This window comes from Methylovirgula sp., assembly GCF_037200945.1.
GTDB lineage: Bacteria > Pseudomonadota > Alphaproteobacteria > Rhizobiales > Beijerinckiaceae > Methylovirgula.
This window is the reverse complement of record NZ_JBBCGP010000001.1, coordinates 798,445-855,873: the sequence shown is the minus strand read 5'-3', so window position 1 is coordinate 855,873 and position 57,429 is coordinate 798,445. Positions and strand designations below refer to the sequence as shown.

The 57,429-nt window shown below is 60.6% G+C and carries 50 protein-coding genes and 1 pseudogene; 15 read left to right on the top strand and 36 right to left on the bottom strand.

Features of this window, described 5'->3' with window-relative positions; translation table 11 throughout:
• Window positions 1-171 precede the first annotated feature (171 nt).
• The 4 genes and pseudogenes from WDN02_RS04030 to WDN02_RS04015 form a co-directional block, all read right to left on the bottom strand.
• Window positions 172-837: an RNA-binding protein gene (locus WDN02_RS04030; RefSeq protein WP_337292275.1), complete on the bottom strand. Its 666-nt coding sequence runs from the start codon at window positions 835-837 to the stop codon at window positions 172-174.
• 31 nt (window positions 838-868) lie between these two features.
• Window positions 869-2,482, bottom strand: coding sequence for a transcription termination factor NusA (gene nusA, locus WDN02_RS04025; RefSeq protein WP_337292274.1), 1,614 nt, complete (start codon window positions 2,480-2,482; stop codon window positions 869-871).
• Window positions 2,483-2,540: 58 nt separating this feature from the next.
• Complete coding sequence (rimP, locus tag WDN02_RS04020) at window positions 2,541-3,230, bottom strand: ribosome maturation factor RimP (RefSeq protein ID WP_337292273.1); 690 nt, start codon at window positions 3,228-3,230, stop codon at window positions 2,541-2,543.
• Between the two features lie 228 nt (window positions 3,231-3,458).
• Window positions 3,459-4,153, bottom strand: a pseudogene (locus WDN02_RS04015) (class I SAM-dependent methyltransferase).
• A gap of 146 nt (window positions 4,154-4,299) precedes the next feature.
• On the opposite strand from WDN02_RS04015, the gene WDN02_RS04010 reads away from it, so the two are divergent.
• The 3 genes from WDN02_RS04010 to WDN02_RS04000 all read left to right on the top strand — a co-directional run bounded on the left by WDN02_RS04010 (window position 4,300) and on the right by WDN02_RS04000 (window position 7,023).
• The gene (locus tag WDN02_RS04010; protein ID WP_337292272.1) at window positions 4,300-5,097 is read left to right on the top strand and encodes a helix-turn-helix transcriptional regulator; all 798 of its coding nucleotides are present in this window, start codon (window positions 4,300-4,302) and stop codon (window positions 5,095-5,097) included.
• Between the two features lie 145 nt (window positions 5,098-5,242).
• Complete coding sequence (locus WDN02_RS04005) at window positions 5,243-6,478, top strand: argininosuccinate synthase (RefSeq protein WP_337292271.1); 1,236 nt, start codon at window positions 5,243-5,245, stop codon at window positions 6,476-6,478.
• A 233-nt stretch (window positions 6,479-6,711) separates the two neighbouring features.
• A complete protein-coding gene (locus tag WDN02_RS04000) occupies window positions 6,712-7,023 on the top strand; it encodes an SWIB/MDM2 domain-containing protein (RefSeq protein ID WP_337292270.1) in 312 nt (103 codons plus the stop codon).
• Window positions 7,024-7,104: 81 nt separating this feature from the next.
• Here WDN02_RS04000 and WDN02_RS03995 read toward each other — a convergent pair whose 3' ends face one another.
• From WDN02_RS03995 to WDN02_RS03960, 8 genes are all read right to left on the bottom strand, one after another.
• Window positions 7,105-7,734, bottom strand: a complete 630-nt coding sequence (locus WDN02_RS03995; RefSeq protein WP_337292269.1) for a TMEM175 family protein — start codon at window positions 7,732-7,734, stop codon at window positions 7,105-7,107.
• 56 nt (window positions 7,735-7,790) lie between these two features.
• The gene (pgi, locus tag WDN02_RS03990; protein ID WP_337292268.1) at window positions 7,791-9,437 is read right to left on the bottom strand and encodes a glucose-6-phosphate isomerase; all 1,647 of its coding nucleotides are present in this window, start codon (window positions 9,435-9,437) and stop codon (window positions 7,791-7,793) included.
• A gap of 64 nt (window positions 9,438-9,501) precedes the next feature.
• Window positions 9,502-10,713: an FAD-dependent oxidoreductase gene (locus WDN02_RS03985; RefSeq protein WP_337292267.1), complete on the bottom strand. Its 1,212-nt coding sequence runs from the start codon at window positions 10,711-10,713 to the stop codon at window positions 9,502-9,504.
• Window positions 10,714-10,762: 49 nt separating this feature from the next.
• The gene (locus tag WDN02_RS03980) at window positions 10,763-11,296 is read right to left on the bottom strand and encodes a L,D-transpeptidase (RefSeq protein ID WP_337292266.1); all 534 of its coding nucleotides are present in this window, start codon (window positions 11,294-11,296) and stop codon (window positions 10,763-10,765) included.
• Window positions 11,297-11,440: 144 nt separating this feature from the next.
• Entirely contained in the window at window positions 11,441-13,393 is a 1,953-nt protein-coding gene (gene acs / locus WDN02_RS03975) for an acetate--CoA ligase (protein WP_337292265.1), read from the bottom strand.
• Between the two features lie 202 nt (window positions 13,394-13,595).
• Window positions 13,596-14,201, bottom strand: coding sequence for a hypothetical protein (locus WDN02_RS03970; protein WP_337292264.1), 606 nt, complete (start codon window positions 14,199-14,201; stop codon window positions 13,596-13,598).
• A 123-nt stretch (window positions 14,202-14,324) separates the two neighbouring features.
• The gene (locus WDN02_RS03965) at window positions 14,325-15,065 is read right to left on the bottom strand and encodes a DUF1223 domain-containing protein (RefSeq protein WP_337292263.1); all 741 of its coding nucleotides are present in this window, start codon (window positions 15,063-15,065) and stop codon (window positions 14,325-14,327) included.
• A gap of 180 nt (window positions 15,066-15,245) precedes the next feature.
• On the bottom strand, window positions 15,246-16,427 hold the full coding sequence (locus WDN02_RS03960; RefSeq protein WP_337292262.1) for a lytic murein transglycosylase: 1,182 nt from the start codon (window positions 16,425-16,427) through the stop codon (window positions 15,246-15,248).
• 138 nt (window positions 16,428-16,565) lie between these two features.
• On the opposite strand from WDN02_RS03960, the gene WDN02_RS03955 reads away from it, so the two are divergent.
• On the top strand, window positions 16,566-18,434 hold the full coding sequence (locus tag WDN02_RS03955; RefSeq protein ID WP_337292261.1) for a CHASE3 domain-containing protein: 1,869 nt from the start codon (window positions 16,566-16,568) through the stop codon (window positions 18,432-18,434).
• Here the strand turns inward: WDN02_RS03955 and WDN02_RS03950 are convergent.
• The 7 genes from WDN02_RS03950 to WDN02_RS03920 form a co-directional block, all read right to left on the bottom strand.
• On the bottom strand, window positions 18,419-18,901 hold the full coding sequence (locus tag WDN02_RS03950) for a hypothetical protein (protein ID WP_337292260.1): 483 nt from the start codon (window positions 18,899-18,901) through the stop codon (window positions 18,419-18,421). The two genes, WDN02_RS03955 and WDN02_RS03950, sit on opposite strands and share 16 nt — an antisense overlap.
• Before the next feature lie 252 nt (window positions 18,902-19,153).
• The gene (locus tag WDN02_RS03945; RefSeq protein ID WP_337292259.1) at window positions 19,154-19,933 is read right to left on the bottom strand and encodes a L,D-transpeptidase; all 780 of its coding nucleotides are present in this window, start codon (window positions 19,931-19,933) and stop codon (window positions 19,154-19,156) included.
• 269 nt (window positions 19,934-20,202) lie between these two features.
• Window positions 20,203-20,820: a glutathione S-transferase family protein gene (locus WDN02_RS03940; RefSeq protein WP_337292258.1), complete on the bottom strand. Its 618-nt coding sequence runs from the start codon at window positions 20,818-20,820 to the stop codon at window positions 20,203-20,205.
• A gap of 4 nt (window positions 20,821-20,824) precedes the next feature.
• Window positions 20,825-21,658 (bottom strand): enoyl-ACP reductase FabI, encoded by an 834-nt coding sequence (gene fabI, locus WDN02_RS03935; RefSeq protein ID WP_337292257.1) that lies wholly within the window; start codon window positions 21,656-21,658, stop codon window positions 20,825-20,827.
• Window positions 21,651-22,874 (bottom strand): beta-ketoacyl-ACP synthase I, encoded by a 1,224-nt coding sequence (gene fabB / locus WDN02_RS03930; protein WP_337292256.1) that lies wholly within the window; start codon window positions 22,872-22,874, stop codon window positions 21,651-21,653. Before fabB ends, fabI begins: the two co-directional genes overlap by 8 nt.
• A gap of 63 nt (window positions 22,875-22,937) precedes the next feature.
• Complete coding sequence (gene fabA / locus WDN02_RS03925; protein WP_337292255.1) at window positions 22,938-23,465, bottom strand: 3-hydroxyacyl-[acyl-carrier-protein] dehydratase FabA; 528 nt, start codon at window positions 23,463-23,465, stop codon at window positions 22,938-22,940.
• A gap of 239 nt (window positions 23,466-23,704) precedes the next feature.
• On the bottom strand, window positions 23,705-24,184 hold the full coding sequence (locus WDN02_RS03920) for an SH3 domain-containing protein (RefSeq protein ID WP_337294859.1): 480 nt from the start codon (window positions 24,182-24,184) through the stop codon (window positions 23,705-23,707).
• A gap of 334 nt (window positions 24,185-24,518) precedes the next feature.
• On the opposite strand from WDN02_RS03920, the gene WDN02_RS03915 reads away from it, so the two are divergent.
• From WDN02_RS03915 to WDN02_RS03905, 3 genes are all read left to right on the top strand, one after another.
• Complete coding sequence (locus WDN02_RS03915; protein ID WP_337292254.1) at window positions 24,519-25,514, top strand: D-glycerate dehydrogenase; 996 nt, start codon at window positions 24,519-24,521, stop codon at window positions 25,512-25,514.
• 144 nt (window positions 25,515-25,658) lie between these two features.
• The gene (locus WDN02_RS03910) at window positions 25,659-26,087 is read left to right on the top strand and encodes an Hsp20 family protein (protein WP_337292253.1); all 429 of its coding nucleotides are present in this window, start codon (window positions 25,659-25,661) and stop codon (window positions 26,085-26,087) included.
• Window positions 26,088-26,135: 48 nt separating this feature from the next.
• Window positions 26,136-26,408: a DUF1150 domain-containing protein gene (locus tag WDN02_RS03905; protein ID WP_337292252.1), complete on the top strand. Its 273-nt coding sequence runs from the start codon at window positions 26,136-26,138 to the stop codon at window positions 26,406-26,408.
• A gap of 55 nt (window positions 26,409-26,463) precedes the next feature.
• Here WDN02_RS03905 and WDN02_RS03900 read toward each other — a convergent pair whose 3' ends face one another.
• Both WDN02_RS03900 and WDN02_RS03895 read right to left on the bottom strand, forming a co-directional pair.
• Window positions 26,464-26,730 (bottom strand): hypothetical protein, encoded by a 267-nt coding sequence (locus WDN02_RS03900; protein ID WP_337292251.1) that lies wholly within the window; start codon window positions 26,728-26,730, stop codon window positions 26,464-26,466.
• A gap of 118 nt (window positions 26,731-26,848) precedes the next feature.
• Entirely contained in the window at window positions 26,849-29,023 is a 2,175-nt protein-coding gene (locus WDN02_RS03895; RefSeq protein ID WP_337292250.1) for a PBP1A family penicillin-binding protein, read from the bottom strand.
• A 290-nt stretch (window positions 29,024-29,313) separates the two neighbouring features.
• On the opposite strand from WDN02_RS03895, the gene dnaN reads away from it, so the two are divergent.
• From dnaN to WDN02_RS03880, 3 genes are all read left to right on the top strand, one after another.
• A complete protein-coding gene (gene dnaN / locus WDN02_RS03890; protein WP_337292249.1) occupies window positions 29,314-30,432 on the top strand; it encodes a DNA polymerase III subunit beta in 1,119 nt (372 codons plus the stop codon).
• Window positions 30,433-30,606: 174 nt separating this feature from the next.
• On the top strand, window positions 30,607-32,229 hold the full coding sequence (locus WDN02_RS03885; protein WP_337292248.1) for an ABC-F family ATP-binding cassette domain-containing protein: 1,623 nt from the start codon (window positions 30,607-30,609) through the stop codon (window positions 32,227-32,229).
• An 84-nt stretch (window positions 32,230-32,313) separates the two neighbouring features.
• On the top strand, window positions 32,314-33,516 hold the full coding sequence (locus WDN02_RS03880) for an SGNH/GDSL hydrolase family protein (protein WP_337292247.1): 1,203 nt from the start codon (window positions 32,314-32,316) through the stop codon (window positions 33,514-33,516).
• A gap of 3 nt (window positions 33,517-33,519) precedes the next feature.
• Here WDN02_RS03880 and WDN02_RS03875 read toward each other — a convergent pair whose 3' ends face one another.
• The 9 genes from WDN02_RS03875 to WDN02_RS03835 form a co-directional block, all read right to left on the bottom strand.
• The gene (locus tag WDN02_RS03875; RefSeq protein ID WP_337292246.1) at window positions 33,520-35,361 is read right to left on the bottom strand and encodes a carbamoyltransferase; all 1,842 of its coding nucleotides are present in this window, start codon (window positions 35,359-35,361) and stop codon (window positions 33,520-33,522) included.
• Window positions 35,362-35,367: 6 nt separating this feature from the next.
• Complete coding sequence (locus tag WDN02_RS03870; protein ID WP_297295460.1) at window positions 35,368-35,517, bottom strand: DUF5989 family protein; 150 nt, start codon at window positions 35,515-35,517, stop codon at window positions 35,368-35,370.
• Window positions 35,518-35,529: 12 nt separating this feature from the next.
• Window positions 35,530-35,955, bottom strand: coding sequence for an SxtJ family membrane protein (locus WDN02_RS03865; protein WP_337292245.1), 426 nt, complete (start codon window positions 35,953-35,955; stop codon window positions 35,530-35,532).
• Between the two features lie 105 nt (window positions 35,956-36,060).
• Window positions 36,061-37,026, bottom strand: a complete 966-nt coding sequence (locus WDN02_RS03860; RefSeq protein WP_337292244.1) for an alpha-E domain-containing protein — start codon at window positions 37,024-37,026, stop codon at window positions 36,061-36,063.
• A 22-nt stretch (window positions 37,027-37,048) separates the two neighbouring features.
• On the bottom strand, window positions 37,049-38,527 hold the full coding sequence (locus WDN02_RS03855) for a circularly permuted type 2 ATP-grasp protein (protein WP_337292243.1): 1,479 nt from the start codon (window positions 38,525-38,527) through the stop codon (window positions 37,049-37,051).
• Between the two features lie 347 nt (window positions 38,528-38,874).
• On the bottom strand, window positions 38,875-40,470 hold the full coding sequence (locus WDN02_RS03850; protein WP_337292242.1) for a DUF882 domain-containing protein: 1,596 nt from the start codon (window positions 40,468-40,470) through the stop codon (window positions 38,875-38,877).
• A gap of 384 nt (window positions 40,471-40,854) precedes the next feature.
• Window positions 40,855-42,732: a L,D-transpeptidase family protein gene (locus WDN02_RS03845; RefSeq protein ID WP_337292241.1), complete on the bottom strand. Its 1,878-nt coding sequence runs from the start codon at window positions 42,730-42,732 to the stop codon at window positions 40,855-40,857.
• Window positions 42,733-42,858: 126 nt separating this feature from the next.
• Complete coding sequence (locus WDN02_RS03840; RefSeq protein WP_337292240.1) at window positions 42,859-44,367, bottom strand: sigma-54 dependent transcriptional regulator; 1,509 nt, start codon at window positions 44,365-44,367, stop codon at window positions 42,859-42,861.
• Between the two features lie 311 nt (window positions 44,368-44,678).
• Complete coding sequence (locus WDN02_RS03835; protein WP_337292239.1) at window positions 44,679-44,936, bottom strand: hypothetical protein; 258 nt, start codon at window positions 44,934-44,936, stop codon at window positions 44,679-44,681.
• Window positions 44,937-45,212: 276 nt separating this feature from the next.
• Between WDN02_RS03835 and WDN02_RS03830 the strand changes: the two genes are divergently transcribed.
• Both WDN02_RS03830 and WDN02_RS03825 read left to right on the top strand, forming a co-directional pair.
• Window positions 45,213-47,081 (top strand): M3 family oligoendopeptidase, encoded by a 1,869-nt coding sequence (locus WDN02_RS03830; RefSeq protein WP_337292238.1) that lies wholly within the window; start codon window positions 45,213-45,215, stop codon window positions 47,079-47,081.
• 149 nt (window positions 47,082-47,230) lie between these two features.
• On the top strand, window positions 47,231-48,412 hold the full coding sequence (locus WDN02_RS03825; protein WP_337292237.1) for a glycosyltransferase: 1,182 nt from the start codon (window positions 47,231-47,233) through the stop codon (window positions 48,410-48,412).
• A gap of 40 nt (window positions 48,413-48,452) precedes the next feature.
• Here the strand turns inward: WDN02_RS03825 and WDN02_RS03820 are convergent, their stop codons facing one another.
• Complete coding sequence (locus tag WDN02_RS03820; RefSeq protein WP_337292236.1) at window positions 48,453-49,103, bottom strand: sterol desaturase family protein; 651 nt, start codon at window positions 49,101-49,103, stop codon at window positions 48,453-48,455.
• A 199-nt stretch (window positions 49,104-49,302) separates the two neighbouring features.
• Between WDN02_RS03820 and WDN02_RS03815 the strand changes: the two genes are divergently transcribed.
• Window positions 49,303-50,571 carry a hypothetical protein gene (locus WDN02_RS03815; RefSeq protein ID WP_337292235.1) on the top strand — a complete coding sequence of 423 codons (1,269 nt, stop codon included), beginning with the start codon at window positions 49,303-49,305 and terminating at the stop codon, window positions 50,569-50,571.
• Between the two features lie 261 nt (window positions 50,572-50,832).
• A complete protein-coding gene (locus WDN02_RS03810) occupies window positions 50,833-51,696 on the top strand; it encodes a hypothetical protein (RefSeq protein ID WP_337292234.1) in 864 nt (287 codons plus the stop codon).
• On the opposite strand, the gene WDN02_RS03805 is transcribed toward WDN02_RS03810, so the two are convergent.
• Together WDN02_RS03805 and WDN02_RS03800 are read right to left on the bottom strand one after the other, a co-directional pair.
• Window positions 51,686-52,963, bottom strand: a complete 1,278-nt coding sequence (locus WDN02_RS03805) for a glycosyltransferase (protein WP_337292233.1) — start codon at window positions 52,961-52,963, stop codon at window positions 51,686-51,688. The two genes, WDN02_RS03810 and WDN02_RS03805, sit on opposite strands and share 11 nt — an antisense overlap.
• 54 nt (window positions 52,964-53,017) lie before the next feature.
• A complete protein-coding gene (locus tag WDN02_RS03800) occupies window positions 53,018-53,452 on the bottom strand; it encodes a hypothetical protein (protein WP_337294989.1) in 435 nt (144 codons plus the stop codon).
• Between WDN02_RS03800 and WDN02_RS03795 the strand changes: the two genes are divergently transcribed.
• Window positions 53,342-54,505: an LptF/LptG family permease gene (locus WDN02_RS03795; protein ID WP_337292232.1), complete on the top strand. Its 1,164-nt coding sequence runs from the start codon at window positions 53,342-53,344 to the stop codon at window positions 54,503-54,505. The two genes, WDN02_RS03800 and WDN02_RS03795, sit on opposite strands and share 111 nt — an antisense overlap.
• Window positions 54,506-54,526: 21 nt before the next feature.
• Here WDN02_RS03795 and WDN02_RS03790 read toward each other — a convergent pair whose 3' ends face one another.
• The 3 genes from WDN02_RS03790 to uppP all read right to left on the bottom strand — a co-directional run bounded on the left by WDN02_RS03790 (window position 54,527) and on the right by uppP (window position 57,193).
• Window positions 54,527-55,303, bottom strand: a complete 777-nt coding sequence (locus tag WDN02_RS03790; RefSeq protein WP_337292231.1) for an ABC transporter ATP-binding protein — start codon at window positions 55,301-55,303, stop codon at window positions 54,527-54,529.
• Complete coding sequence (locus tag WDN02_RS03785; protein WP_337292230.1) at window positions 55,281-56,144, bottom strand: ABC transporter permease; 864 nt, start codon at window positions 56,142-56,144, stop codon at window positions 55,281-55,283. The genes WDN02_RS03790 and WDN02_RS03785 overlap by 23 nt, the downstream gene beginning before the upstream one ends.
• A 173-nt stretch (window positions 56,145-56,317) precedes the next feature.
• The gene (gene uppP, locus WDN02_RS03780) at window positions 56,318-57,193 is read right to left on the bottom strand and encodes an undecaprenyl-diphosphatase UppP (protein WP_337292229.1); all 876 of its coding nucleotides are present in this window, start codon (window positions 57,191-57,193) and stop codon (window positions 56,318-56,320) included.
• Between the last annotated feature and the right edge of the window lie 236 nt (window positions 57,194-57,429).

The window sequence follows — 57,429 nt, the reverse complement described above, 5'->3', positions numbered from 1 at the left end:
CTCAGATCCTTCGACCTTCAGCGGAGCCTCGACACATCTCACAGAAACTGCGAGGCGCCCTATCGGGCGACTTTCTAGAACCTATGTCGTTTTTCCCAAGCCTTACTACAAGAAGCCGCCCGAAGAAGCGCCTGCAAAATTGGCCGGAATACTACTACGTTTAAGCCGCCGTTACCCTATGCTCTCATCGACCGTCGCCGAAAGCGCGCTCTCGATCGGCTCCACCGCCTCCACCGAGGGTGGCGACAGATAAAGATCGAGACGTCGGCACTGGGACATAAAATTAGCCGCCAGGGCGCCGCGCGCGAGCGCAGCATGTACCACATTTGCGCCGCCGAGTGCCAAGCTCAATTGTGCTTCGGTAAAGAGATTAATTTCCGGAACATCTGCGCCGGCACGGCGCAAGACCTGGCGCAGCTTGCGGGTGCCATCTTGAGCGGCATCGGTGGCATTTATCAGCGCCGCAACGCTTCCGTCCTGTGCCGCGGCCCCGATCTTGGCAAAGCCTGCGACGACCTGTCCGGCTTTTTTGGCCAGCGAGAGCGAATTCAGGCAGTCGCGCCGCATCAGGTCGGCCACATCCGCCGCCAGGCTTTCCGCGACCCGCACCTCGGCTTTGAAGCCCCGCGCGAAAGCCTTACGCTTGACCGCCTTGGCGACAGTCGCGGCGTCTGCCGTTACCCAGACGCCGCGTCCGGGCAATTTATGCCGTAAATCCGGCACGACGGCGCCATCCGGCGCGCAGACGAAGCGCAACAGGGTCTCCGGCGCGCCTTTCGTCCGCGTGACGATGCAGGTACGCTCGGAGGCAAGTTCGGCTTTCGTCTGGCGGTCCAAAAGCACATCTCCAATCAATCCGCTGCAGGGGCTAATCCGCCGCGGGCGCTTGGGCGTCTTCGGCTTCGACCGCCGCTTCCGGCACCGCAAGCGCCGATTCATCGATCCAGCCCGCCTTGACGCGGGCTTTCATGATCAAGGCTTCGGCGTCCTCGCGAGAGATGTCCATACCGTCGAAATAGCCGGCGGTCTTGACGGTCTCGTTGTCCTTGTTGCGCTCGCTCCAGCCGGTCAGATCGTCGGTGGCGCAACCGGCGAGATCCTCGACCGTCTTAACGTCGTTCTCGCCGAGCTTGACCAACATCGCGGTGGTGAGGCCATCGATTTCGTGCAACTCGTCGGCAACGCCGAGTTCCTTGCGCTTTGCTTCGAGCTCCGCCTCAATCTTCGCCAGATAGTCACGCGCCCGGTTCTGGATTTCCTCCGCGGTATCGGCGTCGAAACCCTCGATCGAGGCGAGTTCCGATGGCTCGACAAAGGCGAGTTCTTCGACCGAGCGGAAACCTTCTGACGCCAGCAATTGGCCGACAACTTCGTCGACATCGAGCGAATTCATGAACGTATTGGTGCGCTCGACAAATTCCTTCTGGCGGCGCTCGGATTCCTCGGCCTCGGTCAGGATGTCGATGTCCCAGCCCGTGAGTTGCGAGGCAAGACGGACGTTCTGGCCGCGCCGGCCGATGGCGAGCGAAAGCTGATCATCCGGCACGACAACTTCGATGCGCTCGGAATCCTCGTCGAGCACGACTTTGACGACTTCCGCCGGCTGCAGCGCGTTGACGATGAAGGTCGCGGCATCGGCAGACCAGGGGATGATGTCGATCTTCTCGCCCTGCAATTCGTTGACGACCGCCTGCACGCGCGAACCTCTCATGCCGACGCAGGCACCGACCGGATCAATCGAGGAATCGCGCGAGATGACCGCGATCTTGGCGCGCGAGCCGGGGTCGCGGGCGACCGCCTTCACTTCGATCACGCCGTCATAGATTTCCGGCACTTCCTGACGGAAGAGCTTGGCCATGAATTGCGGATGCGTGCGCGACAGGAAAATCTGCGGGCCGCGCTGTTCGCGCCGCACGTCATACACATAAGCGCGGACGCGATCGCCGGGACGGAATTGTTCGCGCGGGATCATCTCGTCGCGGCGAATGGTGGCTTCGCCACGGCCAAGGTCGATGATGACATTGCCGTATTCGACGCGCTTGACGACACCGTTGACGATCTCGCCGATGCGATCCTTGAATTCCTGATATTGCCGATCGCGCTCCGCTTCGCGCACTTTCTGCACGATTACCTGTTTCGCCGATTGCGCGGCGATGCGGCCGAAGTCGAACGGCGGCAGAGTCTCGGCGATCCAGTCGCCGACCTGCGCGGCCGGGTTCTTCTTGTGCGCCTCGGTGAGTGTTATTTCCTTGGCGTCATTCTCGATCTGCTCGACGACCTGCAACAGGCGAGAGAAGCGCACCTCGCCGGTCTTCGGGTTGATGTCGGCGCGCACTTCCGTCTCCTGTCCGTAGCGGGAGCGGGCGGCCTTCTGCATCGCGTCCTCCATCGAGGCCAGCACGATCTGCCGGTCGATCGATTTTTCGCGTGCGACCGCGTCGGCGATCTGCAGAAGTTCGAGCCTGTTGGCGCTGACGGCCATGAAAAGTCTCCTTGAAATCCGGCGGCGCATCTTGGCGCCCCAATGGACTAGTTTCGGGTTAGCTTTTGGTTTTCTTTGCTTTCGGTGTCTTTTCCGCTGGCGCTGGCGCGGGCTTTTCTTTTCCCTTGGCAAAACGGCCAGGGCCGCGCCGGGGTGCTTCCTCGGCTGAGGCGCTGTCCGCTTCGGCCTGTTTTGCCGCGCGTAGCGATGCGCGGATCAAATCCTCGGTGAGCATCAGCTTGGCTTCCGCGATGTCGGCGAGCTTCAGCACGACTTCGGGTTCTTCATCCGGTTTCGCGTCGGTGCGCCGGATTTTGACCTCTGTGGCCTCGCCATCAAGGCTTTCGATAAGACCGCGGAAGCGCTTGCGGCTACCGACCGGCGCCGCCATTTCGATCTTCGCCTCATGCCCCAGGGCGCGGCGGAAATCCGAAGCGCGCACCAGCGGCCGGTCGAGGCCGGGCGAGGAAATTTCCAGCCTGTAACCCTCGGGAATCGGGTCCTCGACATCGAGGACCGGCGACAAAGCCTGGCTCAGCGTCTCGCAATCGTCGACCGACATGCTGCCGTCCGGCCGTTCCGCCATGATCTGGATGGTCGCGCCGGCCTGGGCCGAAAGTTTGACCCGCACGAGGCGGAAGCCGAAATCGGCCAGCACCGGCTGGCTCACCGCAGCAATCCGCGCGGCCAGACCCGTCTCCGAGGTGAAACGCTTTTCGTCCAACGTACTCTGCAAGCTCAAGTCCATTTTCGGCGCGGCCGATGGGGTTAACGTATTGATTTTCAGTGACTTTTCATGGGCCACGGCCCGTCCGGCTGAAGGCAATAAAAAAGAGCGGGTCCGGCGGGCGGCCCACTCCCAAAATTCGATCACCGGACGATGACCGCTATGAGAAATTCCAACGAAGCGGAATATACATTTCCACGGCGGATTTGCAAGGTTTCCGAACCGCCAGTTTAGCTTCCATCGCGAGCATCACAAGGTTCTCACGCTGAACTCGTTGCCGCGACCTTCGTCGACCGGCAGCGGTTGCGAGACGTAACCGTTCGCGGGGTCTCGGACATAGTCGAGATATCCGGGCTCGAAGGCGTTCTCTCCGAGGATCACTGCTCCAGACTTCAGCCGCGGCTCGATCAGTTTGAGCACCGGAAGGTAAAGGCTGAATGCGTCGTCGATCAGCAGCAGATCGACCTCGCCGCCGACATCCCGGAGCGTCTGGAGCGCGTCGCCTTCGCGGATGTCCACCAGATCGGCGAGGCCCGCCGCGTCGAGTTGGCACGCGCTCGCGCGACCTTGGCGGGCTCAAGCTCACTGCCGATGAGATGGCCGCCGCCATTGTCCCGGAGTGCGGCGGCGAGATAAATTGTCGATATTCCCATCGACGTGCCGAACTCGACGATCCGCGTTGCCTTGCGAGTGCGCGCGATCGCGTAGAGGAAGCGGCCATAGGCCGGCGAGACGGCAAGGAAATTGTCAGCGCGGCCGCGATAGATCGCCCGATAGTCCGCCCGTTCCTCGGCGAGCTTTCCCGCGATGAACTGCTCCAGGGTCGCGCCGGAAGCCTCGATGTCCGCCATGACCTCCGTCATATAGGCTTGGTCCGTGGCCTCGGCGTCCTGATCAAGCTTGTCCAAAATCTGAGCGATGCGCCCGCTGCTCAGCGAATTCATGAGGATTCCTTCCCCGATCGTGGAGGCTGTAGAGGCCTCGACTGGCCTGTCGCGATCGGATAAAGGGAACGAGCCATGGCGTCATTCCGAAGTCTAGACAGAATATTATCCAATCTTGCCAATTTGGCTTTGTCTGAAGGCGGATTATGCCCATCCTGAGCGCCACTTCCGGCTGGATTGATCCCGACGAGGTGCCCCGTCCGGTTGTGACCTTTGGCGCCGCGATGGCGGAGGTTAGCGGGATCGAATTAGACCGCCATCGACACATGAAGGGACAGATCCTGCTGGTGCAGCGGGGCGCACTCTCTTGCGAGGTGGAAGGCGGGTTGTGGATTGTGCCGCCGCGCAGCGCCGTGTGGATACCTGGCGGGGCGTTTCATGCCATCAGCGCCACTGGTGCGCTCGAAGGCGTCGCCGCCTTCGTCGATGCCGCTGTCAGCCGGGGCCTGCCCGAGGTCTGCTGCGCCGTGTCGGTGACGCCGCTGCTGCGCGAGCTTCTGGTCCGCTCGGCGCATCTGCCCGCCCTTTATGAAGAGGGTGGCGCGAACTCGCGGCTAATGGCGGTGCTTCTCGACGAGATCGCGGCGGCGCAGGTCGAGGACCTTCATCTGCCGATGCCGGCGGATGCTCGCCTGCGCCGAATTGTCGATCTGATGATGGCCTCGCCAGCGGATCGGGGGACCTTGGATGTCTGGGCGAAGCGGGCAGGTCTGAGCGAGCGGACCTTGGCGCGACTGATCAGCCGCGAGACAGGCATGAGCTTCGGCCGCTGGCGCCAGCAGCTCGGAATTATCCTTGCCGTGAAGTGGCTTGCCGGCGGGGCATCGATCCAGCAAGTCGCCGCCGACCTTGGCTACGAAAGCGTGCCCAGCTTCGTGACGATGTTTAGAAAAGCGCTTGGCACCTCGCCGGGTCGCTACATGTCGGAACGATATGCCGGCTGATCTTGAGATTGAGGGATCGAAGGTCCTGCTTCGTCGCTCCGCGTCTCACAGCGGTACGACGTTCGCCGGCGTGGAATGACGGCTTGCGCCTTGAAGCGCCCCCTCTATAGTCGCGCCGCTTCAAATCCCTTTTTTTGAGAAGAAAATGTCCGATCCCAAAAAGATCAAACGCGTCGTCCTTGCCTATTCCGGCGGCCTTGATACGTCGATCATCCTGAAATGGCTGCAGACCACTTATGGCTGCGAAGTCGTTACCTTCACCGCCGATCTCGGCCAAGGTGAGGAGCTTGAGCCTGCGCGCCAGAAGGCGCTGCTGCTCGGCATCAAGCCCGAGCATATTTTCATCGAGGATTTGCGCGAAGAATTCGTCCGCGATTACGTGTTCCCGATGTTCCGCGCCAACGCGCAATACGAGGGGCTTTATCTGCTCGGTACGTCGATCGCGCGTCCGCTGATCGCCAAGAAGCAGATCGAAATCGCCCGCAAGGTCGGCGCCGATGCGGTGGCGCATGGCGCGACCGGCAAGGGTAACGATCAGGTGCGCTTCGAGCTTGCTTATTACGCGCTCGAGCCGGACATCAAGGTCATCGCGCCGTGGCGCGAATGGGACCTGACATCGCGCACGGCGCTGCTCAATTTCGCCGAGCAGAACCAGATCCCGATCACCAAGGATAAACGCGGCGAAGCGCCGTTCTCCGTGGACGCAAACCTGTTGCACGTTTCGTCGGAAGGCAAAGTGCTTGAAGACCCGGCGCAGGAAGTGCCGGAATATGTCCATTCGCGCACCGTCAATCCGGAGGACGCGCCGGACACGCCGACCTTCATCGAGATCGATTTCAAATCCGGCGATGCAGTCGCTGTCGATGGCAAGGAGATGTCGCCGGCAACGCTGCTCACGCATCTCAATGCGCTCGGCCGCGTCAATGGTATCGGCCGGCTCGATCTTGTCGAGAACCGTTTCGTCGGCATGAAATCGCGCGGCATGTACGAGACGCCGGGCGGCACCATTCTGCTCGCCGCGCATCGCGGCATTGAACAGATCACGCTCGATCGCGGCGCCGCGCATTTGAAAGACGAACTGATGCCGAAATATGCCGAGCTCGTTTACAACGGCTTCTGGTTCTCGCCCGAGCGCGAGATGCTGCAGGCGCTGATCGACAAGTCGCAGGAGTTCGTCACCGGCAAAGTCCGTCTGAAACTCTACAAGGGCTCGGTTGGTGTCGTCGGGCGCTCGAGTCCCTATTCGCTTTATGATCAGGATCTCGTGACGTTCGAGGATGGTGCCGTCGCCTACGACCACAAGGATGCGGCAGGCTTCATCAAGCTCAATGCGCTGCGGCTGCGCACTTTGGCGCGGCGCAAGGCCAAGGCCACGAAATAAGTCTGCGCTTCCCAACCGCCCCGAAGCTATGTGTTTTTAGCATGGCTCACGGCGGTGGGGAGCGTCAAGCGATACCCTCACGGCCATTTGCTCGTTGCCGCAGTGCGAAGAACGACAATTGCCCTGAATAAATGCAGCTAAATCGCCAATTCTCCTTGCGGTCCGTTTGCGAGGGCAGCGATTTTAGGTACTAGGGCTATGAGCCCGCGTACGATTCGATTGGAGAGAGAGCGATGCCGACCGCACCGAAAAAGACTGCCACCAAAGCCAAGGCCCCGGCTGCGAAGAAAACGACGGCATCGGGCACCACGGCCTTCAACAAGCCGTTGACGCCCTCCAAGGAGCTGGCGGCCGTTGTCGGCGCCGCACCGCTGCCGCGCACGGAAGTCGTCAGCAAGGTCTGGGAATACATCAAGAAGCACAAGCTGCAGAACCCGACCAACAAGCGCGAGATCCTGGCGGACGACAAACTCGAAGCCGTCTTCGGCAAGAAGTCCGTCACCATGTTCGAGATGAACAAATATCTCGCCAAACATCTGAAATAAAAGCGCCCCGAGTCATGCGGGCGAGCGAAGCAACCCTGTAGAAGCAGGGCTGCTTCGCGCTCGTATCTGGCACAAAGCCAATTACAGACGCTGCAGAAATCGCAGGCGCGGCGCCAGCGCATAGTTCAACTGCACAAGCAGAATAAAGCCCAGCGCCCAAGTGGTGCTGATCACGCACAGCGCCGCGCCGAAGGCGTAGAGCATCTGCGCGCCGATGATCCGGCGTTTGACAGCCTCATCCACATCTTCCGTGACGTTGGGCTTCAACAGCCGCGCGCGACGGGCGAAGGCCCACGCGGCGTAGAGGATTACACCGAGCAACAAGATGTTCGCCCAATAGATGATGAGCGCGATGCGGTAGGAGATAAACTCCGCCATCAGCGATGTCGAAAACGGCGTGAGCGAGACCGCGAACAAAAACGCCAGATGCACCCAGGTGAAGTCACGGTCGCTGCGTTCGAGCTGATTGAGCTGGGTCTGCTGGCCGACCCAGAAAATGCCGAGCGTCAGAAAGCTCATGAGATAGACGAGCACGCGAGGTGCAAGTGCGACGACGGCCTGCCAAAGTCCGGCCTCGCTGTGGATCGTCTCGGCGGCCGGCATATGGAGATCGAGGACAAGCAATGTCATCGCGACGGCGAAGACGCCATCGCTGATCGCTGCGAGCCGTTCGACGCTTTGCCCGGCGATGAAATTATAGCGGTTGTGCAAGGCTGATCTTCCGGGTTTGGTTGCCCGGAAGGTTTTGGTCTTTTCCGCCGCGGCCTTCAAGTCCCGGCGAGAGATCGCAGATGCGCCAGCAATCCTGCGGTCGAGGCATCGAGGTCTTGCGTCGCGGCTTGCGGACCGGCGACGAGCGGCGCCAGCCGTAGCGCCAACTCCTTGCCGAGTTCGACGCCCCATTGGTCGAACGGATCGATGTTCCAGATGATGGCTTGTACGAAAACCTTGTGCTCATAGAGCGCAACCAGGCGGCCGAGCGTGCGTGGCGTCAGGCTTTTATAGAGGAATGTGCTCGATGGCCTATTGCCGCTGAAGACCTTGTGCGGGGCGAGGGCGGCGATTGCCGCCGCGTCGAGGCCTTGCGCCTTCAGTTTCGCATCGACTTCCGGCTGCGTGCGGCCGCGAAACAAGGCTTCGCTCTGGGCGAGGCAATTGGCGACGAGCAGGTGATGCTGTTCGGGATCGCTCGCGATGGGATTGACGGCGAGTAGAAAATCGACCGGTACGATCTCCGTGCCCTGATGGAAGAGCTGGAAGAACGCGTGCTGCGCGTTGGTGCCCGGTTCGCCGAAAATCACCGCGCCTGTCGAAGTCTCAATCGGTTCGCCCGCGAGATCGACGGACTTGCCGTTCGATTCCATTTCGAGCTGCTGCAGATAGGCAGGAAATCGCGCGAGGCGCTGGTCGTAGGGAATGACCGCTTGCGTGGCATAATCCCAAAAATCGCGATACCAGATTTCGATCAGCGCCATCAGCACGGGGATGTTTCCGGCAAGCGGCGCTTCGACGAAATGTTTGTCGATGTCTTCGCCGCCGCGCAGAAAATCTTCGAAATTTTCCTTGCCGATTCCAATGGCAAGCGACAGCCCGATCGACGACCAGAGCGAGTAACGCCCGCCTACCCAATCCCAGAATAGAAAGCGACGATCTTCGCCGATGCCGAAGACCGCGACTTCCTTCGCCGCGGTCGAGACGGCGCAGAAATGCGCTGCCACAGCGGCTCCGCCGAGCTTGTCGATGACTGCCTGACGCGCGGCGCGGGCGTTGGTCATGGTTTCGAGCGTGGTGAAGGTTTTCGAACTGACGATGAAGAGCGTGCGCGCGAGATCGACGCGCTTCAATGTGTCGGCGAGATCGGCACCATCGACGTTCGCGACGAAATGCAGCGTGAGGTGCGGCGCGACGTAGGGTGAGAGTGCCCGCGCCGCCATCGCCGGGCCGAGGTCAGAACCGCCGATGCCGATATTGACGACATGGGTGAAAGTTTCACCCGACGCGCTTTTCAACGCACCGCTGCGCACCGCCTCGGCGAAGGCGAGCATTTTCTGCCGCTCGGCGATGACATCCGACATGACGTCGTGCCCGTCAGCCTGCATTGGCGTGCCGCTCATATTGCGTAGAGCCATGTGCAGCGCAGGACGGCCTTCCGTCGGATTGACGATCTCTCCGGCGAAGAAGGCGGCGCGACGATCCTCGACCTTCGCCGCACAGGCGAGATCGATCAGAAGCTTGCGCGTCTCACGGTCGAGCCGCTGCTTGGAAAAGTCAAACAACAGATCGCCAAACGCGACATGGAAATCCGCGAAGCGCTGTGGGTCTCGCGCAAAAAGGTCGGCGATCGTCACATCGTGGAAATCGGAGCGATGCGCTTCGAGCGCATAGAGCGCTTCGGAGACTTCGGGGCTTTTCATCGTAAATCCGGCGAGAGCGTGTGTGGAAGGCTTATCACAGGCGTGGGCTGGACGGATAACGGCGTTAGACCCGGATGCGTTCCGGCCTGTAACCGAGACCGACGAAACGCGCCGGCCAGCGCCGCAGCCAGGGGATGTATTTGAAGAGGAGGAGAGGCCACGGCGGCGTGAGTGGCCGGCCCCGGTCCGCCAGCACTTTCGAGATCACGCGGTTCTGTACGAAGACCTGGAACGCCTGCGTGATCTTGACCGCGGGTTCGCGCCGCTTCTGCACCTGCGCCAGCAAAGCGTCGCCCGGTATTTCCTTGCGCGCGAGCGTCGGGGCCAGAATGTTTGCCGCGGCGATGGCGTCCTGGATCGCGACGTTGATGCCAACGCCGCCAACCGGCGACATGGCATGCGCGCTGTCGCCGATACAGAGCAGCCCCGGTCGATGCCAGAGGGGCAAACGATCGACCGCGACGCTGAGAAGGCTGACACTGTCCCAACCGGCAAGCTCATCCACCCGGTTGCCGATGAACGGGGCGAGACCGGTGACATTCTTGCGCAGAACCGCGATGTCCTGCGCCTTCAAAGCCTCAAAGCCGCCCTTGGGGATGACATAACCGCATTGCCAATGGTCGCCACGGTCGATCATGATGAAGAACTTGCCGGCCGCGATGCGGCCGAGAAGCTGCGACGGGTCGCTGGCGCGCCGCGTGAGTTTGAACCAGAGAATGTCCATCGGCGCGCCAATGTCGAGCGGTGTGAAGCCAGCGTTGGCGCGCACGGTCGAGTGGCGGCCGTCGGCGCCGATCGTCAACCCCGCCCTGATTTCGAGCGATCCTTGCGGCGTCCTGGCTTTGACGCCGGCGATCTTGCCATCGGCTTCGATGAGACCATCGACATCGGCCTGCATGATGAGCCGGAAGTTCGGATATTTCGCCGCCTCATACGAGACGAAGTTGAGGAAATCCCATTGTGGCATGAAGGCGATGAATTTTGCGCGCGTCGGCAGATGCGAGAAATTGGCGAGAGGGATGCTTTCATCGCCGAACTGGGCAGAGAGAATCGTCGCCTCCTGATGCGGCAATTTCAGAAATTCGTCGTAAAGACCAAGGTCATCCATCGCCTGCAAGGTGGAGGGATGGATCGTATCGCCACGGAAATCGCGCAGGAAGTCGGCGTGCTTCTCGAGGACAACGACATCGACGCCTTTGCGCGCCAGCAGTAGCCCGGCCATCATGCCAGCGGGGCCGCCGCCGACGATGACGCAACTCGTCTCGATCGTGTCCATGTCAGCCTCCCGCGCGCATCATAGGGCAGGGCGGCACAAGCCGACAGGATTAAGGAACGGCGAGAACCGGCGTGCCCACGTTGATGCGCTGGTAAAGATCGACCACGTCTTCGTTATACATGCGGATGCAGCCATAGGAGGCGGCGCTGCCGATCGAGCGACGCATGTGCTGCGTGGTACCATGGATCGCGACCTGATAGCGCGACAGCGTGATCGCGGCGGCGCCCATCGGATTATGCGGCGAGCCGCCGGGGATGAAGTTCGGCAGTTCCGGGTGGTCGTGCGCGACGATCGCCGGCGGCGACCAGTCCGGCGCCATATATTTGCCTTCGACCTCGGCCGACCCTAGCCACGCCATGCCGCGCTTGCCGATCGCGACCGGGTAGCGGATGGCGCGGCCGTCGCCTTCAGTGAAGTAAAGTGCGCGCTGGCGCTGGCTGATGATGATTTCGCCGGCCGGATATTCCGGCGAGAAGACGACGTCCCGGCGTGCCGCATTGGCAGGTCCGGCGACGGTCAAAGCGGCGACAACGCAGGCAAACAAGGCCGGCGCGACGCCGATCCGCAAACTCAAGGTGCTCATAACGCCCCCTTACGCAACAAACTCCGGTCCGCCGCGACTCTAGCAAGGGCTGCGGCGCTGGAGCTGACTTTGTGAGGCGCGTCTTAAAATCCTCTTGAGGTGTGGCTCACCTGCCGCAGCACACCTCAAGAGTTTGTTTTTAACCTAAAGCGAGTGTTTCTTACGCTCGCTGATCAGGTCGTCCACCACGGCCGGGTCGGCCAAAGTCGATGTATCGCCCAAAGCGTGGAATTCGTTTTCGGCGATCTTGCGCAAAATCCGCCGCATGATCTTGCCGGAGCGCGTCTTCGGCAGGCCCGGCGCGAATTGGACGATGTCGGGCGACGCAATCGGGCCGATTTCCTGCCGCACCCAGGCGACGAGATCCTTGCGCAACTTCTCGCTTGGCTCGCGGCCGTTCACCAAAGTGACATAGGCGAAAATGCCCTGGCCTTTGATATCGTGAGGGAAGCCGACGACCGCGGCTTCCGCAACATGATCGTGGGCGACAAGCGCGCTTTCGACTTCGGCGGTGCCCATGCGATGTCCGGAGACGTTGATCACATCGTCGACGCGGCCGGTGATCCAATAGTCGCCATCGGCATCACGCCGCGCGCCATCACCGGTGAAATATTTGCCCGGGAAGGACGCGAAATAGGTATGCACGAACCGTTCGTGGTCGCGATAGATCGTGCGCATCTGACCGGGCCAGGAATCGGCGATGACGAGAATGCCTTCGGCCGCGCCCTCCTGCACCTGGCCGCTGCCATCGACGATCTCCGGCCTGATGCCGAAGAAGGGCTTGGTTGCCGAGCCGGGTTTGAGCGGCGTCACGCCAGGGAGTGGCGTGATCAAATGGCCGCCGGTCTCCGTCTGCCACCACGTATCCATGATCGGGCAGCGGCTGTCGCCGACGACCCTGTAATACCATTCCCAGGCTTCCGGATTGATCGGCTCGCCGACCGTGCCGAGAAGCCGCAGCGATGCGCGGCTCGTCTTCTTCACCGGCGCCTCGCCCGCGCCCATGAGCGAGCGGATCGCCGTCGGCGCTGTGTAGAAAATATTCACCTGATGCTTATCGACGATCTCCCAGAACCGCGAGATCGACGGATAGGTCGGGATGCCTTCGAACATCAGCGTCGTCGCGCCGTTGGCGAGCGGGCCGTAAAGGATATAGCTGTGCCCGGTAACCCAGCCGACGTCGGCCGTGCACCAGTAGATGTCGCCGTCGTGGTAATCGAAGACGTATTGGTGCGTTATCGACGCGTAGATGAGATAGCCGGCGGTCGTATGGACGACGCCTTTCGGTGTGCCGGTCGAACCTGATGTGTAGAGAATGAAAAGCGGATGCTCGGCATCGACAGGCGTTGCCGGGCAATCGGCCGAAGCTTCCTCGACAAGGTCGTGATACCAGAGATCGCGCCCGTCGCGCCATTTGATGTCGCCGCCGGTGTGCTTGACGACGATCATTGTTTTCACGACGTCGGGCGCTTTTTCCAGGGCCAGATCGGCATTGCTTTTGAGCGGGACTCTCTTGCCGCCACGCAGACCTTCGTCAGCGGTGATCAGTAGTTTGGAGCCGCAATCGCGAATCCGGCCGGCGAGCGAGTCGGGCGAGAAGCCGCCGAAGACAACCGCATGGATGGCGCCGATCCGTGCGCAGGCGAGCATCGCATAGGCCGCCTCGGGGATCATCGGCAGATAGATCGTGACAGTGTCGCCGCATTCGACGCCTTGCGCCTTCAGCGCATTGGCGAAGCGACTGACGCGCTCGTGCAATTGTTTATAGGTGATGTGTTCGGCGCGTGCCGGATCGTCGCCTTCCCAGATGATGGCGACCTGATCGCCGCGCGTCTTGAGATGCCGGTCGATGCAATTGATGGCGACATTGGTCTCGCCGTCCTCGAACCATTTGATCGAGACTTCGCCAGGACCGAACGAGGTGTTCTTGACCTTCGTGAAAGGCTTGATCCAATGGATGCGGCGTTGCCCCTCGTCGCGCCAGAAGCCGTCGGGATCGCTGATAGAGCGCTGGTAAAGCTCTTTGTACTTCTTCGCGTCGATAAAGGCGCGGTCAGCCCATTCCGCGCTTACCGGATAGACGTGAGACTGAGACATACTTCCTCCCAGTGACTTTTTATACGGCGTCCGCGCAAGCAGGCCGCGTCGTCACTTCATTTTCGCAATCAGGTTGGCGCAATTCGCCAGGAACGGCCCGGTTGCAAACTTCCGCGCCCATTATGAGCCAGCGGCAGCCGCCTAACAAGACAGCTAAACGGGGGAGGAGCGTTGTGGCGTCAGACGCCGGGATGCCGGGGCGTCAGCGGCATTCGTGCAGAACCTTGTCGAGCGCCTGACGCAGACCGGCGAGGGAATACGTGTCGGTCGTCACCTTGCCGCGGCTCGAAGCTGCCTTGACGACGAGGCTGGCATTATGCCGCAACGCGGCAACGAAATGGCCTTCCTCGGCCGGGTTCTTGATCCAGGCGTTCTTGCCCTTGGAAACGAGTTCGAAGGTTGTCCCGGATACGTCGGCTTCGGCTTCGCCACCGTCCTTCATCGGGAAGCCCATCGTAATCGAAATCTCGTTATGGATATGCTCGCCCGGACGGTTCGAGATGAAGATATAGGCCGGGTCCCGTCTCAGTTTGGCAGGCTCGCGCGTCTTCGGCTGGGCGAGGACGTAGCAGGTCTTTGTGTCGTCGGTTGCCGCAACGAACGCGCCCCAATCGCCAAAACTGCCGACCTGGGTCGGCTTGGCGCTCTCGCTCGTGTCGTGAGTTTCTTTCGGTTTTTTGGCTTTGGTCGCGGCTTTATGGCTCCGCGCATGGTGATGCGCGTCGCTGCGCGCGATGGCAGGCACGACGGCAAAACCGCATGACAAAATGAACGCGGCCGACAGAGCCAAGCGGGTCTTACGAATCATGGAGGGCAACATATCCTGTTTCAAGGCGGGGAAGCGAGCCTTGGGGCTCATATCTTCAGGCTATGAAACGGGCGGATCAGGGCAAAATTCCGGCTTCAGAGACGACAGGCGGATATTCAGCCGTTAAAGGCCGCCGCTCTTGGCCGCTGCGAGGATGGCGCCGGGCCGATCCTCTGAACCGCGTTGAAGCAGCACGACATAGCCTTCGTCGTCGGCGCGCAATTCCATCAATTTGAGTTTCAGCGGCGCGCCGGTCCAGTCGCCGATCTTGCGGATGGCGCGCACGACATTGGTATAAGTGACCTGATGCCCGGAATTTTCGCCGCGTGAAATTTCGACCGAGCGCGATTTGGCGACCCGCAAGACATAGACGCCGGCTGAGCCGGTGCCGCGGCCGATGTCGATTTCGAGGACGCCATTTTCTTCGTGCAGATACGCGGGCACGCTCAGGGCATGGGTATTGCTCAGCCCCTCGGCAATAGCGCGCTCGATCGCATCCTTGTCGCTACCGACAGCATCGAACATCCCGTCAACGACCGCCTCGGGCGTATAAACATGGTCGCCACGCGTAGCGGCATAGGCCCTCTGCCGTGCGGTGAACTCAGGCGCCGCCAGCGTGTCTTTCCAGCCGATATAATCCCAGTAATTGATGGCGAAGGTCAGCGTAATGGTATCCGCCTTGCGCGACATCGCGGTCAGCAGGCGGTCGGCGGGCGGGCACGATGAACAGCCTTGCGACGTGAACAATTCGACCACGCCTTGAACCGCGCCCGGCGAGGGCGCAGCAAAGGCGGCGGAGCTGAAAAACCCCGCGACCAAACAGCCGCCCAAGCAGATGTCTTTGATAAAGCTGATATATTTCATGCGCTTAAATTATTTCCGCCAGCATCTAATTTAAAACAAGCTGGGGGCTGTGCCAGTCAATTCCGAGTGAAATTCTTAGGTTCTAGAACACTTCCAAGTGAAGATTTCACGCCGCCACAGTTACGATTTTGAGCGCAGAAACACTCCTGAAAACACGCTACTCAAATCGGATCGCGCCGGTCAATGGCTACGCAGGGCCGTCAGGACGGATTGGCTTGCGCGCCCGTCCGTCTTCATGCCATTGCGCCGCTCGAAATCAGCAATGGCATCCTGCGTTTTATGCCCTAGGACGCCATCGATCTTGCCGCCGATATCGTAGCCGTGCTGCGTGAGCAGGCGCTGGACTTCACGCCGTCCGGCACGCGACAGGCCGGGGTCGTTTGTCGGCCAGGGCGTCACGATCGGGCCGAGACCGCGCAATCGGTCCGACAGAAGCGCAATCGCCAAAGCGTAGGATTCCGCGGCGTTGTAAGAATAGATCGCGCTGAAGTTCCGGCTGACGAGAAAAGCGGGGCCACGCGGACCCGCCGGTAAGAACAGGCCGTAGGCGCCCTCGCCGGTCAGCGGCGCGCCGTTGACATGCGTGATGCCGTGCGCGGCCCAGGCCGATAACGGCTGTTTCGCGTGCCAGTTGGACCGAGCGGCGAAGCCCGACGACGATTTCACCTCGAAGCCCCAGGGCAGACCCGGCACCCAGCCGCTGTGGTGAAGATAATTTGCCGTCGAGCCCAAGGCGTCCGGCACCGAATTGATGACGTCGCGCCGCCCATCGCCGTCGAGATCGACCGCGAGCCGCAGGAAAGTCGAGGGCATGAATTGCGTGTTACCGAAGGCGCCCGCCCAGGAGCCGTTGAAATTGGCTGGATTGGCGCCACCCTCGTTGACGATCTCCATCGCGGCCTTGAATTCGCGATGGTAATAGCCGGGCCGCATGGAATTGGAGCAGGCGAGGCTCGCCAGCGATTGGAGCACCGGCTTGTTGCCAAAGTTCTGGCCGAAGTTCGATTCGACCCCCCAGATTGCGCCGACAACGTAGGGGCTGACGCCGAACCGGCGCTCCACAACGCCAAACCAGCGCGAATATTTCGCCATCGCGGCCCGGCCGTCGGTCACACGCTCTTCATCGACGAGAGCGGCGATATAATCCCAGACCGGCGTGTTGAATTCCGGTTGCGACTTCTCGGCGGTGAGCACGTCCGGATTGAACGTGAGATCGCGCGTGGCGGCCTGCGCGACCTGCGCGGAAACGCCATGCGCCTCGGCCTCGGCCGCAAGACCCGCGACACAGGTGTGAAAGTCGGCATAGGCGGGACCCGCGCAGAAACCTGCGACGAGAACAAGAGTAAGGGAGAATCGCATCATTCGCTAAGCTTACCGTAAACCCAGGGTAGGGGCCACGCTCTTGCCTCTCGGGCTAGTGACCTGTTTCTCAAGAACTTTGGCTTTACGTGCGGGTCATTTACGTATCTTCTGCGCGGGTATTAAAGGGTCTCATACAAAATGCCAGCGCGCAGAGCGTCCCTGATTTCATCGGTTCCTCTGCTCATCGGTTTCGTCCTCCTTCTTGTCGCGGCGATAAGCGCAGTCGTTCTCGCACAACAGCAGCAGGACATTGACGCCCAAATCCGCCACACGTTTCAGGTCAACGATGAACTCGAGCGTATCCAGACCTTGGTGACGGATGCGGAATCGGGACAGCGTGGTTATCTACTTACCGACCGCTTCAGCTATCTCGATCCCTACAATTTCGCAAAGCGCGGGCTTCCGAACGAGCTTAACGCGCTGCGGTCCGAGCTTGCCGGCAATCGCTCCTTGGCGGAACTCGATGAACTGCGCACGGCGGTCAATACGAAATTCGCCGAACTGCAAAGCACCATAGACCTTCGCTCCAACAACAAGCCCGATGCTGCGCTTGCCGTCGTCAATAACGACAGCGGCAAGGCATTCATGGATCGCATCCGGGCCATTCTCGCGGACATGCACGCCACGCAGGAAAAGTTGCTTGAAAACCGTTCTGTCGAAGCTGCGCAGCTCAACCGGAGCCGAGGCACTCTCCTACTCGCCAGCGTTTTGTTGGTCATTGTGCTCGGAATTGGGACGTTGCTCGAAAATCGTCGGCGCGTGACGGCGCTTCAGCTTGCCAACCACAGGCTGCAGGCAGAGGCGAGCGTCCGCCGCGAGGCCGAGACACAGGTTCGCCAGCTGCAGAAGATGGAAGCGGTGGGCCAGCTCACCGGCGGCATCGCGCACGACTTCAACAATATGCTGGCAATCATCATCGGCTCGCTCGACATGGCACGCCGCCGGCTGGCCGACGCCCAATATGCGGCGGTCGGCAAATATATCGGCAATGCCAATGACGGTGCGCAGCGTGCGGCAGTCCTCACGTCGCGGCTGCTGGCATTCTCGCGCAAGCAGCCGCTTGAGCCGAAGGTCTTTGACGCCAACAAGCTCGTCGGCGGCATGTCGGAATTGCTGCGCAGCACGATCGGCGAACAGATCGCAGTCGAGACGGTTCTCGCCGGCGGCCTCTGGCGTACGTATGCCGATCCGGCACAGGTCGAAACTGCGTTGCTCAATCTCGCGGTCAACGCGCGCGACGCGATGCCAGATGGCGGCAAGTTGACGATTGAAACCGCTAACACCTATCTCGACGACCGCTACGCCGCCGCACATAACGAAGTCGCCGCCGGCCAATATGTGATGTTGTCGGTGACGGATACCGGTGCGGGTATGCCGCCGGACGTGGCCGATCGCGCTTTCGAGCCTTTTTTCTCCACCAAGGGCGCGGGCCGCGGTACCGGCCTCGGCCTCAGCCAGGTCTTTGGCTTCGTCAAGCAATCCGGCGGGCACGTCAAAATCTATTCCGAGGCAGGCAAGGGTACGACGGTCAAAGTCTATCTGCCGCGCTATCTGGGTCAGGCCGCGACCGTCGAAATGGAAAGCGCCGACGGTGAGATGCCGCGCGGGGACGCCAGCGAAATTGTCCTCGTGGTGGAGGACGATCTCAAGGTCAAGCAAATGTCCGTCGATGCGTTACGCGAGCTGGGTTACGTCGTCATCCACGCGCAAAGCCCGTCTGAGGCGATGGAGAAATTCAAGGCGCAGCCGGATCTCGCGCTGCTTTTCAGCGATATCGTGATGCCGGAAATGACGGGCCGCGAACTCGCCGAGCGCATGACCGCGATACGGCCGGACCTCAAAGTCCTGTTCACGACCGGCTATACACAGAACGCGATCGTCCACCACGGCATCGTCGATCCGGGCACGGCCTTTCTGCCGAAGCCGTTCACGCTCGATCAATTGGCCCGCAAGGTGCGCGCGGTTATCGATGGAAAGGAATTAGGGGCGCCTTACATCGCCGAATAGGCGACGCTGTCCTGCGGAATCGGGAGGTCGTCGGGTAGCGTCAGCTCAGACCATTGCGCACAGGATTTGTCGGCGATCGTCTTCGTGCCGCGCATGACCATCAGGCCCGATATGGCCGCGGCGCCCACCTGCGGATTGCCCTCGGCGCTGTAGACGAGGTAGCTGATGTCCCCGTTCGTGAAGCGCAATTGATATTCCATACCGGCATAACGCTGCGCCATCTGAAAAATGTTCTTGGCTGCCGGGCTGCCGACGATCGTCATCTCGTTCTTTTTGGCGGTCCCGGTCCCGTAATGGTAGATCAGATTTTTGCCGGCGGTGGTGACTGAGACCGTCTTTGCGCCGATCATGCAGGTGAAAAGAACTTTTGGCGCACTTTCGGCCTGGGCTGTCCCGGATAAGGAGGCTGGAGCTAGTGCGAGTAGGCTCAAACGCATCAGCAGCTTCATCTGAAAGGTCTTGATCATCGCTGCACCATAATAAAAAGCCCCGACCGAAGCCGGGGCTTTCGCGTTCGTGGGCTTATAGGCAAGCCCGCAATGTCAGCGCAGACGCTGAGCCCCCGCAGGATATGCGGCGGAGAGTTCCAGCGACTTTGCGATCAGACATTGAGACACTGGATCACCTCCTTTCGATGGGTTGACGACGCACTTTTATCGCAGGCGAATCGTGATTCGCCAAGCGTGGTTTTTACGAGCGCACCTTTTACAAGCGTGCTTTTAGCTGACCCGCGGCTGGGCGTGGCCGAGGACGACGACGCGCGTCCCGACCGGCACCTGCTGGAAGAGGTCGATGGCGTCCTGATTGATCATGCGGATGCAGCCGGAAGAGGCATGCGTGCCGATCGACGACGGCTCAACCGTGCCATGGATACGGAAAAGCGTATCCTTATTGCCCTGCCAGAGATACATGGCGCGGGCGCCGAGCGGATTGCCCGGACCGCCGTGCATCCCGATGCCGCTCTGCAATTGCGCCAGCGATTTGCGCAATTGCGGCTCACGGGCAATCATTTCCTTCGGTGGATACCAGTCCGGCCATTCCTGCTTGGAATGGATTTCGGCGACGCCCGACCAGGCGAAGCCCTCGCGGCCGGGGCCGATGCCGTAGCGCATCGCCTGGCCGTTGGGCAGGATGTGATAGAGATAGCGGGCGGCGGGATCGATGACGATCGTGCCCGGCGGCTCGGTCGTCTGATAATCGACCAGCTTCCGCATGAAGCCTTTCTTGATCTGCGAAAGCTTGACCGTCGGCACCTGGAAACCGCCGTCCTGGAAGCCCGTATACATCGCCTGATAGTCGATCGGCCCGTTGGCCTCGTTGGCCTTGGCGATCAGGTCGGGCGATGGCGCGGCGTCAGGCGTTTTGGCGGCCTGCTGCGGGACGGAGGCATCGGCCTCGAAGCCCGGCCCGGATTGGGTGGTCGTACAGCCGGCGAGGGTGAGTGCGGCACCTGCCGCGGCGGCGCCAGCCAGAAGATTGCGGCGGTTGATGAAAGTCATGAACGATACCCGCGAAAAATCGATGAAGCGCGCCGTGCGACGCCGGTCGGCCGGGCCGCAATACGAAGAGCACGTTGCGATACCTGACCTGAAAATACGGCAAAAAGGGCGTTTAAGTTGTGTCCCCGGTGCAACGCGGCGTCACTTTTCTGTCGCGGCTAGAGTGTCGTGCGCAAAAGTGTGTGCGGTTTTGCGCGTTAGACGACGCTCTATATCTTTGAATATCGGGCATCTTATCTTCGGGTGAATGCACCTGAAGATAAGATGCTCTATGCCGGGGTGGCCACCAGTTCGTCGAGTACGCGGGCAATGGCCGGATGCGTCCGGCTCGTTTCGACATAGCGTGCGACCGTTGGATAGGCGCCGATCAGATCGCGGTGCATGAGAGGTTCGACGATGCGCGGCACGCGAAAGAGCGCGGGCGCCAATTGGCAATCCGCCAGCGTCAGTTCCGGGCCAGCGGCAAAATTCTCGCCGCTCAATATGTTTTGCAAGGCAGAGAGGCCGCGCACGAGGCGCGTGAGCCGGACAGCGCTTTCTTCACTTTGCGCGGGGGCAATCTTCAGCGCGACCATCTGTGCGGTGAGATGCAATTCGCCGATGCGTTGAAGCATCCGAATCCGCGCGCGCGCCTCCGGATTTCCCGGCAAAAGCGGCGGCGTAGGGAATTTCTCTTCGAGATATTCCATGATCGCCGAGGATTCCGGCAGCCGCGCGCCGTCCTCGAGGATCAGGCAGGGGATCGTGCCGAGCGGATTGATGGCGTGATATTGCGTCGAGCGCACGCCGCCAGGCGGGGCGACGATTTCGATGTCGAGATTTTTGGCGTAGATAACGACGCGTACGGGCGCTGAAAACGGGGAGGAGTTTTTCGAATAAAGCCTCATCGGCTCACGAACTCTCCGCCTCAGATTGCGCGTCGAGCTTGAGGCGCTCCGGCCGCGGCATGGCAATGACGCTATAGCCGGCATCGACGTAATGAATCTCGCCGGTGACACAGTTCGAGAGATCGCTGAGCAGATAGAGCGCGGCGCCACCGACATCCTCGATCGTGACGGCACGGCGCAGCGGCGCGTGCAGCTTCTCGTAATTGAACATGGCGCGCGCATCGGTGATGCCAGCGCCGGCTAGCGTCCGCACCGGGCCGGCCGAGATCGCGTTGACGCGAATGCCGGACGCGCCGAAATCGGCGGCAAGGTAGCGCACGCCGGCCTCCAGCGCCGCCTTGGCGATGCCCATGACGTTATAGTTCGGCATGGCCCGCGTCGCGCCGCCGAACGTGAGCGTCAGCAGAGCGCCGCCGTTGGGCATCAGCGCCGCGGCGCGTTTCGCCGCCTCGGTGAAGGAGAAGGCCGAGATGATGAGCGTGCGCTGAAAATTCTCCCGCGTCGTGTCGGCGTAGCGGCCGCGCAATTCGTTGCGGTCCGAATAAGCGATGCAATGGACGAGAAAGTCGAGCGTCCCCCATGTCTCGGCGAGGGACGCGAAGACGGCATCGACGTCGGCTATATTTTCCACGTCGCACGGCAGGACGATTGACGAGCCGACGCTTTGTGCCAAAGGCTTGACGCGCTTGCCGAGCGCCTCGCCCTGATAGGTGAAGGCAAGCTCCGCGCCTTCCCTGGCAAGCGCCGATGCAATCCCCCAGGCGATTGAATGGTCGTTGGCGACCCCCATGATGAGGCCGCGCCTGCCCTGCATCAGACCTTGGCGCTGCTCAGGCATCGAGATGCTTGAAGACGAGTGAGGCGTTGGTGCCGCCGAAGCCGAAGGAATTGGACAGAACCGCCCGCAGATGCACGTTGTCGATGCGCTCGCGCACGATGTTCATGTCGGCGAAATCGGGGTCGAGTTCCTCGATATTTGCGCTTTTGCAGATGAAGCCGCTCTGCATCATCAGGAGCGAATAGATCGCCTCATGCACGCTAGTGGCACCCTGCGCATGGCCGGTCAGCGATTTTGTCGCCGAAATCGGCGGGCATTTCTCCTCGTTGCCGAAGACGGCGCGGATCGCTTCGATTTCCTTTAGATCGCCGATCGGCGTCGAGGTTGCGTGCGGATTGATGTAATCGATCGGCACTTTCACGTCCTGCAAAGCCATTGTCATGCAGCGCGCCGCGCCTTCACCGGAGGGCGCGACCATATCGGCGCCGTCCGAGCTTGCGCCATAGCCGACGATCTCGGCATAGATTTTCGCGCCGCGGGCTTTGGCGACTTCGAGTTCTTCGAGCACCAGCACGCCGCCGCCGGCGGAGATGACGAACCCGTCACGGTTCTTGTCATAGGCGCGTGAAGCGACGGCCGGCGTGTCGTTGTAGTTGGATGAGAGTGCACCCATCGCGTCGAAGAGGACGGTCAGCGTCCAGTCAAGTTCTTCACAGCCGCCGGCGAACATCCGGTCCTGCTTGCCGTAACGGATCGCTTCATAGGCATTGCCGATGCAATGGTTCGAGGTCGCGCAGGCCGAGGAGATCGAATAGTTCAGGCCGCGGATTTTGAACCATGTGGCGAGCGTCGCCGACGCGGTCGAGGACATGGCCTTTGGCACCGCGAAAGGGCCGATCTTCTTCGGGCCCTTGGTGCGGGCGATATCGGCGGCCTCGATCAGCGTGCGGGTCGAAGGGCCGCCCGACCCCATGATGACGCCGGTGCGCTCGTTGGAGATTTCGGCCGGCGACAAACCGGCGTCGAGGATCGCTTGATCCATCGCGACATGATTCCAGGCGGTGCCGCCGCCGTGAAAGCGCATGGCGCGCCGGTCGATCATCGGCTCGGGGTCGAGCGTCGGGGCACCATGCACCTGGCTGCGAAAGCCAAGCTCGGCGTATTTATCGGCTCTGACGATGCCGGATTTGGCCTCGCGCAAGGACGCGAGCACCTCTTGGGTGTTGTTGCCAATCGAAGAGACGATGCCCATGCCGGTTACGACGACGCGTCTCATTACAATCTCCTGCCTCGGGCCGCCTCAGCGGCCTTTAAACCGTCTGTGCGAATTCAGTTGGGTTTAGGCTGCGGATGATGGAGTCGCGGCTTTGAAAAGGCCGACTTTCAAGTCCGTTGCTTCGTAGATACGGCGTCCGTCGGCTTCCAGCCAGCCGTCGGCGATGCCGAGCACTAATTTGGTGTTGAACACGCGCTTCAGATCAACTCCGTAGATCAATCTTTTCACGGTGGGCAGAACCTGTTCGGTGAATTTCACCTCGCCGACGCCAAGCGCCCGGCCGCGGCCCTGCAAGCCGAGCCAGCCGAGATAGAAGCCGAGCAATTGCCACAGCGCATCGAGGCCGAGACAGCCTGGCATCACCGGGTCGCCCTTGAAGTGACAATTGAAGAACCATTGATCCGGCTTGATCGAGAATTCCGCGCGGATCGTGCCCTTGCCATTGGCGCCACCGTGATCGGAGATCTCAGCGATCCTGTCGAACATCAGCATGGGCGGCAGGGGCAATTGCGGATTGCCGGGACCAAACAGGTCGCCGCGTCCGCAGGCAATGAGGTCTTCGTAATCGAAGCTGGAGCGTCGCTCGCTCATTCTGTCTTTCAGGTTCGAGATGTCGCCCCGAAGGCGCACCTGCGCGAGCGAAGATGGCGGCTTCTAACATAGCCCCCGCCGCGCTGAAAAGGGTCCCGGTCAAGGTCTTTGCCGAGGGCCGCCCGCCGGATCCGTTATATTGCAACGCGGTAAACACCGCGTCCGGATGCGGGGCAAGGGCCGTGATTAAGTTTTGTTAATTCAGCAGCATTCGGGACAGCCTGAGTGCTGGCGTTCGCTTACTCGACCTTTTCGCTCGGATAGACCCCCCAGAGATTGTTCTGGCGAATAAAGCCGTCAAATCCCTCGCCGTAGATTTCACACCAGTTGCCATCACAGGTCTTGATATTGCCGATCACACCCGGTTGCAGACGGGCGACGGGTGAGGAATCCTCGGCTGCGCGAATATAAAGCGTGAAAATGCTGTCCTTCTTCCACGGCGCGACGATGGCCGTACGGCGCCCGGACAGCAAATTGTGCAAAACCCAGCCTTCCGTGCCGTCCGAATCGCGAACCTTGCGCCACATGCCAAATTCCGCGGTGATCTCCACCGGCAGACCGGCGCGCTGGTAGACCCAGGTGGTGCGGTGATCCTTCGAGGGGCCTTCGCGCAAATTGGTCTTGTCCGCCTTGAGGCTGACGAATCGCGGTACGGGCAGGCCGCTGACGCTGCCGGTCGTTTGGCCGTTGGAATCGGCCGTCTGGGCATCGGCCGGCATCTGGCCGTGCAGCCAGCTGGAGATGGCGAGCGTGGCGACGAGCAATGCACGTGGGAAAATAATACAGCTCTTCATGCCCAGAAATTTTATCCCCAAATCCATATCCAATTTTACTCACCAGAGGCCGGGGATGCCGACGTTTTTATGTCGCCGCGCGTCCCGCTTGGCATTCTTGTGTTTGAACCGCCATCTGCTAGAGAGGCGCGGAACCTTGCCGCGCGACCTCGCCCGAATTGGTCGCCATATTAGGTGCGTTGCGCTGAGTTAAGGCCGCGTGAAAGCATGGCCCCAGGGCCTGCCTTCGGCGGCGGACGGACGGGATAACGGGATTGAGATGTCCAGGAAAAAACCGCTCGTAGTGCTTACGCGCAAACTGCCGGATGTCGTCGAGACGCGGATGTGCGAGCTTTTCGACGCCCGCCTTAATGTCGATGACAAGCCGATGAGTCAGGACGATCTCGTCGCCGCGATGCGCAGCGCCGATGTGCTGGTGCCGACCGTGACGGACCGGATCGACGCCGAACTCATTGAAAAGGCCGGCAGCCAGCTCAAGCTCATCGCCAATTTCGGCAATGGCGTGGACAATATCGATGTCGCGGCCGCCGTGCAGCGCGGCATCACTGTCACTAACACGCCGGGCGTCCTGACGCAGGACACCGCCGACATGACGATGGCGCTGATTCTCGCCGTCGCGCGGCGCATTGTTGAAGGCGCCGAAGTCATTCCGGAGGGCAATTGGACCGGCTGGTCGCCGACCTGGATGCTCGGCACGCGAATCACCGGCAAACGGCTCGGCATCGTCGGCATGGGCCGTATCGGTCAGGCGCTCGCCTATCGGGCGCGGGCCTTCGGCCTGCAAATCCATTATCACAACCGCCGTCACGTCGCGTCTTCGATCGAAGAAGAGCTTGAGGCCACGTATTGGGACTCGCTTGACCAGATGCTGGCGCGGATGGATATCGTGTCCGTCAATTGCCCGCGCACGCCGGCGACCTTCCATCTCCTCTCGGCGCGACGGCTGCAGCACTTGCGGCCGCAGGCGATCCTCGTCAACACAGCGCGCGGCGAAATCATCGACGAGAAGGCGCTGATCGAGATGCTGGAGGCGGGCGAACTCGCCGGTGCCGGCCTCGATGTATTCGAACACGAACCGGCGGTTTCCGAGCGGCTGGTCAAACTCGCCAAAGCCGGCAAGGTGACGATCCTGCCGCATATGGGTTCGGCGACGCGCGAGGGCCGGATCGACATGGGCGAGAAGGTCATCATCAACGTCAAGATGTTCATGGACGGCCACCGGCCGCCCGACCGGGTTTTGCCGAGCGCGGTCTAGTGCTCCGCTGCCAAGCCCACGCTTAAAGCCGACGTTCCAAGCCCCATGCGCCCGCCCTTGAAGGCGCCGTCCCAATCGCCATATTTCGTGAAGCGGAGGTGCCACATTGGGCCTCCCAGACACGAAGGCCTGAGGGCTTCGCCCATGTCGCGCATGTTGACCATCAACTCGCCGTTTCTGCTCGGCTTCGAAGACTTCGAGCGGATGGTCGACCGGGTGACACGGGCGGGTCTGGATGGCTATCCGCCCTACAACATCGAACGGGTCGCAAAGACCGATGCGGAGCCGGAGAGGCTACGTATCACCTTGGCCGTGGCCGGGTTCATGCGTGATCAGCTCGAAGTGACGGTCGAGGAAGGCCAATTGGTCATTCGCGGCCGCCAGCAGGACGATAAGCCCCGCGATTTTCTCCACCGGGGGATAGCGGCGCGGCAGTTTCAGCGAGTCTTCCTTCTTGCCGAAGGCATGCGCGTTGCAACCTGCGATCTGGCTCATGGGTTGCTGACGGTGGATCTCGTCCGGCCGGAGCCGATACGAGTGGTTAAGAAGATCGATATCATGATGCGAGACTGAATGTTCGCATCCATGCGGGTCTCAAGGAGACCGCAGAAGGAGTGTAGAATGTTGGATGAATTCAAAGAAGTCCAGGAGACAGTGACGCCCTTGACCGAAGAGCAGTTTGCCCATCTGGGCGGCGGGTCTCTCGCCTATGTGCGGCCGATCAGTTCCGAGGATGTCGCACGGCTTTTCCCGCAGGCGCCGGCGCTTCAGCCCGGACTCCAGTTGTTTGCCTTGCTGGGTGCCGACGGCACGCCGATCATGCTGACGGATTCACGTGACGCCGCTTTGGCCAATGCGCTCCAGCAGGAGCTGCAGACGGTTAGCGTTCACTAAGCCCAAATCCAAAATCGCTCGCGCCTATGCCTGCGCGAGCGATCCATTCACGTGTTCAGCGGCGGCCAGTAAGGGTGTCGCTGGCCTGCGCGGATGAAGCGTCCCAAGCCTGATCGCCACGAACAGCACAGGATATGACGGCGCGACTGGCGTGGGTCGGGGTGCAGCTCTCATTTTCCGACGCCGGCGGCGAATAGACATCCAAAATTCGCAGCAAGACCATCGCCACCAAAATCGCGATCAGCGCGAGCTCGGGAGTATCACTCGGTTGGCCTGAGGTGTGCCCGCCCGCGATGTTTTGGGTCTGCGTTTTTGTTCTCATTTAAATCTCCGAAGCCGAGGATTGGCTGCGGGCTTTCACTTGGCGGGAAGCGCATAAAAAATCCATGCGTCTTGACCGGCCTGGATATTAAAGCCGTCGATAGCTGCCCCCGAAATTCTCAAAACAATCCGAAAAACGGCCGCGCCGGCTGCTGGCTCGCTTCATGGCCGGGGCCGGGAATCGAGGCCGGTGGCAGGCCGTCATCCTCGTTGTCACGGCGCGCCGGACGATACGGTGCGCTTTGCGTTTGGGCCGCGCGCGGCCAAGCTTGCTGCGGGGATCGTTGCGGCCACGGCTGGGGTGCGGGCGCCGGCTGATTTTGCCCGGTGAAGAAATTCACGATTGCGTTCGTGGCGCTCGCAACGGGCTCTGCCGGATTCGGTCCGGCCCAGACACCGTCCGTCAGCGGTGCTGGCGCGACATCAGCATGGGCGACCTGCATGAACTGCGACCAGACGACGACCGGCAACGAACCGCCGGAAGCGCGTTTGGTCGGGGAATTGTCGTCGTTTCCGAGCCACACGCCGCAAACCATATGGCTTGTGTAGCCGACGAACCACGCGTCGCGAAAATCCTGGCTGGTACCGGTTTTGCCGGCCGCGGGCCAGCCGGGCAGGTCCACGCGCCGCGCCGTGCCGGTGGCCAGTGTCTCGGCCATCATCCGGTTCATCATGGCCACATATTCGGGCGCGATCACGCGGCTGCCCGCCAGCGGCTGGTGAAAATAGAGCAGCTTTCCGTGCGCTGCCGCAACCTTGGTGACGACATAGGGCGTCACGCTGAGACCCCCGTTGGCGAACGGCACATAGGCGGAGACGAGTTCAAGCGGCGTGACGACCGACGTGCCAAGCGCAATCGTCGGATTGGCGTCGAGGTTCGAGGTGATGCCGAGCCGGTGCGCGGTCCGCGCGACATTGGCCGGCCCGACCTCGAGGGCGAGTCGAACCGCGACCGTATTCAGCGAATTGGCGAGCGCCGTCGTCAGCGTCACCGGGCCCATGTAGCGATGTTCGTAATCTTCCGGATGCCAGCCGCGCAGATAGATCGGCGCATCGTTACGGATCGTGTCCGGCGTCATCCCGTGTTCCAGCGCTGTCAGATAGACGAAGGGCTTGAACGCCGAGCCCGGCTGACGCTTGGCCGTGGTCGCGCGGTTGAATTGGCTTTCGTTATAGTCCCGGCCGCCGACGAGTGCGCGCAAGGCGCCGTCCGGATCGAGCGCGACGACCGCGCCCTGACTCACATCGTAATGCGCCCCCTTGGCGGCGAGCGATTCGCGTAACGCTTTTTCCGCCGCGGCCTGGAGCGGCGCGGCGATCGTCGTGGTGACGGAAATGTCTTCATCGACGGGTCCGACGAGATCGTCGAGTTGGTCCATGACGTAATCGGCGACGTAATTGATGGTGCCGCCGGCTTTGGGTTTCGTCGGGTTGGCTGGTTCATCGAGCGCCAATTGCGCCATGGCCGGCGTGATGAAGCCCTGATCACGCATCGCGCCGATCACTTCACCCGCGCGTTGGGTCGCCGCAGCTAGATTATGGTTGGGCGCGTAGCGCGAGGGTGCTTTCATCAGCCCGGCGAGCATGGCCGCCTCGGCGAGGCTCACGTTGCGCGCGCTATGGCCGAAATATTTCTGCGCGGCGGCTTCGACGCCGAAGGCGCCGGCGCCAAAATAGACGCGGTTCAGATAGAGTTCGAGGATCTGGTCCTTGGAATATTTGTGCTCCAGCCAGACGGCGAGAATGGCTTCCTGGATTTTGCGCGGCAGCGTTCGTTCCTGGGTCAGGAAGAGATTCTTGGCGAGCTGCTGGGTGAGCGTCGAGCCGCCCTCCATGCCGCCGCGATGCAAAGCGTCGCGGACCAGCGCGCGCAGAATGCCGATCGGATCGACGCCCCAATGGTCATAAAAGCGCCGGTCCTCGATCGCGACGAACGCCTTCGGCAGATAGGCAGGCAATTCGGCGAGATGAACCGCCGCGCCGCCCGTGTCGCCGCGGTTGGCGAGCAATGTCCCGTCTTCGGCAAGGATGGCGATATTGGGCGGCCGTTTGGGGATGGTAAGCTGATCGATGGGCGGCAATTGCGCGGCGTAATAGGCCACGACGAGCGAGGCGCCGACGGCACCCCAAACGCCGAGCATCAGCACCCAATAGACAAGGCGATTGAGGATCGACCGGCGCGGCCGTTTCTTCGATTTCCGCTTTTTGGGCGGCCGGCGGCGCGGCGCGTCCTGAGGCTCAGGAAAGGCGTCGAAGGTCGGTTCCCGCCGTTCCCCGGTCCAGCCTTTGGCCATGTCTCTCGCGTGCCCGCATCTCGGATGCCGCCGCATCGGTTCTGCCTGGCGGACGGCGCGATTCTAGGCCGGCGCGATTAAGGCGCGGTAAAGTCGTCGAAAGCCGTAGGGTGCGCGGCAAAAGCGCGGCACTCCAGCCACGGCGGCGGCCAAGCTCGAAAACGGGGATACCGGGCGCAGCGGCGCTTGCGATTTGGCTTGAGCCGCGCCACAGTTGCGCCCCCTGCGCGGCCCTCGCCGCCGTCTGCCAGCCAATTTGACCAGCTCGCTCAAAAGTCCGGATTCGTCTCATGCAAGTCACTCTCGAACGCGCCGCTCTGTTAAAGGCGCTCGGCCACGTGCACCGCGTCGTCGAACGGCGCACGACGATTCCGATCCTGTCCAACATACTCTTCAGTGCCGAAGGCAGTTCGGTCCTGCTCAAGGCGACCGATCTCGATCTCGAAGTCACCGACCGGCTGCCGGCGGATGTGACTCAGGCGGGCGGCACCACGCTGCCGGCGCATATTCTCTACGAGATCGTGCGCAAACTGCCGGACGGCGCACAGGTTTCGCTCGATGTGACGGGCGAGGCGACGCAATTGCTTTTACGTTCGGGCCGCTCGCGTTTTCATCTGCAAGCGCTACCGGAAAGCGACTTCCCCGATCTTGCCGCGGGCGACTTCACTCACCGTTTCAGCCTGTCGGCCACCGATCTCAAGAAGCTTATCGAGAAGACCCAGTTCGCGATCTCGAATGAAGAAACGCGCTACTATCTCAACGGCATCTATCTGCACACGGCCGAGTCCGATGGTAAGACGACGCTGCGCGCCGTGGCGACCGATGGGCACCGTCTGGCGCGGATCGAAATTCCGGCACCGCAGGGCGCGCCGGGCATGCCGGGCGTGATTGTGCCGCGCAAGGCCGTGGCCGAAGTGCAGAAATTGATCGAAGGCCTCGACGCCGACGTTACGATCGAGATTTCACCGACCAAGGCGCGCTTCAGCTTCGGCGATGTTGTGCTTATCACCAAGCTTATCGACGGTACGTTTCCGGATTATGGGCGCGTCATTCCGGCTGGAAATGACAAGCTGCTGACGGTGGACCGCGAGCCGTTTGCCGCAGCCGTTGATCGCGTCTCGACGATCTCGTCGGAGCGCGGCCGCGCGGTGAAGCTGGCGATGGGGGAGGGCAAGCTGACGCTCTCTGTCACCAATCCCGATTCCGGCTCCGCGGTCGAGGAGCTCGAAGTCGATTACGACGCGGCGCCGCTCGAGATCGGCTTCAACGCGCGCTATCTGCTCGATATCACCAACCAGCTCGACGGCGACACGGCACTTTTCAAGCTGGCCGACCCCGGCTCGCCGACGCTCGTGCTCGACCACGAGGGCGCAACGGCTCTCTATGTTTTGATGCCGATGCGGGTCTGAGTTTTACTCAGAGCCAAACGTTTCCGAAGCAGGCCTCATCACATCGCCGCTTATCTCGGTGACCGACGACGATCGCGACATGGAGATTTGTCGCGGCCTGCGATTGCCCGCGACCCTTCAGCTGCTTCGCTACATGGGATAAGGACTTCGCAGCTTTTCAAATCCCGTGTGTCCATGATCCGTCTTGAAAATATCAGTAAGCAGAATGGCTCCCAAATCCTCTTTATCGAGGCCGCCGCCGCGCTCCAGAAAGGCGAGAAGATAGGTCTCGTCGGTCCCAATGGCGCCGGCAAGACGACGCTGTTTCGGATGATCACGGGACAAGAGCTTCCGGACGAGGGCCAGGTCGCCGTCGATCGAGGCGTCACCATCGGATATTTCAGCCAGGATGTCGGAGAGATGTCCGGCCGGAGTGCTGTCTCCGAGGTGATGGATGGTGCCGGCCCCGTAAGCGTCGTAGCGACGGAATTGGCGGAACTCGAAGCTGCCATGGCTGATCCCGACCGGATCGACGAAATCGAACAGCTCGTGGAGCGGTATGGCGAAGTGCAGGGCCGTTTCGAGGAACTTGGCGGCTATGCGCTCGAAGGCCGCGCGCGAGAAGTGTTGGCCGGCCTGAGTTTCAGCGAGGAGATGATGAACGGCGACGTCGGCGCACTGTCCGGCGGTTGGAAGATGCGCGTTGCGCTCGGTCGCATCCTCCTCATGCGTCCCGACGCGATGTTGCTCGACGAGCCGAGCAACCATCTGGATTTGGAGAGCCTCATTTGGCTGGAGGAATTCCTCAAGGGCTACGATGGCGCCTTGCTGATGACATCGCATGACCGCGAGTTCATGAACCGCGTCGTCTCCAAAATTGTCGAGATCGACGGCGGCGGCCTGACGACTTACTCGGGCGACTACGAGTTTTATGAGCAGCAGCGCGCGCAAAACGAGAAGCAGCAGCAGGCGCAGTTCGAGCGTCAACAAGCGATGCTCGCCAAGGAGATCAAATTCATCGAGCGCTTCAAGGCGCGCGCCTCGCACGCGGCGCAAGTGCAGAGCCGCGTGAAGAAGCTCGACAAAATCGAAAAGGTCGAGCCGCCGAAGCGACGCCAGACAGTGTCTTTCGAGTTCCGGCCGGCGCCGCGCTCTGGCGATGACGTCGTGAGTCTGAAGAATGTGCATAAGAGCTACGGCGCCCTGAGCATCTATGAGGGCCTGAACTTCGCGATCCGCCGCAAGGAACGCTGGTGTGTCATGGGCGTCAACGGTGCCGGAAAGTCCACGCTCCTGAAGCTGGTGACGGGTTTCACGCAGCCGGATGAAGGCACGGTCTCCCTCGGCGGCACAGTCAAGATGGGTTATTTCGCGCAGCACGCGATGGATTTGCTGGACGGCGACCACACGGTTTTTCAGGCGCTGGAAGATGCTTTCCCCCAAGCGGGGCGTGGCTCGCTCCTCGCGCTGGCCGGTTGTTTCGGATTATCCGGTAACGAGGTGGAGAAAAAGTGCCGGGTGCTGTCGGGCGGAGAGAAAGCCCGGCTCGTCATGGCGAAAATGCTTTTCGACCCGCCCAATTTTCTTGTGCTGGACGAGCCGACAAACCATCTCGATATGGCGACAAAGGAAATGCTGATTACGGCGCTGTCGCAATATGAGGGGACGATGCTCTTTGTCTCGCATGACCGGCACTTTCTAGCCGCGCTGTCCAATCGGGTGCTGGAACTGACACCCGATGGCGTTCACAATTACGGTGGTGGCTATGCGGAATACGTCGCCCGCACGGGCCATGAGGCTCCAGGACTTCGCAGTTAGGAGTCCCAGCCTCTTCGCCGCCCAAATCTTCCTTTTAATGACGCCATGCCATCGCGCCCGCAGGCGCCACAAAAACATGGTCGCATGATCCGACGCTTCCCAGTTTTCCGCTCTCTTTCCATTCTCGTTCTGATGGGTGGCATCGTCTATCTGGAGATTGCGCGGCCGTTTGGCGCCTTTCGCCTCGGCACATTCGTGTTGCTCGCGCTGCTGGTGGGCGTTCTTACATCGTTTGCGCGCGGCATCTGGCGCGATGGACTCTTGATCGTCGCATCATTGCTCTTCGGCATCTGTGCCATCGAGGCTTTCGCGACAATCGTCTCACCCGCCTGGGATATTCGCACAACCCATGGCTTCACCGTGCCGGAGCCGGTGATCGGCTGGGGGCCGCAACATCCCGGAGTATTTCATGCTACGCGGTTCGATCCACGCAGCAAACGTGTGATCTATGACGCGAACTATTCGATCAATTCCGATCTTATTCGGCCGACACGCGCGTGCAAGGCTGGCCCAACGGTTGCCTTCTTCGGCGACTCATTCACATTCGGCCAGGGCGTGAACGACAGCGAGACAGTGCCGCAATATTTCTCGGACGCGTTCGGCGACAATCTGCGCGTGCTTAATCTCGGTTTCCCCGGTTATGGGCCGCAGCAATTTTTACGCGAACTGGAGACCGGGTATTTCGATCGCCTCGTCGGCCCGCAGCCGAAACTGTTCGTCTTCATGACGACGTCCTGGCATGTCGTCCGCAGCTCCTGCAAAGCCTCCTGGGTGATGGACGGTCCACGTTATGGTCTTGCCGGTGACAAGGTTGCCTACCAAGGCGTCTGCGATATGGGCCTCGCGCGCTGGCTGAAACAATGGGCGCAGCACAGCGCTACTTACCGCCTCTTCATCGAGCCGCGTCTTGAAAAGATCAATCATGCGGATGTCGATTTGTTCATCCGCATGACGCTCGCGGCGATTGATCTCGCCAAGGCGAAATATGGCGTGCCGACGTTGATCCCATTCATCCGCGCACCAGAAGACTATCTGCGGCCGACCGGCTTCAGCAACGATGACATAATTCGACGCCTACGCGGTGGCGGTGCAGATGTCATCGATGTCTCGCTCGACAAACAGAAATCCGCAGGCGAACCGGTCATCATCCAGGGTGATGATCACGCCACCGGCCTCGGCAATCATCTGCGCGCGGCCTGGCTCAAGGATTATATCGCACAGCATTACGGCACGGCGCTGTTGCTTGCCAGCGACGGTACCGCGCCGATTTGCGCCCGTGCGAAATAGTCATCAGTCCAGTTCAAAGGCGTCCTTGTAATCGCGCTTGAGCGCCGGGTTCTGCGCGTCCTTGCGCAGAATGCAATTGCCGGCGGCGAGGAACTCGATTTCCGTTCCCATGAAGCAGGCGAACGCGTCTTCCGGCGTCATGACGATCGGCTCGCCGCGCACATTGAAGCTCGTGTTGACGAGCACCGGGCAGCCGGTCAATTCGGCGAATTTCTCGATCAAGGCGTGGTAGCGTGGATTGGTTTCTTTATGAACCGTCTGGACGCGCGCCGAATAATCGACATGCGTCACGGCCGGAATCTCCGAGCGCAGAATATTCAGCTTGTCGATGCCGAACAGATGTTCTTCGTCGCCTGACATTTTGCGGCAGCGCGTCTCTTTGACGTTGGCGACGAGCAGCATATAGGGCGAATCGCTGTCGAGATCGAACCATTCGCTGACATGTTCCCGCAGCACGGAGGGCGCGAACGGGCGGAAACTCTCGCGATATTTTACTTTGAGGTTCAGCGCCTTCTGCATCGTCGGCGAGCGAGGATCGCCAAGGATCGAGCGTCCGCCGAGCGCGCGGGGGCCGAATTCCATCCGGCCCTGATGCCAGCCGACAGCCTGACCTCGCGCGAGCGCCGCCGCCGTTTCGGAGATCAAGGTCGTGTCATCGACGACATCGAATTTCGCGCCGGCATTTTGCAGCCGCGTCTCGATGTCGTCCTGCGCATAGGCAGGCCCGAGATAGCTTCCCTGCATCGCGTCCGGCTCTTGCACGACCGATTTTCGTTGGTCGTCGCGGCGGCCGTCGTAATAGCCGGCGAAAGCCGCGCCGAGCGCCCCGCCAGCATCGCCGGCTGCGGGTTGGATGAAAATACGCTCGAATTTGCCGTCGCGAAGAATTTTGCCGTTGGCGACGCAATTCAGCGCGACGCCGCCAGCGAGGCAGAGATTTTTCTCGCCGGTTTCGCTGGCTGCCGCGCGCGTCAAACGCAGGACGATCTCTTCGGTCACCGCCTGGACCGAGGCAGCGAGATCCATATGGCGCTGATCGAGCCTCTGATCAGGCGTGCGCGGCGGTCCGCCAAACAACGCATCGAACCGAGCGTCGGTCATCGTCAGGCCGGTCGCGTAGGAAAAATAATCCATGTTCAGCCGAAATGAGCCGTCGGCCTTCACGTCGATCAGATGATCAAGGATCGTCTGCGCATATTTTGGCGCGCCATAAGGTGCGAGACCCATGACTTTATACTCGCCCGAATTCACCTTGAAGCCGGTGTAATAGGTGAAGGCCGAATAGAGCAGGCCGAGCGAATGTGGAAAGCGGATTTCCTTGATGATGTTGAGATCATCGCCCTGGCCAAGCGCAAGGCTCGTCGTCGCCCATTCGCCGACGCCGTCCATTGTCAGGACGAGCGCCGACGTGAAAGGCGACGGGTAATAGGCCGAGGCCGCATGCGAATAATGATGTTCGCTGAAGCCGAGCTTCCTCCGGTCGCCGAGCGCGGGATCGATCGCCTTTAACTCGCGCAGAAGCAGGTCGCGCTGAAAGAGTTTCTCGCCGATCCATAACGGCATCGCCTTGCGGAATGAGGCAAACCCTCGTGGCGCGAAGGCGACATAAGTCTCAAGCAGACGCTCGAATTTCACGAACGGCTTTTCGTAGAAGATAATGCGATCGATACCGGCTGCGCCATCTGCGGTCTGGCTCAGGCAATATTCAATCGCCTGGCGCGGAAAGGCAGGATCGTGCTTCTTGCGGGTGAAGCGTTCTTCTTGCGCGGCGGCAAGGATACGGCCGTCCTCGACCAATGCTGCGGCGGCGTCGTGATAAAAGGCTGAAATCCCGAGAACACGCACCGGCGATTAGAACAGCGTATAGATGAACGGTGCGACGACAGAACCTTGCGTCAAGACGAACAGGCCGCCGAAGACGAGGAAAAGCACGAGCAGCGGGATCAGCCAGAATTTCTTGCGGGTCCCGAGGAATTCGAAAAGCTCAGCGAAAATCGACATTCCGGGATCTCCCTAGAATTGTTTACCCAGCGTACCGGAGGCGGGGCCTGGCGGCGTGCGCGTGGCCCAATAGGTCGTCGCGTCCGGCTCAGCTTTCAGCGCGAGGATGTCCTCACCCTGTTTGCGCAAAAACCAGCCGACGGGCACAACAGCGCCATAGAACAAAAGGCCCATCACGATCGGGCTGACGATCGTATTCAGCGCGAGGCCGAGTTTGAACCATGCGCGGTTCAACCCTGTCAATGCGGCCGGGAAGGCGAGGCCCAAAACGACAAGGACGGCGGCCACGATCAACAGCCAAAAGTGCGGCGCACGATGATGCAGCAGCGGCAACAGGCTCGCGGCGGCGAGTAGTGCGCCGACCGTCAGGCCGAATTTGCGATCCGAACTCGCCTCAACTTTGCGGAAGCTCGCGATGGTTTCGTGCGTCTGCGTCAAAAGTGCCCGCCCGCGTGTTTCGGCGAGCGTCTTCGCACAACCCGCGCGAAAAATCCATGGGGCGCCGAAGCGACCTAAAAGTTCGCTTTCACGGCGGCGTGAGCGCTACTCGAAAAGATATTGTTGGCAGATCGTGGTGCCGAGGCGGGTGTTGTCCTCAACGAACGTGGTGACGAACTCGTGCAACCCTGACTGGAATATTTCCTTGGTCGAGGATTTCATCAGCCGCGTCATCACCTGATGCGCCTGAACTTGCGCGGTGCCCTTTTGTCCGTAGGTCTGGCCGATCGAGTCAAGAAAGCGGACGATGTTGTCGTAACAGGCGATGAGCGAGCGCGGCATTTCCATCCGCAGGATCAGCAGATCGGCGATAAGCCAGGGCTTGAGGCTGGTACGGTAAACCCAATGATAGGCATTGAGCGCCGAGACGGCGCGCAGGATCGAGGCCCATTGGAAATAGTCGAGCGACCCGCCGATCGTCTCGGATTCCGGCAGCAGGATATTGTATTTCACGTCGAGGATGCGCGCCGTGTTGTCGGCGCGTTCGATATAAAGCCCGAGGCGCGAGAACCAGTAGGAATCGTTGCGCAGCATGGTGCGGTGGGCGGCGCCGTCATAATCGAGCGAGGCTTTTTTGACGAAATCGAGAAAGCGCGTCAGCTCGATACGATCGTAGTAGGTACTGTTGTCGCGCGCCTGAAGGTAGCGCCGCATCTCGATCCAAGCGCCGTTGATGGCGTCCCACATTTCCGCGGTCAGCGCGGTGCGTACGCCGCGCGCGTTCATGCGCGCTTTTTCGAGGCAATTGCAGATGGAGGAGGGGTTGTCTTCCGCAAAGGTCAGATAATCGACGACACTCGCCTCGTCCGGCATGCTGCCGGTCTTACGGAAATCTTCGGCCGCGCCGGAGGCCTCAAGCACGCTATCCCATTCGGTCCCGGTGCCAGGGCCTGCTTTGACGGTCGGGACGGTCGCGAGTCGCCGCGTGGCGTCCAGAATACGCGCGAGAAAATCGGCGCGCTCCATGTAGCGGGCGAGCCAGTAGAGATTATCGGCAGTGCGAGCCAGCATGTTTCAATCCGCACGGATACAGCTAGAACGAAGACGTCTGACTTTGAGTCTGACCTATAACACCCGTGGCGTCCATAAGGCCTGCATCGGAGACCACCCAGGTATCCTTGGTCCCGCCGCCCTGCGAGGAATTGACGACAAGCGAGCCTTCCTTCAACGCCACGCGCGTGAGGCCGCCCGGCACAACACGCACCCCGTCTGATCCGGAGAGCACAAAGGGCCGTAAATCGACGTGCCGCGGCGCAACGCCGCTATCAAGTGCTGTTGGGCAAGTCGAAAGCGCGAGCGTCGGCTGGGCGATGAAATTGTTCGGATCGACGCGGAGCTTTTCGGCGAAGAGCGCCAGTTCCGCCTGCGTCGCATGCGGCCCGATGAGCATGCCGTAGCCGCCGGAGCCGTTGACTTCCTTCACGACCAGTTCCGGAAGATGCGCGAGCACATAGGCGAGCGCCTCGGGCTCACGGCAGCGCCAGGTCGGCACGTTTTTCAGGATCGGCTTTTCGCCGAGGTAGAATTCGATGATGTCCGGCACATAGCTGTAAATCGCCTTGTCGTCGCCGATGCCCGTACCGACCGCATTTGCCAGCGTCACATTGCCCGCTTTATAGGCAGCGAAAAGACCCGGTACGCCGAGCACTGACTCCGGATTAAAGGTGAGCGGGTCGAGGAAAGCATCGTCGATGCGCCGGTAAATGACATCGACGCGCTTCGGCCCCTCGGTCGTGCGCATATAGACGATATCGTCCCGCACGAGCAGATCGCGCCCTTCGACCAATTCGACGCCAAGCCGGTCGGCCAGGAAGGAATGTTCGTAATAGGCGGAATTGAATTGGCCGGGCGTCAGCAGAGCGATGCTCGGTTCGCCCTGCGTTGACTCCGGCGCAACCGAGCGCAGCGTCGCGAGCAGGATATCGGGATAATTCTCGACCGGCGCGACGCGATGCTCGGAGAAGAGATCCGGCGCCAGCCGCATCATGACTTCGCGATTTTCGAGCATGTAGGAGACGCCGGATGGCGTGCGCAGATTATCTTCCAGCACATAGAAATCATTCGCGTCGACGCGGACGACATCAATGCCGGCGATCTGCACATAGACATTGTGCGGGACTTTAAGGCCCTGCATCATGGGCAGATAGAACGGGTTGCTGAGGATGATATCCGGCGGAATACGACCGCTTTTGAGGATTTCCTGTGCGCCGTAAATATCGGCGAGAAACATGTTGAGCGCGTTGACGCGTTGGAAGAGACCGGTCTCCAGCCGCGCCCATTCGGCGCTGCCGATCACGCGGGGCACGATATCGAAGGGGATCAGCCGTTCGGCCGCGTCCTTGCTGCCATAAACCGCGAACGTGATGCCGATCCGGCGGAACAGAAGCTCCGCCTGCGTCCGCCGCGATGCGAGATGTTCCGGCGGCTCTTCCTTCAGCCAGCGAGCAACTTTTTCATAGACGGCGCGCGTTGAGCCGTCCGGCAGCGTCATTTCATCAAAACACGGCCCCATGTGCGCAACCCGGTCCGCTAATTATTAGTATCGGATCATATTAAGCAAAATCGATGCAACTGGACGTCAGTCGGAGACCCGCGGCCAGGCGCGAGGTAAAGCATCGCTAACCAATTAAGGTTAACACTCTGGACATAAGCCGCGTGCCGGTGAAACAGAGCAATTCGGGTATGTTGAAAATCCGTAGTCGCCGCTTCCGCGGTCCGGTCGTAACAATGGCGCAAATGTTCCGCGCCCTCTCGTTCGGCGCCGCCTTCGCGCTGGCTCTGGCTTGGACGCTACGGGAAACGCCCGCGGGCGCCGCGCAGGCGCCCACAGTTCAGATTTTGGCGATTCGATAAATCGGTTCAGTCGCCGGAGCGGCTGTCGTCCAGCGCGACAGCGCCATCATCCTGGCGCAGTGCCGGGACCGAGGCCACCGCGAAGCGATCCGCGGGGAGCGTCTCAGGGGCGCGCCGGAAATGCTCAAGATAATCGGCTCGCGGCTCGGCGAACAAAGCCGTATTTTCCACTCGTGCGGCGCTTCGCAGCCCGATTGCCGTGGGTCCGAAAACCGTCGCGCTGGCGAGTTCCGCCACCTCGGTGCCGCTGGTGAGGCTGCCGAAATTCGAGCCGTCAAGGCGGGCCGGGACGATCGTCACGGCGTTAGCCGGAGGGGACGCTATTGCCTCCGAATGATGCGCCGCGCGGCGCAATCCTTCCATCTGCGCCACCGGCGCGTAGGCCAGAACCAGCGCCGGAACGCCATACATCCGCGAGAGTCCCTGCCGCGGGCGGCCATCGTCCGGACCCTGGGTAATGATGCCAGGAAGATCAGGTGCGGAGGTTTCGGCTTCCGCGACGACAACCGGCGCCGCCGGTGACAGAAGCGCCGTGAACTGGAACGCCGGCCGCTCGGGGGGCAAAGGCACGTCGGCCATGGCGACAAGATCGTCGGGACGCTGCGGTGGCAGCGGCATGTCGATGGAGGCGGTCACGGCGTCCGGCGCCGCAGCGGCCTCGGCAGCGCGAGTGTCGCTCGAACGATCGGGGATACTGCCGGTCGCGTCAGCCTGCATCGCCTCTGCCGGCGTTGCGGGGGCTTGCGCGGCGGCAACCTGCGTCGGCGCTGGCGCCGTGGGTTGCTGTTCGGTCGAAGCGTTATCCTCGTCGTCGCCGCTGTTGCCCTTGCCCAAGAGCCAGGCGAAGAAAGCCCCGATGCCCGAATGCTGCGACGGCGGCAGGCTTGCGACGGCAGTGCCATTAGCGGCGAGTTCCGCGCGCGCTTCGTCATAGCCCGGCAGCGTGCGCCCGTCCGATGCGATATGGACAGTCTTCCCGTCGGGGAACAGCCGCATCAGCTGCGCATAGGTCATGCGCGGCCACATCCGCACGCCGCCAACATCGATATGAACGAAATTCGTATCGCCATAATAGCCGACGCCGCCCATTTGCAGCCGGGCGGCGGATTCGCGCACATGCTCCATCGACATGCCGTGCATCGTCGTGTCCATGGCTTTGCCGAGAATATGTTGCGAATGTTCGGCAACTGCGCGCGAGCGCCGCCGCAGCATGGCGTTGGTTTCCGGCGAACGATAGCCGCAAAGGACGGTGATGCGGTCGGTCGCGCCGGCGCCGCGATAGGCTTCCCACACCGCGTCGAAGAGGCGCGGGTCCATATTGGTTTCTTCGTTGCGCCGCCAGTCGCGCAGGAACCAATTCAGCTTTCTGAGAACTTCGGGATCGTAATGGCCGTCGACGAGATATGTGGCGTCGATCGATTCACCCGTATGCGCGTGATAGAGGTAGATCGTGCGCGTATCGCCGTTGGCTTTCGCCGATTCTGTAACGGAAGGTGCAAATAGGAGAAGGCAGGAGCCGATAAGACCAGCTGCTAAAATTTTGCCGGCCGCGGACTGCACCTTGAGAGCGGATTTGATCGCGCTCGATTTTACCCTGAGCAAATTTGTGACTACCTCGCCCCGGCGCCGCCGGGCGCATACTGCAGAATCCGTGCTTAAGCGCGGTTTTGGCAAAACAAATCCCCGGTTCTCGGATACGGCGGTTAAGCCGATCTGCTCGTTCGGGCGTCTCCGCCTATACCTGCATTTACCGAGAACCGTCAGCGCTCCTGGGATGAAACGCTCCCCCGTTCAACGGTCGTCTCACATCCCTGACACTCTTGATGTTGCCGAATGATGAAGACCAGTTCAGGTAAGCCAGCAAATGTGGCGAACCTGTGTCGGCGAGCGAGCTTTCTCTTCGCGCCCGGAATCGCGGACGGGAGCCGAAACGAACGCCGCTTTTCGTTTCAATTCAAAAAGAATCGCTGATTCGACGCCTCGCCGTCAATATCGCGACGGAACGAATTGCGCGGCGACATTGCGATTCGTCGGTTTTGCCGCGACAAGGCCCAGCGCCTCCTCGATCTTATGCTCATAGCCGTAGACGTCGTTGCGCACGATCAGCCGGTCGTCATCGCTCACATAGGCGGTGAAATATTCGATATGGATCGGCAGCGGCTTCGGCAGAAACACATAACGCTCCTTGCCGCCGATCAAGCTTTCGATGCGGTCCTGCGGCCATTTCGGTCCAAGCACCGTTTGCGCAAAGTCGAGCGGCTGATCGACGCGGACGCAACCGTGGCTGAAGGCGCGTTTCGTCGATGCAAAGAAGCGCTTTTCCGGCGTATCGTGGAGATAGACCGAATATTGGTTGGGGAACATGAACTTGATGCGGCCCAAGGCATTCTTTTCGCCCGGCGGCTGGCGCACCATCAATTGACCGTGGAAATAATAGGTCTCAAAGCCCATGCGCTGAAGGTAGCCCGGATCGTGCGCGAGACGCGGCAACATCTCCTTGCGCAGGATCGACGGCGGCACGTTCCAGTACGGATTGATGATCGCGAATTTCATTGTGTTGGAGAAGACCGGCGTTGGCGTCGTGGGTTTGCCGACAACAACCTTGTTCTCCTCGACGACCTTGTCGTCACGGAAAACCCGAACTTCATAATCGGGGATGTTCACATCGATGCGGTTCTGGCCGAGGTCGCGCGGCATCCAGCGCCAGATTTCCATATTGGCGATGATCTCGTTTCCGACGTCAGGCTTCGGCTCGTCGCCTGAGAGACTCGCTTGCGTGCGGGGGGTGAGGACGCCGGACGGGCGAAGCCCGTTGGCGCGCTGAAAATCGGCGACCGCAGCGGCAACCTGCGTGTCGTAGATCAGGTCGTCGTCGCTTTGCGTGACATCGAGGCCGAAGCGGGCGCGGATCAGCGGTACGCGCGGATCGCTCATGCCGAGTCTAAGAACGGGTCCGAACGGGATCGCGCGATCTGAAACCGGATCGCTTTTCTGGCGCAGCGCGATGAGCTTAGCGCGCAGCGCGACATAGGGTCTCTGTTGCGGATTGAAGTTCTGCAAAACCGCGCCGGCATCTGTGTCCGCCGCGGCGACCGCGCCGAGAATGAGGCCCGGGGCTGCGACATCGGGCTTGGCGCCAATGAGCGGGTTGATGTCCTGCGGATCGAGTCGCACACCCGAAGCTTGGCGCCCATAGGCGACGATCTCTTCTGAAAAAGCGATTTCGGCCGCGGCGAGATGATCCGTGTCGCCCGAGAAATCGGCTTGCGGGATGGTCGCGAGATTGAGCGCATCGTCGCTTGCCAGCGCGAGGCGTGCCTTGATGGGGGCGACGGCGGCGACCGGCTTGTTATTTTCAACCCAGAGTGGCGCATAGTCGCGGGCGGCGTAATAGGCCGTGATGTCCTTGTGCTCAAGCCACAATTCGGCGGTCTGGCGTCCTTTGCCCGGGGGCACGGGCCACGTATCGAGCGCTTTCTTCACCGCTACGGCGAAACCGGCGAGCGGCGGCTTGACGGGGATCACGGGCGGCAGAGCTTGCGCATTTGCCGGTTGCGAGGGCTTCGGCTGTGGCGGGCCAAGTGGTCCGGGTTGAGCTGTTTTCGGTTGGCTGGCGGAGTTCTGAGCAGAGCTCGGCGCAGGCGGCGTTGGCCTGGGCGGTGGCGCATTCGGCGGCGCGATGGGGGCCGGAGGCACAAGCGCTTCGTTCGAGAGCGGCACACTCGCCGATGGAATGGCCCCGGTGACATCATCCACGCTCGCGGGCGGCTGCGTCGCATCCGGCGCCTGCGCCTGAACCGCGAAAGGCAGGCAAACCGTCAGCGCAGCAGCCAAGGCAAGGCGAAACTTTTTATCGCGGGGCATGCGCATCCTTACGCCTAGATCACGAGCGGCAGCGATATCATAAAAAATTAAATTAAAGCGAAGGCATGCCGCAATTCGCGCGTCACGAAGGCGCGCTGTCGCACATGGAATTCGACCAACCTTGAATTAGGCGGCGGCGTTGCCTTCGTCAGTGTCCTTTTCCATCAAACTCTCGTCATCGCCCTGTTGGAAACCGTATTCCTTCATCTTGCGATAGAGAGTCGAACGGCCAATGCCGAGCTTGCGCGCCACGGCGGACATCTGGCCGCGGTAATAAGCGAGCGCGAACTTGATTGTTTCGGCCTCGAGATGGTCGAGTTGCCGCAAGTTGCCCGCCCCATCAAGCAAGGGCAGAACGTTCGGATCGCGCACTTCGACGCGGACAACTTCGCGCTCCGGCCGCGTGGGGCGTACAAGCGAGGCCGGCGCCGGCGGGATGCGAACATCGAAGCCGACGACCTGTGCCGCGATCTGCGGAAATTCCGCGACAGTCAGTTCGTCGCCGTCGGCGAGAACGACCGCCCGGAACATGGCATTTTCCAATTGCCGCACATTGCCGGGCCACGGATAGCTGTTAAGGAGCGCCAGCGCTTCCGCGCCGATGCCACGCAGCGGTTTGCCTTCCTCTGCCGCGAAACGCGCCATGAAGCGGCGCGCGAGATCGGCGATGTCTTCCCGCCGCACGCGCAGCGCCGGAACGGTGATGGGGAAGACGTTCAGGCGGTAATAGAGATCTTCGCGGAAAATGCCGCGTTTGACGAGATCGATGAGGTCCTGATTCGTTGCCGAGATGATGCGGACATCGACGCGGATCGGCCGTTTCGCGCCGACGGGATCGATCTCGCCATCTTGCAGAGCGCGCAGAAGCTTCACCTGCGCGTCCGGCGGCAGATCGCCGACTTCATCGAGGAAGAGCGTGCCGCCATTGGCTTCAGTGAATTTGCCGAGGTGTTTGTCGGTGGCGCCCGTGAAAGCACCTTTTTCGTGGCCGAAGAGAATCGATTCGACGAGGTTTTCCGGCAGGGCGCCACAATTGACGGTGACAAACGGCTTGGTGCGGCGGTCGGAGGCGCCCTGAATCGCCCGCGCGATGACTTCTTTGCCGACGCCTGATTCGCCTTCGAGCAGGACCGGGATCGTCGATTTCGCGGCGCGTTCGCCCAGGCGCACGACGCGGTCCATGTCCTCGCTTTTGCTGCGCAGATCCTTGAAGGTCAGCGTGCCCGAGGCCTGCCGGTTGAGCCGGCGCACTTCGTCTTCCAATGCCTCGACACGTAGGGCGTTCTTGATGGAAACTTGCAGCCGCTCGGCCCCGACCGGCTTGACGACGAAATCGATTGCTCCGGCGCGCATGGCTGATATCACCGCGTCGATCGAACCATGTGCCGTCTGGACGATGGCGGGGACGGGACTTTTTTGCTCCCGCATCCGTGCCAGCACCGTCATGCCGTCAACATCCGGCATCACGAGGTCGAGAATGATAAGATCGACCTCAGGTGAGCGCGATTGCAGGCGCTGCAGCGCGGCCGCGCCGCTATCGACCGTTTCGCACTCATAGCCAAATCGGCGGACAAGCGTTTCCAGAACGCGGCGCTGCACTGGATCGTCGTCGACAATCAGCACGAGTGAAGACATTTGCACTTTCTTCGATGAGTGACAGCCCGAACCAGAACGGACCTGCCGCCCCTGGCGGGGTTGCTCGTGTATCCAGCGGTATGGCCGGGGCGCAGCCGAGTTCCGGTTCTGCGCCGCGAGCCATCCAAATCCATGCTCGCCCATCAGGGTAAATGCGATGTTAATGCCCGCATTATTGCGGGACAGTCGGCGGACACGAGTTTGCGGCGGAGAAATTCTTAAAATTTTATGAATAAAACGAAAACGGGGCGCCTGACTTTTCGCCAGACGCCCCGTGACAGGTTGATGCATATTCCAGTGTTGCGCTTGCGCTAGCGTTGCACTTGGAAAATCTGCTGATGCAAATAGTCCGGCAGTTCGTCGGCCGGGATGGCGACCATCATGTGGCCGTTCATTTTCACGATATCGACGTTGAGCTTGGTGCCGTCGTTGAGCGTCGCGGTCGTATGGCCCATCATTTCGACGGACATGCGGTGACGATGATGATGCATGGCGGCGGCATTGGCGCCGGTCGAGGCGAAAAGCGCAAGGGCGAGCGAGCCGGCGGCGATCGTGTCTTTCACGTTCACAGTGTTCTTCCTTTTCATGATGCACGAGGCGCGATCGGCTCCCGCGGCCGGCCAGAGGATCAAGCCGTACACGCGAGGGTTCGCAAATTGCCGGTACAGCGTTACGGGCCGTGCCGTCATGCCGCGTCAATAAAAAGTGAGATCGAAATTTCCCGTGGTCAGGTAACGCGGCGGCTTGCTGCTGCGAATTAAGGTGGCGGCTGCTCCGCGCGTTACTTTCGCTATGCGCGGAGCTGAGCTAAAAGCTCTCTTTCACACTGAGGCCGGCTCGGATCGATGATGCGCTCACACGACAAGTCTGTTGTTTCCTCCCATTCGGCCGCGGCGCGTGCTGGCGAGGCAGATCTGGGCGCTTTGCCGGAATGGTCGCTTGGCGATCTTTACCCAGCGATGGACTCGCCACAATTTGCGGCAGACCTTTCGCGCGCGACAGACGAATGCAAAGCCTTCGCGGAAGAATATCGCGGCAAGCTCGCGTCTCTCGCCGCGCAGGACTTTGCCGATCCGCAATCGCATCTTCTGACGCAAGCTATCCGCCGCTATGAAGCGTTTGACGATCTCACGGGGAAGATCGGTTCCTACGCGAGCCTCATCTATTCCGGCGACACCAGCGATCAGGTGCGGGTGAAATTCTACGGCGACACGCAGGAAAGACTGAATGCCGCGTGGACCGAGCTTCTGTTCTTCCAGCTCGAACTCAATCGGCTCGACGATGAGGTGCTGGCCCATCTCACCGCGCGCGAACCGTTGGCGCATTATCGTCCCTGGCTCGATGATATCCGCAAGGAGAAGCCGCACGAACTCGCTGATGATGTCGAGCGCCTGTTCCACGAAAAATCGGTCACGAGCCGGGCGGCTTTCAACCGGATGTTCGACGAGACGATCACCAGCCTCAGATTCAAGGTGGGCGGCGAAGAACTCGCGATCGAACCGACGCTTAATCTGATGCAGGACGAGAAGCCGGCGGCACGCAAGGAGGCCGCGGGTGCGATCGCCGAAACGCTCTCGCAAAATCTGCGCACCTTCGCCTTCATCACCAACGTGCTGGCGAAGGATAAGGAGATTTCCGATCGCTGGCGCGGCTTTCAGGATGTCGCCGATTCGCGCCATCTATCGAACCGCGTCGAACGTGAAGTCGTCGATGCGCTCGCCGCGGCGGTCCATGCCGCCTATCCGCGCCTGTCGCATCGCTATTACAAATTGAAGGCGCGCTGGTTTGGTCAGGACGCACTCGATTTCTGGGATCGCAATGCGCCGCTGCCCAATATGCCGCAACGGACCTACGCCTGGGTCGATGCACGCGACACAGTGCTCGGTGCTTATGCGGCCTTCTCGCCGCGCATGGCCGGCATCGCCGAAGAATTTTTCACCCGCAATTGGATCGACGCACCTGTGCGCCCCGGCAAGGCGCCGGGCGCTTTCGCGCATCCGACGGTGCCGTCCGCGCATCCTTATGTCTTGCTCAATTATCAGGGCAAGCCGCGCGACGTCATGACGCTGGCGCACGAGCTTGGCCATGGCGTGCATCAGGTGCTTGCCGCGCCAAACGGCGCGCTGATGGCGAACACGCCGCTAACCCTGGCCGAGACCGCATCCGTCTTCGGTGAAATGTTGACGTTCCAGGCGCTTCTCGCCAAGGCCCAATCCATCGCCGAACGCCGGGCCATGCTCGCGGCCAAGATCGAGGACATGATCAATACGGTCGTACGGCAGATCGCGTTCTACACATTCGAGCGCAAGGTGCATGTGGAGCGGCGCAGTGGCGAACTGACGCGCGAAAAAATCTGCGAACTCTGGATGAGCGTGCAAAGCGAGAGCCTTGGCCCGGCGATTCGGCTTGGCCCCGGCTACGAAACCTATTGGGCCTATATCCCGCACTTCATTCACTCGCCGTTCTACGTCTACGCTTACGCTTTTGGCGATTGTCTGGTGAATTCGCTCTATGGCGTTTATCAACGGGCAAGCGAGGGCTTCGCCGAACGATACCTCGCCATGCTCGCCGCCGGTGGCAGCAAGCATTATTCTGAGCTTCTTGCTCCGTTCGGGCTTGATGCCAAGGATCCGGCCTTCTGGCAGATCGGGCTGAGCATGATCGGAAGCCTTATCGACGAACTTGAGATGCTGGACGGGCAGATAACCATCTGATTCATAAGCGATCTTGAGCTTGACCTCGAAATGTGGTCGAGTGGCGGCGCATTGACGTTTCAGCACCGCCGTGGGATTGCGTATGTGCCGGGGGAATCAGGGCCGGTACGATCGCAACGAGCTGAGGGCGGGGGGCAAGCTCAACAAGCATGCATTTCACATCCTACCTTGGTGTTGCCTGGCTTGCGATTGCGTGGTTCGTCTTCCTCGCAACATGCACTGGCGCTTTGCTGCAGCCGTTTTTTCAAGCGCGGCGGGCGCGCAACAATGCGCAGCCGCCGGTTACCGCAGTTTTGCCAATAAAACTGGAACATTCAGGCTTCGACAAAGCCCAAGCCTCGGTCTTCGGTCAAGATTATCCCGAATACGAAGTTCTGTTCAGCGCCGCCGAGGCGGATTCGCCTGCGCTCGAAACGGCTTTCGCGCTGAAGGCTCACTATCCGCAAACGCCGACGCGCATTCTCCGTTCGCAGTCCGATTTCGCCGTGAGCCCCAAGCTCAATACTCTTGATGCCCCGCTCGCCACGTCAGCGCACGATTTCGTCCTCGTCAAGGATTCGAACATCGTGTTGGAGCACGATATGCTCGCGACCCTCATGCGGAATTTCGGCGCGGGCGTAGGCATGGTTGTTGGCGTTCCGGTCGCCGAACAGGGGCAAACTATCGCCGGCCACATCGAATCTGCCGTCATCAACGCGCATGCACGCTTGCTGCTCACCGCGTCGATGTTTGGTTTCGGCTATGGCGTTGGCAAAGTCATGCTTTTCCGGCGCAGCGATCTTGCTAGGGCGGGTGGCATCGATGCCGTGAGCTATACTTTGGCCGAGGATACCGCCATCGCCAAAGGCCTGGACGCGATTGGCCTTCGCACCGTGTTCGCGCATCGCACGCTGCGCCAGCTGACCGGCTGGCGAACTTTGCGCGAAGTCTACGATCGTCAGGTTCGCTGGAGCGTGATCCGCCACACGCACGAACCACTAACGTTCCCGCTTGAGCCGCTGGTCAGCCCTTTGCCGGCCGCGATGGCGGCGGTGCTGGCCGCGCCGCTTCTGGGCCTACCCGCAATTGTGGCCTTCGGTATTTCGTTGACTGGCTGGTTTCTCGGTGAACTCGGTCTCGCGTGGCTCAAAGGCTGGGAATTGTCGCCTTATGCGCCCCTCGCGTTTCTCGGGCGCGAAGTTCTGGCACTCGCGGCATGGTTGCGCGCATGGACGACGAACGATGTCGTCTGGCAAAACGGGCGCTTCGACGTTTTTGTCGGTGCCCGCGCGTCACGTCCGTCAACACTTAAGCTGCAGCCCGACGTCCCGGCGGCCCGGGAACAAATCTGAAGACCCATTCCGCATGGGTGGATAGGGCTGCGCTGTTTCCTTAATCACGCAGCCGTGCCGAACGCGCCGGCGAAGCGGAACGCGTTTTAAAGACCACATCCCAATAAGGGGCGCTGACACCGAAATAACCTTCTGGTTCGCGGAAGTGATGGAGCATATGCACTTGGCGCAGGTAACGCCCAAGCCGCGTCGTCGGCGTCGCGTGATGCACGTAATAATGCACCATATCGTAGGCAACATATCCGATGATAAAACCCATGAGTATCGGGTAGCCGAGCGGGCGCCCGAAAATCACGAGCGCCACGAGGAGCGCGATCAACATGATCGGGCCGCTCAGCAATGGTGGCATCACAAGTCGTAACGGATCATTGGGATGATCGTGATGAACGCCATGGATCAAGAAATGCACCCGGGCGCCCCATGTGCCGGGAAATTCGGCATGGAACAGATAGCGATGGCCGAAATATTCGATCAAAGTCCAAATTGCGTAGCCGGCCGCGGTGGCGAAAATGACGGCGAAAGGCGAAAAGTTACGAAAACTCAGCCATGCCAACAAAGCTACGACGGGGGTGTAGATGAACAGCGGTATTGACCAATGCACGCGCGAAAGCTTGTCGAGCAAGGGGTTGTCGAATAGGCGCGGGGAAGCGCGCAGCGCTTCGGCGGTTGTCCCGGCTTCAGAGGATATCATTGAGCAACCTTCTTCATCGTTTCGACGTCATCTGCATTGTACCGCGACGACCTCTTGGGGGCACGCCCTTGTGATTAGCCTCCATGACATGGATATTTGGGTGTTCGTCAAGATCACGGCGCAATCGTGCCGCAAAGAGTAGTTTCAACGGCAAAATTATATGAATCCGCCGAATTCCGCTACGGGGCAAAATACTCGGATGGAGGTGATCGTCCTCGATAACGGTCTTCAAAGCCAGGGCGAGCACAGCTACCGCCTGCTTCTTGAGGTGCGGGACGCTTTGTCGCGCCGGAAAATAACCCATCGCATTTTCGGTATGCGTGACGCGGACGCAGCCGCCATTGCGGATATCGGCGCAATTCCCTGGTTCACCAAGAGCCTTTACTGGAGCGGCCGCCAAAGATTGCCGTCGCTGCAAAATTTCGTCTCTGACAGTCTATCACTGATGCGGAGTCTGGGTACCCGCGGCTACCATTACAGCGAGGAAGCGACGGCACGCGTTCTCAACAAAACCTATCGTCGCGATCTCGAGCGCTTGCCGAACGATGTCTGGACGCGGGATAATCTCATCGTCGTGCCGGCGGTCTCGCAAAATCAGATTCTTGGTCTTGTGCAACATCTGCTGGCGCTTCCTGCCTCGGCATTGCCGACGGTCGTTTGCCAGTTGATGTTTGCACCGGCCTGGACGCCATGGAATCGCAATGGCTGCCATGGAGAAGACTATTATAGACAGGCCTTCGAACTCGCCGCGCCCTTGATCGGCAAGTCGTTGTTCTTTACGACTGAAAACGACGCGCTCGCGCAGCTTTATCTGCGGGTCTTCAAGCTCAAGACAGGGCTTCTGCCGATCGTCACCCGGATACCCCATGCGGCGTCTCAGCCGGAAGGTACGATAAAGCTAGGGTTTTTCGGTTATTCCAAATCCGAGAAGGGATTTCATCTGCTTCCGGAAGCTATCGGGCTTTGCCGCGCCAGGAATTTGCCGGCCCAATTCGTCGTCCAGATCCAACATTCCAATTGGGAGCGCGAAACGGTCGAGACAGAAAAAGCCCTGCGCCGGATTCCCGATCTCGAAATCATCGATGGGGCGCTCGATGCTGATGAATATACTCGACAGATCAACGAGGTCGACGTGACGCTTTTGCCTTACGATCCGGTACGCTTTGGTCTGCGCGGCTCCGGCATTTATACCGAATCTGTCGCCGCGGGCCGGCCGGTCGTTGCCGCAAAAGGAATTTATGCCGCGCTCGGGATCGAACGGGGCGAGGCGGTCGGGGAAATTTTCGCGCCCTATACCGGCCGAGCGCTGGCGGATGCGATCGAGCGCTTGCTGCCGCGCGTTACCGAGTTTCAATCGCGCGCAGCCCACAGTGCCCACGACTTTGCCGCGCGACACAGTGGGGATGCCTATATCGATGCGACGCTGCGGTTCGCCGAGCAGCGCGAGGCAACGAGGGCCAAACCTTGATCCGGCGTCCCGCTGTCGTTAAAAGGACCAAGTTCGTGATCATGCAAAGGCCAAGCTATCGCGCGTATCTTTTCCCGCCTGATCTTTTTGGGTCGGCGTTGCTTCATAAAATTTGCCGTCTTGATTTTCCCCGATGCATCGGCGACGTGAACTCGCGAGCCGGCACCGCTGGCGGCTCGTCGGTTTGGAATGTCGTGGGTCCGGGGGGCCGAGCCGGCGCATTCGGAATTCCGGCGGATATCGTCGTCGCGAAGTGAGCCTATGTCCGAAGCTACCGTAGTGTCAGAAATAGTTCAGGCCAAAAAATACGGCATCGCCATCATAGCAAATGATCGCGTCATCGACTGGCTGCTGCCTTTTTTAGAAAGCTACAAGGCGACGAGCGCGTCGATTCCGCTTTATCTTATTCCATACGACGATAACCTCACGCGCACACGTAAGGCTGCGGACGCCTATGGTGTCGAAGTCGTTTCCCTCGACAGCGGCGAACTCGACGCACTGGCACGGCGGCTCTATCCGTTGAATCCGGGCCATCGCCGCCGCTTGCGCAAATTGCTTGCCTTGGCGCTTCCGCTCGACGAGGTCATTTATCTCGACGTCGACACGATCATGCTCCAGGACTTCAATAAAGTACTGGGGTATATCGAGCCAGGGAAAACCGAGTTTATCGTCTCATCGCGGTGCCATGATTACATCTACAATTCAAGGCACAAAAATTACGATTTTTTGCGCGACGCGCTGATGTTCAACGACGGATTTTTCGTAACGTCGCGGCATGTGCTCTCGCTGCAGGATTTTTACGACGTCATCGCCAGGGATGAGCGCACGTTTCATATCGTTCGTCAGCGGGGCGGCCTGTTCGCCCAGCCGTTGACCAATTTTGTCGTGCATCGGCAAAATCTGAAGATCGCGATGCTGCCGGAGATCATCCCCACCGCGTCGGAAGAGAGTTACTATAAGGCTGAAGGAATTTCGCAAGGCGCGGGAGGCCCCGTCGATTATAAGGGCGAGCAGCTCTATTTCTGTCATTGGCCAGGCATCATCGGAATGCCGCGCCGGCGCCGGATGGTCGACCAATTATGGCATCAATTCGCCGATAAGGCCGCAGCCCGCTTCAGCGCCTAGCCGCGACCTCGGCCGGCGCGTCGGCGCCATTTTTCAAAAGCGGTTCGACCAGTTCTGCAAGCCGTTGCCGATAGGCATCGGCTGCAAACAGCTTTTCGTAAAGCTGCCGTGTATCGCTGCTGCTATCCACTCTGTCGCGGGCATTGGGGGTCTTTCCGAGCCGCCGCATCGCCTCCGCGAAGGCGATCGCATCTTCGGCAAGTGTCACGTTGCGCAAAGTGGCAGGATTGATCCCCATGCCGCGAAAGGCTTGTCGCGTAGCGACGAGCGGCACGCCGCAGGACAGAGCCTCGATCGTTTTGATCGAAATGCCGAAGCCCGATGTTGTGGGCAAGAGAATCTTTCGGGCCTGCGCATAAACGCTGCCGAGATCGGCGGTAAAGCCAGTGAAGAGATGCTTGTAACGGCGATAGAGAAGCGGCGCGCGCCAGCGGACCATGCGATAGATATTGCCAACGATGCGCACGGGGATGTCGCCTGCTTGCGGCATCACCTCGCTCAAAAACCATTTGAGGCCGAGATAATTCGGATAATTGGAACTCGCCACAATAATGATGCCATCGCCCGTGCCGGCGGGCATGGGCGCGACTGCCGGGAACAACAGAACATGTTGTTTTTCCGGCAAAAGCGCGCTGAAGGTGTCTGCTTCTTCCGTGTTGAGATGGATGAGAATATCGGCGACGCGCATTTGCGCCAGTTCCTGCGCCAGCATCGTCTCGTATTTCGCCTTCGGCGACAGAGTCCAGGCGTCGCGATTGCGCAACGCGAATTGCCGGGCCTGCAGATCGTGCGTTTCGAGTAGCAGCGGGCAGCCTTGCTCATCGCGTAGCTTCGCCGCCGCGGGCATGCAGAAGAAGTGGTTACAATGAATGAGGTCGATCTTCGTCGCACGAAGCTCGACCGGCAGGGCGGAGCGTTGCGCGGTTTCGATCAGCATCGCGGCATAATCGCCGTGCAGCCACGCGTTTACGACCCGTATGAAATGCCGCGTGGCCACGGCGCCAAGCGGCATACCAGTGAAAAAGCGTCGCTCGACCTTAAGATCTTGCGTCGCATCGAAATAAGCCTTCGCGGCACTGGATTGCGCGGTGTTGCCGGGGAAGTCCGTGATCGCCAGGCTCAACACTTTGGCGCCAAGCGCGTGGTAGGCCTGCGCCTGTGTCATAAAGACATTGTAGCTGCCGCAGGAATGCCAGGCCGGATGCACAAGCAGGACAGTCTTGCCCACGAGTGGCGATGAGGCGGTGATGGGAGCGGCGGTGTTCATCGCGTGTACCCATCGCCTGCGTTCGGATAGCAGCGATGTCCTTCGCCCCGATTATTACAATGCCTCGCGGCGAGCCACGTAACCGAACCCGAAATGATGCTCGGCGATCGAATTTGCCACGAAGGCCGGCTCGGATTCGTGCGGCCGCCCGGCAAGGGGTGTTTTTTTGCCGCCCGTATCGCTATCTGCAATGAGCTTGGTGTTGCGTCGGTCAAGAAAAGGCCCGGTTGAGCGACGATGAACGCGCAGCGCATCGCCGCAAAAGACGTTATCGCCTTTGGACGCAGAGGTCGATAGTCTTGCCCTCGGGCCTACAGGCGAGTCGCGTCTCCTGCGCGACGGACAATCGTCATAGGAATATTGGGAACTCGACGACGGATGATGGTACCAAGGCTGCTCTACTTCTATCTTGGCCGGCGGATATTCTTCTCCGTTGTCATGCTCGAAGTGGGCCTTTGCGTGCCGGTCGTGATGACGCAGCTTTTCCATTATCTGCCATCGTCCGCGGTTCGCAGCGGGCTTCTGATGCCCGCTTTGATGGGGACTTTGCCGACAGCCGTTTATCTCGCCTTGCCGATGGCAGTCGGCGTTGCTGTCGCGCTGGAATTTTCGCGCATGGCGGCTGAGGGCATGATTGCCGTGCTCTATTCACTGCGTCTTTCGGTCTTGTCGATTTGCGTCCCGGCCTCCGTCGCCGCCCTCATTTGCGTCATCGCTGGTTATTGGGTCTCGATCTTTGTCGCACCGAATAATGTCGGCCAGATGCACGATGTCATTTACGTGATCCGCAACTCGCTCAATCACCGCATGCTCGAACCGGCGCAATTCTATACATTCGATAAAGGCGAGCGGACGCTTTATTTCAAGCGTTGGAAAACCGAAGACATTGTCGAGGGAATGTTCATCCATCAATACAATACCAAGAAACAAGAGGAAGAAATCATCACCGCAAAGCAGACGGAATTCCGCCGCAACGACCACGGCGTCTTGCTTGTGATGACGGACGGTTCGTTTCAGAGCCGGCCGAATGGCACCGACGAGATACGCACTGCCGATTTCGACCAATATGTGATCCAGCTCGATATGCAGGGCACCAACGGGATGCCGAAACGTGGCTGGCGTGGCGTCTTCGAAATGCCAGGGGCGGAATTTATGTCGGCATGGCCTGGCCGCAATGCGGATAAAAGAGTTCTCGCCGATTGGATGAGCGAGGCGGCCAAGCGTTTCGGCATTCCCATTCTGGCGCTCGCGCATGCGTTGCTGGCTATTGGCCTTGTGCTGACCTTGTCCAATGCGACGGGGCGCAATGCCACGACGGTTGCTGCCCTCGTCGCCATTCCGGCGATCCACATCGGGATTTTGATCGGGACGGAAAGCGTCGTGCGGCGCGATCCCTTTCTCGTCTATCTCGTCGCGGTGGCGATTGCCGCCGAATTCCTGATTGCGCTCGCGCTGATCCTTCGCCAGCAAGCGCGTTTTTCAGTCAAAGGGAACGGGAAACGCGCGGCGCCCGCGCCAAGTGGCGCAGCGGCGTCGCTTTGATTGATTGTCCGCGAACGACGCTTAGACGACGAGGCGCGGCGTGGTTAGTTTCGTGATGTTGAAGGCGCGGCGGTAGGCGGCGATGACGTCCTGGGGGTTGCCGACCGCGGCAATCCGACCCTCATCGATCCAAACGACATTGTCGCACATTTCTTCGAGCGTTCCGAGATCGTGCGAAACAACAAGAATCGTGCCCTTGGCGGCGAAGCCCTTGATGTACGCATCACACTTCTTGGCGAATGTCGCATCGCCAACCGAGAGCGCTTCGTCGACGATCAGAATGTCGGCCTCGGCATGCGCGCAGACGGCGAAGGCGAGGCGCGCGGTCATGCCGCTTGAATACATTTTGAGCGGCTGATTGAAGAACTCGCCGATATCCGCGAAGGCGGCAATCGATTCTAGCTTCGGGAGAATGTCTTTCCGGCGCAGGCCGAGGATCGCGCCGCCGATCAACGCGTTCTCGCGTCCCGTCAATTCGAGATCGAAGCCGGCGCCGAGCGCCAGGATCGGCGCGATGCGGCCTGAGACCTCGATATTGCCGTAGGTCGGCAGGCTGATGCCGCAGATGAGCTGCAGAAGTGTGGTCTTGCCGGTGCCATTGCGGCCGATAATGCCCCAGGTCTCGCCACGCTTTATGTCAAAGCTGACGTCCCGCAGCACCCAATGGGGATGGTAGAACTGCTTCCAGCGCCCGAAGAGCGCCTGATAAAGCTGGTCGTTCCGCTTCAGATAAAGTTGAAACGCCTTGCCGACGCCTTTGCAACTGATCGCAATATCAGATGATGTCGACGAAGACATTCTTGTATCGCATGTAGAATCGGTAGGCGGAACGGAAGACGAGGAGTGAGACAATGACAGTCCCCAGATAGAGCCAAGGATTTGGGATCCGGTTGAGCAGAACAATATCGCGCATCAGCTCGACATAATCGCCGACGATATTAACGCGGAGAATGACGCGGAGCACCGGCGGGACGTCATCAAACGAATAAAAGATCGGTGTGGCGAACATGAACACCGGGACGATCGATGCCATCAAATGCATCACGTCGCGCGTGAACGAGCCGAGCGCCATCAAAAACCACGACGCGCCGATCAGGAAAAGGAAGAATGGCACGATGACGAAAGGCAGCAGCAGAATCGTCGGCGGTATCCAGTGCGTGATGAGAAGTTCGAAAAACAGCAGGACACAAAAGCTGATTCCGGCATAGACGAGCGCGCGGATCGCCGCGATCCAGGCCAGCGTCTCGCTCGGGAAAATCGACTTCTTGATGAAGTTCACATGCTCGTGCAGCAGGCCGGGCGCGCGGTAGGCCAATTCGCTGAACAGGTTGAACATGATGAGGCCGACGAAAATGTTCAGCGAATAGTTTGCGACGCCATGCGAAGCGGTCGAAGCCCGGATGCCGACCGCATGCGAGAAGATGACGGTGTAGACCGACAGCATCAGCAGCGGTCCGAAGATCGCCCACATCCAGCCGAGGATCGAGCCGCTGAAGCGCGCCATCAGCTCGCGGCGCACGACGGCGCGGATCAATTCGCGGAAATGCCAGGCCCGTTCCAGCGGCGTGATGAGGCCGAGACTTTCAGCAAATTCTCCAGCGATGCCGGAGCCCGGCTTTTTGATGGCGGCGTCAGTCATATTGGCTCTGTGAAACCCCAAACGGACGCGGATGTAGACCAGTTTGCGCCAGCCTAGTCAAACGGGCGCGCATCGCCACCGTGATGCCGTTTGGGGGCGTGAAGGGCGGCAAAAAATTTGTCGGGTGACGCCCCCTGGCACCAGACCTTGCGGCCTACGGCAGCGCCCGCCACTTAATTCGGCAGCCAATGGGCGGCGACTGCGACGAGCAGAAAAATGCCGAGCAAGACCCGATAGATAGCGAACGGCCAGGACGCGAAGCGTTCGAGGATACGCAGGAGGCCCCAGATCGCGATGAAGGCTGAAATTGACGCGACGACGAGACCAAAGGCGAGGATCGACCAGCCGTGGGCGTCGAGATGCGCCTTATGCAATTCGTAAAGTTCTTTGATCCCCGCCGCGGCAATGGCCGGGATCCCGAGCAGGAAGGAAAAGCGCGCCGCTTCGGTGCGTTCGAGGTCGCGGAAAAGCGCTGCGGTGAAGGTTGAGCCGGAGCGGGAAACGCCTGGGATGAGCGCACCGCATTGGGCAAGGCCGACGATCATCGCGTCCTTCAGATCGACATGATCGAGCGTGCGTTTGTGCCGCGAATAGACTTCCGCAACGGCAAGCAGCGCCCCCATGACGATATAGGCGACGCCGATCGCGGCAAGCGAGCGCAGCGGCGAATTGCAGGTATTCAGAAGTTTTGAGAGCAACGAGCCCGCGATGATGATCGGCAGCGTCGCGAGCACGATCCAGACGCAGAAACGCAGTGACCAATCCTCGTAATCGCGACGTTTCACTGCTGCGACCGCGCCCTCGGAGATGCCCTTCACGTCGGCCCAGAAATAGCTGACGACGGCGGCAAGTGCAGCGAGCTGCATGGCGGCAGAAAAGGCCGAGCCGGGGTCGCGCCACCCGAGCAGGGCGGGGACAATGCGCATATGCGCCGTCGAGGAGACCGGCAAAAGCTCCGTAATGCCTTGGATGATGCCGAGAAAACCGACCTTGGCATAGCCCAGCGCGACAAATCCAGTATCGAGGCCTTCAGTGCAGGCGCCAGCCATGTCGATGAATTCCCGCCTGTTTTTGATTCGTGCCGTGCACGTGCCGCAAAAGTTTGCCTGAGGCAAGCCGCGGCGTAAATGGGGTAGTGCCTTCCGTAATGGGCCTTTGGGTGTCAATCCTCGTTTATCCATCCGCCGGTATCACGCTTCCGTCCGTGGTCGGCGTCTTGCCGCCACAAGATGACATCAGATGGAAAGTCGGAGCCGATCTCAGTTGCGCGCTCGAAGCGCAAGGC

Bases quoted from the DNA above. Each gene is read 5' to 3' on its own strand.
- nusA (WP_337292274.1), bottom strand. From the start codon at position 2,482: ATGGCCGTCAGCGCCAACAGGCTCGAACTTCTGCAGATCGCCGACGCG.
- rimP (WP_337292273.1), bottom strand. From the start codon at position 3,230: ATGGACTTGAGCTTGCAGAGTACGTTGGACGAAAAGCGTTTCACCTCG.
- WDN02_RS04010 (WP_337292272.1), top strand. From the start codon at position 4,300: ATGCCCATCCTGAGCGCCACTTCCGGCTGGATTGATCCCGACGAGGTG.
- WDN02_RS04005 (WP_337292271.1), top strand. From the start codon at position 5,243: ATGTCCGATCCCAAAAAGATCAAACGCGTCGTCCTTGCCTATTCCGGC.
- WDN02_RS04000 (WP_337292270.1), top strand. From the start codon at position 6,712: ATGCCGACCGCACCGAAAAAGACTGCCACCAAAGCCAAGGCCCCGGCT.
- pgi (WP_337292268.1), bottom strand. From the start codon at position 9,437: ATGAAAAGCCCCGAAGTCTCCGAAGCGCTCTATGCGCTCGAAGCGCAT.
- WDN02_RS03985 (WP_337292267.1), bottom strand. From the start codon at position 10,713: ATGGACACGATCGAGACGAGTTGCGTCATCGTCGGCGGCGGCCCCGCT.
- WDN02_RS03980 (WP_337292266.1), bottom strand. From the start codon at position 11,296: ATGAGCACCTTGAGTTTGCGGATCGGCGTCGCGCCGGCCTTGTTTGCC.
- acs (WP_337292265.1), bottom strand. From the start codon at position 13,393: ATGTCTCAGTCTCACGTCTATCCGGTAAGCGCGGAATGGGCTGACCGC.
- WDN02_RS03970 (WP_337292264.1), bottom strand. From the start codon at position 14,201: ATGATTCGTAAGACCCGCTTGGCTCTGTCGGCCGCGTTCATTTTGTCA.
- WDN02_RS03965 (WP_337292263.1), bottom strand. From the start codon at position 15,065: ATGAAATATATCAGCTTTATCAAAGACATCTGCTTGGGCGGCTGTTTG.
- WDN02_RS03960 (WP_337292262.1), bottom strand. From the start codon at position 16,427: ATGATGCGATTCTCCCTTACTCTTGTTCTCGTCGCAGGTTTCTGCGCG.
- WDN02_RS03955 (WP_337292261.1), top strand. From the start codon at position 16,566: ATGCCAGCGCGCAGAGCGTCCCTGATTTCATCGGTTCCTCTGCTCATC.
- WDN02_RS03950 (WP_337292260.1), bottom strand. From the start codon at position 18,901: ATGATCAAGACCTTTCAGATGAAGCTGCTGATGCGTTTGAGCCTACTC.
- WDN02_RS03945 (WP_337292259.1), bottom strand. From the start codon at position 19,933: ATGACTTTCATCAACCGCCGCAATCTTCTGGCTGGCGCCGCCGCGGCA.
- WDN02_RS03940 (WP_337292258.1), bottom strand. From the start codon at position 20,820: ATGAGGCTTTATTCGAAAAACTCCTCCCCGTTTTCAGCGCCCGTACGC.
- fabI (WP_337292257.1), bottom strand. From the start codon at position 21,658: ATGCCTGAGCAGCGCCAAGGTCTGATGCAGGGCAGGCGCGGCCTCATC.
- fabB (WP_337292256.1), bottom strand. From the start codon at position 22,874: ATGAGACGCGTCGTCGTAACCGGCATGGGCATCGTCTCTTCGATTGGC.
- fabA (WP_337292255.1), bottom strand. From the start codon at position 23,465: ATGAGCGAGCGACGCTCCAGCTTCGATTACGAAGACCTCATTGCCTGC.
- WDN02_RS03920 (WP_337294859.1), bottom strand. From the start codon at position 24,184: ATGCCGGCCGATGCCCAGACGGCCGATTCCAACGGCCAAACGACCGGC.
- WDN02_RS03915 (WP_337292254.1), top strand. From the start codon at position 24,519: ATGTCCAGGAAAAAACCGCTCGTAGTGCTTACGCGCAAACTGCCGGAT.
- WDN02_RS03910 (WP_337292253.1), top strand. From the start codon at position 25,659: ATGTCGCGCATGTTGACCATCAACTCGCCGTTTCTGCTCGGCTTCGAA.
- WDN02_RS03905 (WP_337292252.1), top strand. From the start codon at position 26,136: ATGTTGGATGAATTCAAAGAAGTCCAGGAGACAGTGACGCCCTTGACC.
- WDN02_RS03900 (WP_337292251.1), bottom strand. From the start codon at position 26,730: ATGAGAACAAAAACGCAGACCCAAAACATCGCGGGCGGGCACACCTCA.
- WDN02_RS03895 (WP_337292250.1), bottom strand. From the start codon at position 29,023: ATGGCCAAAGGCTGGACCGGGGAACGGCGGGAACCGACCTTCGACGCC.
- dnaN (WP_337292249.1), top strand. From the start codon at position 29,314: ATGCAAGTCACTCTCGAACGCGCCGCTCTGTTAAAGGCGCTCGGCCAC.
- WDN02_RS03885 (WP_337292248.1), top strand. From the start codon at position 30,607: ATGATCCGTCTTGAAAATATCAGTAAGCAGAATGGCTCCCAAATCCTC.
- WDN02_RS03880 (WP_337292247.1), top strand. From the start codon at position 32,314: ATGATCCGACGCTTCCCAGTTTTCCGCTCTCTTTCCATTCTCGTTCTG.
- WDN02_RS03870 (WP_297295460.1), bottom strand. From the start codon at position 35,517: ATGTCGATTTTCGCTGAGCTTTTCGAATTCCTCGGGACCCGCAAGAAA.
- WDN02_RS03860 (WP_337292244.1), bottom strand. From the start codon at position 37,026: ATGCTGGCTCGCACTGCCGATAATCTCTACTGGCTCGCCCGCTACATG.
- WDN02_RS03855 (WP_337292243.1), bottom strand. From the start codon at position 38,527: ATGGGGCCGTGTTTTGATGAAATGACGCTGCCGGACGGCTCAACGCGC.
- WDN02_RS03845 (WP_337292241.1), bottom strand. From the start codon at position 42,732: ATGCCCCGCGATAAAAAGTTTCGCCTTGCCTTGGCTGCTGCGCTGACG.
- WDN02_RS03840 (WP_337292240.1), bottom strand. From the start codon at position 44,367: ATGTCTTCACTCGTGCTGATTGTCGACGACGATCCAGTGCAGCGCCGC.
- WDN02_RS03830 (WP_337292238.1), top strand. From the start codon at position 45,213: ATGATGCGCTCACACGACAAGTCTGTTGTTTCCTCCCATTCGGCCGCG.
- WDN02_RS03825 (WP_337292237.1), top strand. From the start codon at position 47,231: ATGCATTTCACATCCTACCTTGGTGTTGCCTGGCTTGCGATTGCGTGG.
- WDN02_RS03820 (WP_337292236.1), bottom strand. From the start codon at position 49,103: ATGATATCCTCTGAAGCCGGGACAACCGCCGAAGCGCTGCGCGCTTCC.
- WDN02_RS03815 (WP_337292235.1), top strand. From the start codon at position 49,303: ATGGAGGTGATCGTCCTCGATAACGGTCTTCAAAGCCAGGGCGAGCAC.
- WDN02_RS03810 (WP_337292234.1), top strand. From the start codon at position 50,833: ATGTCCGAAGCTACCGTAGTGTCAGAAATAGTTCAGGCCAAAAAATAC.
- WDN02_RS03805 (WP_337292233.1), bottom strand. From the start codon at position 52,963: ATGAACACCGCCGCTCCCATCACCGCCTCATCGCCACTCGTGGGCAAG.
- WDN02_RS03795 (WP_337292232.1), top strand. From the start codon at position 53,342: ATGATGGTACCAAGGCTGCTCTACTTCTATCTTGGCCGGCGGATATTC.
- WDN02_RS03800 (WP_337294989.1), bottom strand. From the start codon at position 53,452: ATGGAAAAGCTGCGTCATCACGACCGGCACGCAAAGGCCCACTTCGAG.
- WDN02_RS03790 (WP_337292231.1), bottom strand. From the start codon at position 55,303: ATGTCTTCGTCGACATCATCTGATATTGCGATCAGTTGCAAAGGCGTC.
- WDN02_RS03785 (WP_337292230.1), bottom strand. From the start codon at position 56,144: ATGACTGACGCCGCCATCAAAAAGCCGGGCTCCGGCATCGCTGGAGAA.
- uppP (WP_337292229.1), bottom strand. From the start codon at position 57,193: ATGGCTGGCGCCTGCACTGAAGGCCTCGATACTGGATTTGTCGCGCTG.